Annotated in this window: 62 protein-coding genes (1 of these 62 only partly in view); 30 read left to right on the top strand and 32 right to left on the bottom strand. The window is 56.2% G+C overall.

The window, feature by feature from the left end:
- The 3 genes from AB8B75_RS19905 to AB8B75_RS19895 all read left to right on the top strand — a co-directional run.
- Positions 1-459: the 3' portion of an ABC transporter permease gene (locus tag AB8B75_RS19905; protein ID WP_405364617.1), read on the top strand. The gene continues 510 nt to the left of window position 1, outside the view; only the last 459 of its 969 coding nucleotides appear in the window; its start codon lies off the left edge, out of view; its stop codon occupies positions 457-459.
- 96 nt (positions 460-555) lie between these two features.
- Positions 556-1,470 (top strand): sulfite exporter TauE/SafE family protein, encoded by a 915-nt coding sequence (locus AB8B75_RS19900; RefSeq protein ID WP_405364615.1) that lies wholly within the window; start codon positions 556-558, stop codon positions 1,468-1,470.
- Positions 1,471-1,472: 2 nt separating this feature from the next.
- Complete coding sequence (locus tag AB8B75_RS19895) at positions 1,473-2,243, top strand: TIGR02186 family protein (RefSeq protein ID WP_405364613.1); 771 nt, start codon at positions 1,473-1,475, stop codon at positions 2,241-2,243.
- 38 nt (positions 2,244-2,281) lie between these two features.
- Here the strand turns inward: AB8B75_RS19895 and AB8B75_RS19890 are convergent, their stop codons facing one another.
- From AB8B75_RS19890 to AB8B75_RS19865, 6 genes are all read right to left on the bottom strand, one after another.
- Positions 2,282-2,983, bottom strand: a complete 702-nt coding sequence (locus tag AB8B75_RS19890; RefSeq protein ID WP_405364611.1) for an SDR family oxidoreductase — start codon at positions 2,981-2,983, stop codon at positions 2,282-2,284.
- A complete protein-coding gene (locus AB8B75_RS19885; RefSeq protein WP_405364610.1) occupies positions 2,980-4,524 on the bottom strand; it encodes an ATP-dependent RecD-like DNA helicase in 1,545 nt (514 codons plus the stop codon). The genes AB8B75_RS19890 and AB8B75_RS19885 overlap by 4 nt, the downstream gene beginning before the upstream one ends.
- A gap of 92 nt (positions 4,525-4,616) precedes the next feature.
- Positions 4,617-5,282: an acyl-homoserine-lactone synthase gene (locus tag AB8B75_RS19880; protein ID WP_405364608.1), complete on the bottom strand. Its 666-nt coding sequence runs from the start codon at positions 5,280-5,282 to the stop codon at positions 4,617-4,619.
- Positions 5,283-5,410: 128 nt separating this feature from the next.
- Entirely contained in the window at positions 5,411-6,130 is a 720-nt protein-coding gene (locus AB8B75_RS19875; protein ID WP_405364606.1) for an autoinducer binding domain-containing protein, read from the bottom strand.
- A 370-nt stretch (positions 6,131-6,500) separates the two neighbouring features.
- On the bottom strand, positions 6,501-7,781 hold the full coding sequence (gene ccrA / locus AB8B75_RS19870; RefSeq protein WP_405364605.1) for a crotonyl-CoA carboxylase/reductase: 1,281 nt from the start codon (positions 7,779-7,781) through the stop codon (positions 6,501-6,503).
- Between the two features lie 149 nt (positions 7,782-7,930).
- The gene (locus AB8B75_RS19865) at positions 7,931-9,298 is read right to left on the bottom strand and encodes a 1-acyl-sn-glycerol-3-phosphate acyltransferase (RefSeq protein WP_405364603.1); all 1,368 of its coding nucleotides are present in this window, start codon (positions 9,296-9,298) and stop codon (positions 7,931-7,933) included.
- Positions 9,299-9,343: 45 nt separating this feature from the next.
- Between AB8B75_RS19865 and AB8B75_RS19860 the strand changes: the two genes are divergently transcribed.
- From AB8B75_RS19860 to deoD, 3 genes are all read left to right on the top strand, one after another.
- Positions 9,344-9,937 carry a GNAT family N-acetyltransferase gene (locus tag AB8B75_RS19860; protein ID WP_405364601.1) on the top strand — a complete coding sequence of 198 codons (594 nt, stop codon included), beginning with the start codon at positions 9,344-9,346 and terminating at the stop codon, positions 9,935-9,937.
- A gap of 99 nt (positions 9,938-10,036) precedes the next feature.
- Positions 10,037-12,004 (top strand): methylmalonyl-CoA mutase family protein, encoded by a 1,968-nt coding sequence (locus AB8B75_RS19855; protein ID WP_405364599.1) that lies wholly within the window; start codon positions 10,037-10,039, stop codon positions 12,002-12,004.
- A gap of 85 nt (positions 12,005-12,089) precedes the next feature.
- Complete coding sequence (gene deoD / locus AB8B75_RS19850; protein ID WP_405364597.1) at positions 12,090-12,794, top strand: purine-nucleoside phosphorylase; 705 nt, start codon at positions 12,090-12,092, stop codon at positions 12,792-12,794.
- Between the two features lie 3 nt (positions 12,795-12,797).
- Here deoD and AB8B75_RS19845 read toward each other — a convergent pair whose 3' ends face one another.
- The 13 genes from AB8B75_RS19845 to AB8B75_RS19785 form a co-directional block, all read right to left on the bottom strand.
- Positions 12,798-13,640 (bottom strand): urea carboxylase-associated family protein, encoded by an 843-nt coding sequence (locus AB8B75_RS19845; RefSeq protein ID WP_405364595.1) that lies wholly within the window; start codon positions 13,638-13,640, stop codon positions 12,798-12,800.
- Between the two features lie 270 nt (positions 13,641-13,910).
- The gene (locus tag AB8B75_RS19840; RefSeq protein WP_405364593.1) at positions 13,911-14,690 is read right to left on the bottom strand and encodes a succinate dehydrogenase iron-sulfur subunit; all 780 of its coding nucleotides are present in this window, start codon (positions 14,688-14,690) and stop codon (positions 13,911-13,913) included.
- A gap of 19 nt (positions 14,691-14,709) precedes the next feature.
- Positions 14,710-15,042, bottom strand: a complete 333-nt coding sequence (locus AB8B75_RS19835; RefSeq protein ID WP_405364592.1) for a hypothetical protein — start codon at positions 15,040-15,042, stop codon at positions 14,710-14,712.
- A 162-nt stretch (positions 15,043-15,204) separates the two neighbouring features.
- Complete coding sequence (locus AB8B75_RS19830) at positions 15,205-15,561, bottom strand: hypothetical protein (RefSeq protein WP_405364591.1); 357 nt, start codon at positions 15,559-15,561, stop codon at positions 15,205-15,207.
- Positions 15,561-17,366 carry a succinate dehydrogenase flavoprotein subunit gene (sdhA, locus tag AB8B75_RS19825; protein ID WP_405364590.1) on the bottom strand — a complete coding sequence of 602 codons (1,806 nt, stop codon included), beginning with the start codon at positions 17,364-17,366 and terminating at the stop codon, positions 15,561-15,563. The genes AB8B75_RS19830 and sdhA overlap by 1 nt, the downstream gene beginning before the upstream one ends.
- Positions 17,367-17,422: 56 nt before the next feature.
- Positions 17,423-17,794 (bottom strand): succinate dehydrogenase, hydrophobic membrane anchor protein, encoded by a 372-nt coding sequence (gene sdhD / locus AB8B75_RS19820; RefSeq protein ID WP_405364588.1) that lies wholly within the window; start codon positions 17,792-17,794, stop codon positions 17,423-17,425.
- Positions 17,795-17,803: 9 nt separating this feature from the next.
- Positions 17,804-18,187, bottom strand: coding sequence for a succinate dehydrogenase, cytochrome b556 subunit (gene sdhC / locus AB8B75_RS19815; RefSeq protein WP_405364586.1), 384 nt, complete (start codon positions 18,185-18,187; stop codon positions 17,804-17,806).
- Positions 18,188-18,341: 154 nt separating this feature from the next.
- On the bottom strand, positions 18,342-19,004 hold the full coding sequence (locus tag AB8B75_RS19810) for a DUF1194 domain-containing protein (RefSeq protein WP_405364584.1): 663 nt from the start codon (positions 19,002-19,004) through the stop codon (positions 18,342-18,344).
- A gap of 58 nt (positions 19,005-19,062) precedes the next feature.
- Positions 19,063-19,779 (bottom strand): DUF4344 domain-containing metallopeptidase, encoded by a 717-nt coding sequence (locus AB8B75_RS19805; RefSeq protein ID WP_405364582.1) that lies wholly within the window; start codon positions 19,777-19,779, stop codon positions 19,063-19,065.
- 27 nt (positions 19,780-19,806) lie between these two features.
- Complete coding sequence (locus AB8B75_RS19800; protein ID WP_405364580.1) at positions 19,807-20,841, bottom strand: MaoC family dehydratase; 1,035 nt, start codon at positions 20,839-20,841, stop codon at positions 19,807-19,809.
- Complete coding sequence (locus AB8B75_RS19795) at positions 20,841-21,044, bottom strand: DUF1737 domain-containing protein (protein ID WP_405364578.1); 204 nt, start codon at positions 21,042-21,044, stop codon at positions 20,841-20,843. Before AB8B75_RS19795 ends, AB8B75_RS19800 begins: the two co-directional genes overlap by 1 nt.
- Before the next feature lie 17 nt (positions 21,045-21,061).
- Entirely contained in the window at positions 21,062-21,619 is a 558-nt protein-coding gene (locus tag AB8B75_RS19790; protein ID WP_405364576.1) for an NnrU family protein, read from the bottom strand.
- A 4-nt stretch (positions 21,620-21,623) separates the two neighbouring features.
- Positions 21,624-22,481: an HpcH/HpaI aldolase/citrate lyase family protein gene (locus AB8B75_RS19785; RefSeq protein WP_405364574.1), complete on the bottom strand. Its 858-nt coding sequence runs from the start codon at positions 22,479-22,481 to the stop codon at positions 21,624-21,626.
- 56 nt (positions 22,482-22,537) lie between these two features.
- Between AB8B75_RS19785 and AB8B75_RS19780 the strand changes: the two genes are divergently transcribed.
- Both AB8B75_RS19780 and AB8B75_RS19775 read left to right on the top strand, forming a co-directional pair.
- Complete coding sequence (locus AB8B75_RS19780; RefSeq protein ID WP_405364572.1) at positions 22,538-22,774, top strand: hypothetical protein; 237 nt, start codon at positions 22,538-22,540, stop codon at positions 22,772-22,774.
- A gap of 37 nt (positions 22,775-22,811) precedes the next feature.
- Positions 22,812-23,144, top strand: a complete 333-nt coding sequence (locus AB8B75_RS19775; protein WP_405364570.1) for a hypothetical protein — start codon at positions 22,812-22,814, stop codon at positions 23,142-23,144.
- A gap of 86 nt (positions 23,145-23,230) precedes the next feature.
- On the opposite strand, the gene AB8B75_RS19770 is transcribed toward AB8B75_RS19775, so the two are convergent.
- On the bottom strand, positions 23,231-23,986 hold the full coding sequence (locus AB8B75_RS19770) for a sulfite exporter TauE/SafE family protein (protein ID WP_405364568.1): 756 nt from the start codon (positions 23,984-23,986) through the stop codon (positions 23,231-23,233).
- Positions 23,987-24,429: 443 nt separating this feature from the next.
- Here AB8B75_RS19770 and mdh point away from each other — a divergent pair, with 443 nt between their 5' ends.
- The 19 genes from mdh to AB8B75_RS19675 all read left to right on the top strand — a co-directional run bounded on the left by mdh (position 24,430) and on the right by AB8B75_RS19675 (position 41,696).
- Entirely contained in the window at positions 24,430-25,392 is a 963-nt protein-coding gene (gene mdh / locus AB8B75_RS19765) for a malate dehydrogenase (RefSeq protein ID WP_405364566.1), read from the top strand.
- 92 nt (positions 25,393-25,484) lie between these two features.
- Positions 25,485-26,075 (top strand): TetR/AcrR family transcriptional regulator, encoded by a 591-nt coding sequence (locus AB8B75_RS19760; protein ID WP_405364564.1) that lies wholly within the window; start codon positions 25,485-25,487, stop codon positions 26,073-26,075.
- A 201-nt stretch (positions 26,076-26,276) separates the two neighbouring features.
- Positions 26,277-27,470, top strand: coding sequence for an ADP-forming succinate--CoA ligase subunit beta (gene sucC / locus AB8B75_RS19755; RefSeq protein WP_405364562.1), 1,194 nt, complete (start codon positions 26,277-26,279; stop codon positions 27,468-27,470).
- Positions 27,471-27,473: 3 nt separating this feature from the next.
- Positions 27,474-28,034: a hypothetical protein gene (locus AB8B75_RS19750; RefSeq protein WP_405364560.1), complete on the top strand. Its 561-nt coding sequence runs from the start codon at positions 27,474-27,476 to the stop codon at positions 28,032-28,034.
- 44 nt (positions 28,035-28,078) lie between these two features.
- Positions 28,079-28,603 carry a hypothetical protein gene (locus tag AB8B75_RS19745; protein ID WP_405364558.1) on the top strand — a complete coding sequence of 175 codons (525 nt, stop codon included), beginning with the start codon at positions 28,079-28,081 and terminating at the stop codon, positions 28,601-28,603.
- Positions 28,604-28,629: 26 nt separating this feature from the next.
- The gene (locus AB8B75_RS19740) at positions 28,630-29,082 is read left to right on the top strand and encodes a hypothetical protein (RefSeq protein WP_405364556.1); all 453 of its coding nucleotides are present in this window, start codon (positions 28,630-28,632) and stop codon (positions 29,080-29,082) included.
- Position 29,083: 1 nt separating this feature from the next.
- A complete protein-coding gene (locus AB8B75_RS19735; protein ID WP_405364554.1) occupies positions 29,084-29,881 on the top strand; it encodes a class I SAM-dependent methyltransferase in 798 nt (265 codons plus the stop codon).
- A complete protein-coding gene (locus tag AB8B75_RS19730; protein ID WP_405364552.1) occupies positions 29,878-30,321 on the top strand; it encodes a hypothetical protein in 444 nt (147 codons plus the stop codon). The genes AB8B75_RS19735 and AB8B75_RS19730 overlap by 4 nt, the downstream gene beginning before the upstream one ends.
- An 18-nt stretch (positions 30,322-30,339) precedes the next feature.
- Complete coding sequence (gene sucD / locus AB8B75_RS19725) at positions 30,340-31,227, top strand: succinate--CoA ligase subunit alpha (protein WP_405364550.1); 888 nt, start codon at positions 30,340-30,342, stop codon at positions 31,225-31,227.
- A 193-nt stretch (positions 31,228-31,420) separates the two neighbouring features.
- Positions 31,421-31,933 (top strand): DUF805 domain-containing protein, encoded by a 513-nt coding sequence (locus AB8B75_RS19720; RefSeq protein ID WP_405364548.1) that lies wholly within the window; start codon positions 31,421-31,423, stop codon positions 31,931-31,933.
- On the top strand, positions 31,930-34,887 hold the full coding sequence (locus AB8B75_RS19715) for a 2-oxoglutarate dehydrogenase E1 component (protein ID WP_405364546.1): 2,958 nt from the start codon (positions 31,930-31,932) through the stop codon (positions 34,885-34,887). Before AB8B75_RS19720 ends, AB8B75_RS19715 begins: the two co-directional genes overlap by 4 nt.
- A 19-nt stretch (positions 34,888-34,906) precedes the next feature.
- A complete protein-coding gene (gene odhB, locus AB8B75_RS19710; RefSeq protein WP_405364544.1) occupies positions 34,907-36,415 on the top strand; it encodes a 2-oxoglutarate dehydrogenase complex dihydrolipoyllysine-residue succinyltransferase in 1,509 nt (502 codons plus the stop codon).
- A 125-nt stretch (positions 36,416-36,540) separates the two neighbouring features.
- On the top strand, positions 36,541-36,975 hold the full coding sequence (locus tag AB8B75_RS19705; protein WP_405364542.1) for a hypothetical protein: 435 nt from the start codon (positions 36,541-36,543) through the stop codon (positions 36,973-36,975).
- A gap of 230 nt (positions 36,976-37,205) precedes the next feature.
- Positions 37,206-37,784: a hypothetical protein gene (locus AB8B75_RS19700; protein WP_405364540.1), complete on the top strand. Its 579-nt coding sequence runs from the start codon at positions 37,206-37,208 to the stop codon at positions 37,782-37,784.
- A gap of 24 nt (positions 37,785-37,808) precedes the next feature.
- Positions 37,809-38,192 (top strand): MAPEG family protein, encoded by a 384-nt coding sequence (locus AB8B75_RS19695; RefSeq protein ID WP_405364539.1) that lies wholly within the window; start codon positions 37,809-37,811, stop codon positions 38,190-38,192.
- 10 nt (positions 38,193-38,202) lie between these two features.
- Positions 38,203-38,478 carry a hypothetical protein gene (locus AB8B75_RS19690; protein ID WP_405364537.1) on the top strand — a complete coding sequence of 92 codons (276 nt, stop codon included), beginning with the start codon at positions 38,203-38,205 and terminating at the stop codon, positions 38,476-38,478.
- Complete coding sequence (locus AB8B75_RS19685) at positions 38,475-38,885, top strand: MAPEG family protein (RefSeq protein WP_405364535.1); 411 nt, start codon at positions 38,475-38,477, stop codon at positions 38,883-38,885. The genes AB8B75_RS19690 and AB8B75_RS19685 overlap by 4 nt, the downstream gene beginning before the upstream one ends.
- A gap of 120 nt (positions 38,886-39,005) precedes the next feature.
- Positions 39,006-40,394: a dihydrolipoyl dehydrogenase gene (gene lpdA / locus AB8B75_RS19680; RefSeq protein ID WP_405364533.1), complete on the top strand. Its 1,389-nt coding sequence runs from the start codon at positions 39,006-39,008 to the stop codon at positions 40,392-40,394.
- 426 nt (positions 40,395-40,820) lie between these two features.
- Positions 40,821-41,696 (top strand): S-methyl-5'-thioadenosine phosphorylase, encoded by an 876-nt coding sequence (locus tag AB8B75_RS19675; RefSeq protein WP_405364531.1) that lies wholly within the window; start codon positions 40,821-40,823, stop codon positions 41,694-41,696.
- Positions 41,697-41,736: 40 nt separating this feature from the next.
- Here the strand turns inward: AB8B75_RS19675 and AB8B75_RS19670 are convergent, their stop codons facing one another.
- Positions 41,737-42,432: a hypothetical protein gene (locus AB8B75_RS19670; protein ID WP_405364529.1), complete on the bottom strand. Its 696-nt coding sequence runs from the start codon at positions 42,430-42,432 to the stop codon at positions 41,737-41,739.
- A gap of 274 nt (positions 42,433-42,706) precedes the next feature.
- Between AB8B75_RS19670 and AB8B75_RS19665 the strand changes: the two genes are divergently transcribed.
- The gene (locus AB8B75_RS19665) at positions 42,707-43,330 is read left to right on the top strand and encodes a LysE family translocator (protein ID WP_405364527.1); all 624 of its coding nucleotides are present in this window, start codon (positions 42,707-42,709) and stop codon (positions 43,328-43,330) included.
- A gap of 10 nt (positions 43,331-43,340) precedes the next feature.
- Positions 43,341-43,871: an adenine phosphoribosyltransferase gene (locus AB8B75_RS19660; protein ID WP_405364525.1), complete on the top strand. Its 531-nt coding sequence runs from the start codon at positions 43,341-43,343 to the stop codon at positions 43,869-43,871.
- 132 nt (positions 43,872-44,003) lie between these two features.
- Here AB8B75_RS19660 and AB8B75_RS19655 read toward each other — a convergent pair whose 3' ends face one another.
- The 11 genes from AB8B75_RS19655 to coxB all read right to left on the bottom strand — a co-directional run bounded on the left by AB8B75_RS19655 (position 44,004) and on the right by coxB (position 53,899).
- Entirely contained in the window at positions 44,004-45,425 is a 1,422-nt protein-coding gene (locus AB8B75_RS19655; protein ID WP_405364523.1) for an FAD-binding oxidoreductase, read from the bottom strand.
- A 41-nt stretch (positions 45,426-45,466) separates the two neighbouring features.
- A complete protein-coding gene (locus tag AB8B75_RS19650) occupies positions 45,467-46,279 on the bottom strand; it encodes an MBL fold metallo-hydrolase (RefSeq protein ID WP_405364522.1) in 813 nt (270 codons plus the stop codon).
- 156 nt (positions 46,280-46,435) lie between these two features.
- A complete protein-coding gene (locus tag AB8B75_RS19645) occupies positions 46,436-47,020 on the bottom strand; it encodes a GNAT family N-acetyltransferase (protein WP_405364521.1) in 585 nt (194 codons plus the stop codon).
- Complete coding sequence (locus AB8B75_RS19640) at positions 47,020-48,282, bottom strand: M16 family metallopeptidase (RefSeq protein ID WP_405364520.1); 1,263 nt, start codon at positions 48,280-48,282, stop codon at positions 47,020-47,022. The genes AB8B75_RS19645 and AB8B75_RS19640 overlap by 1 nt, the downstream gene beginning before the upstream one ends.
- Positions 48,279-49,667 carry a threonine synthase gene (thrC, locus tag AB8B75_RS19635; RefSeq protein WP_405364519.1) on the bottom strand — a complete coding sequence of 463 codons (1,389 nt, stop codon included), beginning with the start codon at positions 49,665-49,667 and terminating at the stop codon, positions 48,279-48,281. Before thrC ends, AB8B75_RS19640 begins: the two co-directional genes overlap by 4 nt.
- Before the next feature lie 5 nt (positions 49,668-49,672).
- A complete protein-coding gene (locus AB8B75_RS19630) occupies positions 49,673-50,353 on the bottom strand; it encodes an SURF1 family protein (protein ID WP_405364518.1) in 681 nt (226 codons plus the stop codon).
- 93 nt (positions 50,354-50,446) lie between these two features.
- Positions 50,447-51,253, bottom strand: coding sequence for a cytochrome c oxidase subunit 3 (locus AB8B75_RS19625; RefSeq protein WP_405364517.1), 807 nt, complete (start codon positions 51,251-51,253; stop codon positions 50,447-50,449).
- A gap of 25 nt (positions 51,254-51,278) precedes the next feature.
- Complete coding sequence (locus tag AB8B75_RS19620) at positions 51,279-51,863, bottom strand: cytochrome c oxidase assembly protein (RefSeq protein WP_405364516.1); 585 nt, start codon at positions 51,861-51,863, stop codon at positions 51,279-51,281.
- The gene (locus AB8B75_RS19615; RefSeq protein ID WP_405364515.1) at positions 51,863-52,027 is read right to left on the bottom strand and encodes a cytochrome C oxidase assembly protein; all 165 of its coding nucleotides are present in this window, start codon (positions 52,025-52,027) and stop codon (positions 51,863-51,865) included. The genes AB8B75_RS19620 and AB8B75_RS19615 overlap by 1 nt, the downstream gene beginning before the upstream one ends.
- Positions 52,024-52,968, bottom strand: a complete 945-nt coding sequence (cyoE, locus tag AB8B75_RS19610; protein WP_405364514.1) for a heme o synthase — start codon at positions 52,966-52,968, stop codon at positions 52,024-52,026. The genes AB8B75_RS19615 and cyoE overlap by 4 nt, the downstream gene beginning before the upstream one ends.
- Positions 52,969-53,017: 49 nt before the next feature.
- Positions 53,018-53,899, bottom strand: coding sequence for a cytochrome c oxidase subunit II (coxB, locus tag AB8B75_RS19605; protein ID WP_405364513.1), 882 nt, complete (start codon positions 53,897-53,899; stop codon positions 53,018-53,020).
- Positions 53,900-54,079: 180 nt separating this feature from the next.
- Here coxB and tldD point away from each other — a divergent pair, with 180 nt between their 5' ends.
- Positions 54,080-55,501: a metalloprotease TldD gene (tldD, locus tag AB8B75_RS19600; RefSeq protein WP_405364512.1), complete on the top strand. Its 1,422-nt coding sequence runs from the start codon at positions 54,080-54,082 to the stop codon at positions 55,499-55,501.
- The last annotated feature ends 137 nt before the right edge of the window (positions 55,502-55,638 follow it).

Genomic DNA, 55,638 nt, shown 5'->3' with positions numbered 1-55,638 from the left:
TGGTGGATCTTGTTCCGCACACGCTTTGGCCTGCGCCTGCGCGCCGTTGGCGAAAACCCAGCCGCCGTGGACACCGCGGGCGTTTCAGTCATTGGAATGCGCTATGCGGCTGTTGTGATCTGTGGTCTGCTCTGCGGGATCGCGGGTGCCTATCTGTCCACCGCACTTCAGGCCGGTTTCGTCAAAGACATGTCGGCCGGGCGCGGATTCATCGCACTGGCTGCTCTGATATTTGCCAAATGGCGGCCTTGGTACGCACTCTACGCCACACTTCTTTTTGGTCTTTTTGGTGCGCTTGAAACCAGACCGGACGTCATTCAGGCCCTCTTGGGCATCAAGGTACAGGGCGCTTTGCTCGGTGCACTGCCCTATGTCATGACCGTGATCATTCTGGCCGGTTTCGTCGGTAAGGCGATTCCCCCGCGCGCAGGCGGCGAACCCTACGTCAAGGAACGTTGACCTGTTAAGACCAGTTTCCGTGATTGTATCAGTCCTAATTGCTGCATGGCAGCAAGAGGCATTGATTTTTTACCCGCCTTTGCTCTAACAGAGGTCATGCAAATCTACCTTCCTATCGCCGAAGTTTCGGTCAACGCCTTTCTGTTGCTGGGTTTGGGCGGGATTGTTGGCATCCTGTCGGGCATGTTCGGCGTTGGAGGTGGTTTCTTGATGACTCCCCTCCTGTTTATTATCGGCATTCCGCCCGCGGTAGCTGTCGCCACAGAAGCCAACCAGATCGTCGCATCGTCTTTTTCTGGAGTGTTGGCCCACCTGAAACGAAAAACGGTGGACCTCAAGATGGGCACTGTTTTGCTCATAGGCGGCCTGATTGGCGCGGCTTTGGGCGTGGTCGTCTTCAATTATCTCAAGGCGCAAGGACAAGTCGATCTGCTGGTCAAGCTTTGCTACGTGGTGTTTCTGGGTGTGATCGGCGGCTTGATGTTCATCGAAAGCCTGAATGCCATCCGCAATACCAAAGCGGGCAAAGCACCGGTACGCAAGAAGCACAACTGGATCCATGGCTTGCCCTTCAAGATGCGGTTCCGGGTTTCCGGACTCTACATATCAGTTATCCCGCCCGTTCTCGTGGGGGTAGCGGTCGGTATATTGGCAGCCATCATGGGTGTGGGCGGCGGCTTTATCATGGTGCCAGCAATGATCTATTTGCTTGGCATGCCGACCAAGGTCGTTGTCGGCACGTCGCTTTTCCAGATTATCTTTGTCACCGCATTTACAACTCTCTTGCACGCCACAACCAACTTCACCGTGGACATCGTTCTGGCGGTACTGTTGCTGGTCGGCGGTGTTATTGGTGCCCAAGTAGGCACCCGCATCGGGGTAAAAATGAAGGCGGAACAATTGCGCATTCTACTTGCCATTATGGTGCTGGTGGTGTGCGGCAAACTGGCGCTGGACCTGTTGTTGATGCCGTCGGAGCTTTACTCAATCGGTGCGGCGTCGGGGCATTGAGCATGGCCAGGCATCTCTTTTGCGCGCTCGTGGCCGCGGCACTCTGGGCATCGGCACCCACGTTGGCAGAGAACGTTGTGCTCGGTCTCAGCCAGGACAAGGTGTCGATCACAACCAATTTTGACGGCTCTGACATCCTCATTTTCGGGGCGGTGAAACGCGAAGCGGCAATTCCCGAAGGACCACCCATTCAGGTAATTGTCACCGTGGCTGGCCCCTCGACGCCCCTGACGGTTCGTCGCAAAGAGAAACGGCTTGGCATTTGGGTCAACACAGATTCGGTAGAAGTAGATCGTGCTCCCAGTTTTTACGCGGTCCAGACCAGCGGCCCCCTGAGGGAAGTTCTGAAAGACACCGAAGATCTGCGCCACAAAATTTCAGTGCCCCGTGCCATTCGTTCTGTTGGTGCGCCATCGAACATTCAGGACGCTGCGAGCTTTACCGAGGCCCTGATCCGTATTCGGAGTGCCGCTGATGTTTATCAATTGCGCGAGGGCGACGTGATTGTCAGCGAGCAGACATTGTTTCGCACAGCGGTCCGCCTGCCTGCGGCTTTGACTGAAGGCGACTACGCCACACGCATATTTCTGACCCGGGATGGCAATGTCATCTCCAGCTATGAGACCACCATCGATGTACAGAAAGTCGGTATGGAACGGTGGCTCTTTGAACTGTCGCGCGGCCAGCCTCTGCTCTACGGCATCATGTCCATCGCCATCGCCATCGCGGCAGGATGGGCGGCTTCAGCCGTTTTTCGCATCTTTCGCGCCTGATCCACGACCGCCGCGCAGGATGGTTTCAGATCGCCTTTTTACCCGCGCCCGATATAGGGCATGCGCGTGGCCATAACGGTCATGAATTGCACATTTGCCTCAGGTGGCATCTCGGCCATATGAAATACCGACCGTGCAGCATTGCTCACATCCATGGTCTCGGTGCCCGGTTGGGATTTTTTCAACTGAACCAGCAGGTCTGTCTCGGCATTGCCAATGTCGATCTGACCGCAGGCAATCCTGAAAGGACGACCATCCAGAGAGAGAGTTTTAGTCAACCCCGTCACCGCATGTTTCGTGGTGGTGTAGCACACTGAATTTGGCCGCGGCACGTAGGCGGACAATGAGCCGTTGTTGATAATCCGCCCGCCTTGAGGCTCCTGCGCGCGCATCTTGCCAAAGGCCAGCCGCGCCGCAATGAACATGCCGCCGATATTGACCTGCATGACCTGCGCCCAATCCTCCAGATCAATCTCGTCAATGGTCGCAGCAGGGCCAAAGAGACCCGCGTTGTTAAACAAGACGTCGATGTGACCAAAGGCGTCGAATGCCGCCTGCATCGCGGATGCATCGGTCACATCGGTCGGCAATGGCATCGCAGTATCATATTGATCCGCCAGCGCGTCCAATAACTCCGCCCGGCGGGCAATCAGACCCACACGCCAACCCGCATCCAGAAATACTTCGGCAGTGGCGCGTCCAATACCGGAACTGGCCCCGGTAATAATGATCGATTTCATAGCAATTCCTCCGATGGGGGTTCAACCAACGACAACGGTGCGACTGGCACGGCACGCAAATCATCGACAACAAGCGGGCCAGTTGGCATTGACAGGCGGTTGCGTACGACCCAGATCAAACGCTCCTGCGCGCGCGTGATCGCGACGTAGGCCAAACGTTTCCAAAGAGGTTGCCCCGCTTCCGAGCGCCCCATGCGTGCAGCCGCATAAAGATCAGGTGCAAAAACCTGGACCGTATCCCATTGACTTCCTTGCGCTTTGTGGATTGTCACGGCTGCCCCATGCAGGAACGTTGCCCCCATACGGGCAGCAAAAGGGATGAAGGGTTCCTCTTCATCCGGTTTCTCGATCTTGACGATCGACGCGGCAGAGACTTGTGGATCTTCTGCACCTATAACGTGCAATCGGCTAAACCCAGGTTTGCGTCCTTCACCCAGAAAGATCACCTGCGCGCCTTTAATCAAACCACGTGCTTCAAGATCCAGTCGCTTTTTGCGGTGTTTCAAGGGCAGTTCCAACCCATCGCAAATCAGAGGCTCCCCCTCCAGCAGGGAGTCTTCAGGCGCGTCATGCACTTGACGAAAGGCATTGATCAGGCGAATGCGCGTGGCATTGCGCCAGACCAATACCGGGCTGCGGGCCATCAGATCAACTTCGACCCTTTGCCCCCAAATGACACGCTCATCGCGGGCAGCGGCCTCTTCCACCATCCGCTCAAACCCTTCGAAACTCAGCTCAGGGTCACCCAGTGCATGCGCCAGATCGAGAATCGGGTTGTCCGCCTTTTGCCGGTGAATACGGTTGAGCGTCAACACGCGGCTCTTCGGCAATTTCTCAAAAACCATCGTACCGGATTGGTTGACGGGCGCGAGCTGCGCAGGGTCTCCAAAAAGTAATAGCGTCGGAAATATCTCCTTGAGATCTTCAAATTGCTTGTCATCAAGCATTGAGGATTCGTCAACAAAACCAATATCCAATGGCTCTTCGCGTCGTTTCCAGCCCGTGATGAAGTCCGACCCGCGCAGCCCGGCGGCAGCCAATGCGCCCGGGATCGATTTGTTGCTTGCATAAAAATTCGCGGCGCGATCAAGCGCCAAATCCGTCAAGCCTTCGACTTCAGGACGTTCCTCGCCACCTGTCGCCAGCCACTCGGCCAAACGCTCATATTCGGGGTCATAGACAGGGGTGTAGAGAATGCGATGAATAGTCGTCGCGGGTACACCATGCAAACGCAGCACGCTCGCAGCTTTGTTGGTCGGTGCCAGGATCGCCAAGCTGCGTTTGTGACGACGGTTACGAGATTCGTAATCACCCGAAACGACCTCGACTCCGGCATTTTCGAGCGCCCGGTAAAGCTCAGCAAGCAACAGCGTTTTACCCGATCCAGCTTTCCCCGTGACAGCCATGGCACGCGTCGCTGAGCCTTTGGGTGGTGTCAGGAGTTGCTCATCCAGATCAACACCGGCACTGCGCAAAACCTCCACTACGGTATCGTAAGCGGTAGCCTGGTCATCTGAAAAGGTGAGCGCTGTGTTGGTCATGGCGCGACCCTACTCGGGGTTCGCGCCGGGAACCAGATCAACTTGCCGCCAAACCCCATGCTGATGATGCTACGGGGAGATAGATCATGTGCTCATGCACACATTTTGAATTCAATCGGTTCTTGAACAGACGTATAGTTCCGATTGAAGGAGGCATGGAACCAAGCTTTGGACACTTCTCTGGTGATACCTACACGGGCCAAATTGCGTGCAATTGTTTTTGGTGTGATTTCCCATGTTCCAACCGCGATACGGTCGCCTGCAGCATCCATTTCCGGATCGACACCCAGGACATCCGCGTCGATGTAGCTCAAGCTGAACACACGCTCCATTTTCTCGAAAAAGACACCCACGAAGTGTTCCAACGCGAACTCATCCATCAACTCTCCTGCGGCCACGACAAGAGCAGCGGTGGCGCGACGGTCTGCATTTGGCGAGATGCAAAAGCGCGTGCATTCCCAGATGAGCGGGCTTTCAATCCTGACGCCGCCCGTCAGATGCGCAAAATGTTCGTTGACCATTGTTTGACCGACGGTTGGCATCATCCGCATGGAACCGCCGTGCGATCCATCGGGCATCTCCCAAATGATGTAGAGCGGGTTGAGCGCATCATATTGATCCATCTCATGACCATTCTCATCTACGGTTACGGCGTCCCATCCCAAACGATTGGCAAACTGTGCTGCGCGGTCACGAAACATTGTGTCACGAAGTTTAGGGAAGTTTGCGAGATCAGTACCGTAGACGTAATGCAGCATGTTGGGACTCCAGCGTTGTGTTTCAACAAACCTGAAGCATTCCTGTTAATGTTGGCTTTCTTGCCCGCGCGCACGGATTTCGCGTTTCTTACGCCACCGCGCAAGAACTGCTACATTTCGTTAACGATTTAGGCGACAATCATACCGCTGTTGATCGCTCGGGCCACGGCGTGTGTGGTGTTCAGAGCTCCGAGTTTGTGCCTTGCGGATTCAATATATACGCGAAGGGTGTGCTCCGATATTTTCATGTGGTGCGCAGCCTGTACTCGACTCAACCCTCTTGCGAGATAGGTCAAAGCGCTCAGTTCGCGCGGTGACAGTTTTCCAAGCATTTTGTCCGCACCACGTTCTTCAAACTCCAGACCCTTCTTGTTGAACTCGTACGCGATGATCATAAAATCGCGCTTGTAGTTGCGTATGAATGCGTTCCATTCTTCATCGTCTCGGGTATCGTTGATGCTCAGTACGGCATATTGGCCACTTGGTCCGCGGATTGGTATTGCCAGGCCCTGTGCGCCAACACCATGTTCCAATGCGTCTTTTAGAAACCCTCTCACCGGCTTGGGCGTCCAGTCCAGATCTTTCCAGTTTACCGGGTCAAATCGCTGGAAACAGCCCAGAACCACCGGATCGATCTTATTGTATCCTTTCTCGACATACCGCTCTGCCCATTCGGGACTGTATGTACCGGCACCGTAGTTTTCGCCTACACTGTTGACCCAGTAGTAAACTACATGCTTGACGTCATAAACGTCACGCATGCGGTAAGTGACTTTGTAGAGTAGCTCAAGCGTGTCCGCCTGTTCCAACTCCTCCAAAATCGTTTCTGCTCGATTGGTCGTCACCATCTAGGTTGCCCTGCGTTCTCTCGTGAAGGGCGGCGATCTCGGCAAGAGCAACAATTGCGGTGTCATCCAACTGCTCGGCCAATACCGGCAAGTCATTTGCGGTGGCAAATGTTTTCAAGTCCGTAAGAACGTCCAAAATCCAGTCACTTCTCATATCAGACTCGCCTTTTATAGGTTAACTTTGAATTAACACAACTATAACATGTAGAATTTTTGGTTGAAATTCGCATTTCTGTACTCCCCATAAATAGCGAGGTCAGAAAAGGTAAGTCTTTGAATCGATACATGTACACACGTATAACGGGAAACGCCCACGGCACTTTCTAGTGAATCGTGGGCGTAGGGTATGGTAACCGGCTTTAAACAAGCGTTAACGGCCGGCTTCCAATGCATCTTCGAATGTACGCAGTCCGGTTGTCGGCGATTGAACAAGCACGGACATGTTTCCAGGCTTATGCGCATTGTGCAGCATTTTCATGTGAGCTTGCGGCAAATCCGCCCAGGTGAAGACTTCTGACATACAAGGGTCCAGCCGACGTTCCAACATTAGGTTATTGGCAGCACTGGCTTGTTTGAGATGAGCAAAGTGACTGCCTTGCAGGCGCTTCTGATGCATCCACATGTAACGCACATCAAAGGTCAGGTTGAAACCGGTGGTACCCGCACAGATTACAACCATGCCGCCCTTTTTCACCACAAATGTCGAGACCGGGAAAGTCGCTTCGCCAGGATGTTCAAAAACCATGTCGACGTTCACACCTTTACCGGTAATGTCCCAGATGGCCTTGCCGAACTTGCGCGCCTCCTTGAACCACTCTGCATATTCCGGTGTGTTGACCGTGGGCAATTGACCCCAACAGTTGAAGTCTTTTCGGTTGAGCACGCCTTTTGCGCCTAGATCCATGACAAACTCGCGTTTGCTCTCGTCAGATATCACACCGATCGCGTTGGCACCTGCCGTATTAATCAACTGGATCGCGTAGGACCCAAGACCCCCGGAGGCGCCCCAAACCAAAACGTTCTGACCTGGTTTCAGATCATGCGGTTCGTGGCCGAACAGCATCCGGTAAGCGGTGGCGAGCGTCAGAGTATAGCAGGCACTTTCTTCCCAAGTCAGATGTTTTGGGCGTGGCATCAACTGTTGGCTTTGCACCCGCGTAAATTGCGCAAAGGATCCATCCGGTGTTTCATACCCCCAAATCCGCTGGGTCGGGGAGTACATCGGATCGCCGCCGTTGCATTCCTCATCATCACCATCGTCCTGGTTGCAGTGGATCACCACCTCATCGCCCACTTTCCAGCGTGTCACACGATCGCCCACGGCCCAAACAATGCCCGACGCATCCGACCCTGCGATGTGGTAAGGCTCTTTGTGGCCATCAAACGGGCTGATCGGCTGACCTAACGATGCCCAGACACCATTGTAATTGACGCCAGCTGCCATCACCAGAACCAGAACGTCCTGACTGTCGAGCACGGGGACATCGACCACTTCCTGCAGCATGGCAGAATCTGGATCACCATGCCGTTCCCTCCGAATTGCCCATGCATACATTTGCTTGGGCACATAACCCATTGGGGGCATTTCGCCCATTTCATAGAGGTCCTTTTCCGGTGCCTCATAGTGCGAGATGGTTGTATCCAGTGCCATACCAGCCTCCAGCTTTCTAAGTCATACCCATTCAAAACATGCCGCAGTGCAGAACCGAGGCGCTATTTGGCTTGGATAGGGGCATTTGCGCAATATTGCAACACATCTGGCATCATTTTTGTAATTTTATGACCGAGCGACTGCAGAAATTATGCTGCGTTCGCATCCTGGGGGAACCGGTGTGCAATGGAACGCGCGTAAAAGGCCAATACAGGCGCCTGTTCTTTGATCACCTGCCAACCTTCCGGCGTTTCCTGAACGACATTGTGTTTTTTCAACTGGACCAGCGCCTGTTCGACAGCCTGTTGCACATTTTGAGCTACCTCCGGTGGCATATGTCCTTCCACGTTCTCCGCATGTTTTTGTACCTGCAGAGTGATCTCTTGCTTCAAAATGGGCGTAGATTGTTGTGCCAAAACATGGGCAACAAGTGGCACGGCCAGAACTGGCATGACTTCTTCTATCCGCGCCATTAGATTTTCGGCCAGATCTTCTACCGCCCGTTCCGGCCCAAAACTGCGCAGGGAGATCGGTTCGCCAAAAACAACTGCCGCCGTACCAAAACGTGTGATCCGCCCGCGCAACCCTTGCCAAAACTTGCTCACGATAAAGCGCACCACAACCGAAATGCGCGCGCCGAAACGCCGGTCCCCCCGCGCAGCCGCGGCAATCAAAACACGATCCTCCAGCACGCGGTCATAGTTGATTGCTACCGGAACAAAGACAAAATCTCGCCCCTCCGGATCAAATCCTTCCAGCACGTAAGTCAGTAACCCCATCCTAGGAGGCATCAGCTTGCCGTTCAGGCTCAACCCGCCTTCGGGAAAGATCGCCTGCGCCACGCCGCCTGCGGTCGCCATCTGAACGTAGCGGGCAAGCACCTTTCGATATAGCCCCCCACGCGACATGCGCCTTATGAAATAGGCCCCCATCATCCGGATCAGGCGGCTCAACGGCCAGACTCGCGCCCATTCACCGACAGCGTAGGACAAGGCAGAAGTGCGCGCCGCAAGGTAAGTCACGAGAACATAGTCCATGTTCGAGCGGTGGTTCATTATGAAAACAACCGTGGCATCCTTGGCAATACCATGGATCACCGCGTTGTTGCCGGGTCCTGTCCAGACCGTATAAATCGAATTGACGAGAACACGCGCCATGCGCGTGCCCAAACCAAAATAGGTAAAAGCGCTGAAGCTTGGTACGATCTCGCGCGCGTAGGCACGGGCGCGTTCGAAAGCCACGTTTTCCGGCACTTTGTTGTGTTTGGCGTGGTTGACAATTTCTCGGGTGACCTCTGGGTCGTAGATCAAACGTTGGATCATGTCATAACGGCGCGCCAATTTGAACGGCTCAATCGGGCGGGTCAGGCGCGTGTTCAACCGAGTCACCGCGCGTTCCAGTCGGCGCCGGAAAAACCAGCGCACAGAAGGAAACAGGAAATGCGACGCAAAAGTCACGGCAGCAAAGAGCACGATAAGCACAAAGAGCCAGAGCGGGATTTCTACGACCTGCGTCATGCGCCAACCCTTGCAGGACCAACAGCCAAGAACAATATTAAATAAATGGACTACTATATATCAATGGGGATTCAGCAGGACGAACACAGCACAATTGCAACACTCTATTGGCAAGCCTTCGGGTTCAAACTAGGGCGCGTTCTGGGACCGGATGCACGTGCCCAAACGTTCCTGTGCAACGTTTTGGACCCCGATTTTGCTTGGGTTGCGCGAAACAACGGGGATAAAATAATAGGAATCGCCGGTTTCAAAACTGCTCAGGGTGCGCTTGTGGGCGGCGACTACGCTGACCTCAAGGACGTATATGGCGCCTGGGGCGGTCTGTGGCGCGGGCTTTTGTTGTCTGTCCTTGAGCGCGACCTTGACCCCGATGTATTGATGATGGATGGCATCTGCGTCGACGAAACCGCCCGTGGACAAGGGGTCGGCACGGCTTTGTTGGATGCGATCAAAAACCACGCAAGCGCGCTGGGGAAAAACGGTGTGCGGCTCGATGTCATTGATACCAATCCGCGCGCCAAGTCCCTCTACATGCGGCGCGGCTTTGAAACGCAAAAGATCGAAACCACCGGACCGTTTCGCTATGTTTTTCGTTTTAAGGAGGCAACCCAGATGCTCTGGCGCACAGACAAAAATTAACCATCTTCGCCGCAATGCAGCGAATTGACACCAGCATAATGTTTCAAGTAATAACCTCTCAGCGAAATATAATTACCGATACTGATTCACGAGGTCCGTATGACAGACGCCGTTAAAGATCGCCCCTGGTTAATCCGCACTTACGCCGGGCATTCGACCGCACAAGCCTCAAATGCGCTCTATCGATCGAACCTCGCCAAAGGGCAAACCGGGCTCTCCGTTGCCTTCGATCTGCCAACACAGACTGGTTATGACAGCGACCATATTCTGGCGCGCGGTGAAGTCGGCAAAGTCGGTGTACCGGTCAGCCACCTAGGCGATATGCGCACATTGTTTGACGAAATTCCGCTGGACCAGATGAACACCTCGATGACGATCAACGCGACCGCCCCGTGGTTGCTGGCGCTCTATATCGCGGTGGCCGAAGAACAGGGCGCGGATGTCTCCGCATTGCAGGGCACCGTCCAAAACGACCTGATCAAAGAATACCTGAGCCGTGGCACCTACATCTGTCCCCCTGCGCCAAGCCTTAGGATGATCGCGGATGTGGCGGAATACTGTTACACGAACGTGCCCAAATGGAACCCGATGAATGTCTGTTCCTACCACTTGCAAGAAGCGGGAGCGACGCCGGAACAGGAACTGGCGTTCGCGCTCGCCACAGCCACTGCTGTGCTGGATGCGTTAAAACCACGTGTGCCGGCAGAAGATTTCCCCGCCCTGGTGGGACGTATTTCGTTTTTCGTGAACGCCGGCATCCGTTTTGTAACCGAAATGTGCAAGATGCGCGCCTTTGTCGATCTCTGGGATGAGATCTGCCAGGAGCGCTACGGGGTTGAAGACCCGAAATTCCGCCGTTTCCGCTATGGCGTGCAGGTAAACAGTCTCGGGTTGACGGAACAACAGCCTGAAAACAACGTCTACCGCATTCTGATCGAAATGCTGGCTGTGACACTTTCAAAAAAAGCCCGCGCCCGCGCCGTGCAACTGCCCGCGTGGAACGAAGCACTTGGGCTGCCCCGCCCGTGGGATCAGCAATGGTCCATGCGGATGCAACAGATCATGGCCTATGAAACCGATTTGCTGGAATTCGATGACCTTTTTGACGGCAACCCGGCCGTGGATGCCAAGGTTGAAGCTCTGAAAGAAGGCGCGCGCCATGAATTGGCGGGACTTGACGGCATGGGCGGCGCGATCGAGGCCATCGACTATATGAAAGCGCGTCTGGTGGACAGCAACGCCGACAGGCTTGGCCGCATTGAGGCGGGCGAAACAATCGTTGTCGGCGTCAATAAATGGACACAGGGCGAACCCTCGCCTCTGATGACCGGCGATGGGGGCATCATGGTGGTCGACCCGGCGGTAGAGGCGGAACAAATCTCGCGTCTGGACGCCTGGCGCGACGCGCGCTCCTCCGACGCGGTCAAAAAAGCGCTGGCCGATCTGCGCGCAGCCGCCGCTGAGGGCCGTAACGTGATGGAACCTTCGATCGCAGCGGCCAAAGCCGGTGTCACAACCGGCGAATGGGCTGCTCAAATGCGTGCAGTACACGGCGAATATCGCGGCCCAACCGGTGTCTCTGGTGCACGGTCGAACAAGACGGAAGGTCTGGATGACTTGCGCGCGGCGGTGGACACCGTCAGCGACAAGCTGGGACGCCGCCTGAAATTTCTGGTCGGCAAACCGGGGCTTGATGGCCATTCCAATGGCGCTGAGCAGATTGCGGTACGCGCGCGCGATTGCGGTATGGACATCGCCTACGAAGGCATCCGCCTTACCCCGGCCGAAATCGTCGCCGCCGCTCAGGAAGATGACGCCCATGTTGTAGGTCTTTCGATCTTGTCAGGTAGCCACATTCCCCTAGTCGAAGATCTGATGCAACAGATGCATGCGGCAGGCCTTGGCAATATTCCGGTCATCGTGGGCGGGATCATTCCGGATGACGACGCAGAACGGCTCCGCGCCATGGGTGTTGACCGGGTCTACACGCCAAAGGACTTTGAGTTGAACACCATCATGATGGACATTGTCACCCTCGCCGATCCAAAGGCCGTCGCTGCCGAATAATCGCGGAAGGAACGGCCGCCTCTTTTCCCTTGTTCCTTTGGTGCGCCGCAGGCAAGTTGTGCGCGACAAAAAAGGGAACTCATAAATGACCATCCATATTGGTGCTGCCCCCGGTGACATTGCTGAAACCGTTCTGATGCCAGGCGACCCGTATCGGGCGCGATGGGCTGCAGAGACCTTTCTGGATGGTGCCAAGCTGGTCAATGATGTGCGCGGCATGCTGGGGTTTACAGGCATATACAAGGGAAATCGCGTCACGATCCAGGGGTCGGGTATGGGGATGCCGTCGCTGTCGATTTACGCAAACGAATTGATCTCGCAGTACAATGCCCAAACCCTGATCCGCATCGGGTCCTGTGGCGGAATGCAGGCCCATGTGGCCGTGCGTGATGTCGTCGTCGCGATGTCTGCCACCACCATCACGTCGCCCTCCTCCGGCATTTTCAGAGAGGTGAATTACGCCCCCACAGCCAATTTCGACTTACTGGTTGCGGCGGTCGCAGCGGCCAAGGCAAGGGGGACAACAACACATGTGGGCGGCATTTATTCCTCGGACGTGTTCTATGCCGAGCGCCCGGATCTCGACGAGCAAATGGTCCGGCACGGCATTTTGGGCGTCGAAATGGAAGCCGCTGAGCTCTACACGCTGGCCGCACGCCATGGGCGGCGCGCGCTAGCGGTCTTGACGGTGAGCGACCATTTGCAAACAGGCGAAGCACTGCCCGCAGAAGACCGCGAAAAGACTTTTGGCGACATGGTGGAAATCGCGCTTGAAGCCGCCTTTGCGTGAGGCTCAATCGCCATGAGTTCGGTCATAGCTGGTCGGCGCAGGAGGGGTCCAACCTGACAAAGCGTCAGGTTTGGGCGAAAAAATCTCGACCAAGAGCGGATGGCAAGCCGCTGCATCGCTTGAGTGTTCAGACGAACAATCGCCGCCAGGACAAGCACTGAGATTGCCCAACAGATCGATTTCCGCGAAAAATTCCAGATAGTCGCCCGGGCGCACCGGTGAGGCTTTCATGAAGTACTGGCCAGTATCGCGCGTGAACCCCGTACACATGAAAACATTGAGCACGTCATGCACATAGGTCTCAGCGGCATCACGTGGGAGATCAAGGTGATGCGCCAACGAGCGAGTCAGGTTTGAATGACAACAATGATGATACTGCGCACCTCCGGACAGCAATGCGTGAGTGTAGGGATCGCAGCGCGTCCCAATGACATCGTGTACGGAGCCCCCAAAGGCGTCTATCCCATACCAGTCCAAAGTATCATGAGTTATCGTTGCCATCGGACGCAAAAACGGAAAGCAGGACCACATTCGGTGCCCTGTCGTGATATGCGTGCCGTGCAAGGCCCTTGTCTTTCCCGAAAAAAATTTCTCAGACAGATCATTGGCATTGTGGAGGTTCAGATCACCGACCTGTGAGCCCTCGACGCTCGATATGCGAAAAAAATGCCCGGCAGGAACGGAAAAACAACGCGCGCCCCGAGCAGGCACAAGACATTCATCTGTCTTGGTGAGATCGCGGCGCACGTCACTATACAGCGACATATCCGGCGTAGGCAGAGTTTCCACCGGATAACAAATCACAGGTTGGATCGCGCGCCGCGCGTCAGCGTCGTCAGGTTTCATTGGCCCTCGCAAAATTGATGTCGGTGCACCCCACCAGTCATTTAGTAACGAAACACAACGCACTGCAAGGGGCCGCGGTTTGCCCGCCGGGTTCCCAGTGGGTAATGGACCAGTGCAACGAGTGGACGTCCCGAAGCATTGATGCCGGGATCAGTTCTCAATCGAGTCGCTGAAACCGTTGCCTTGTGCAATCATGTTCCAGAAACAACAAGCGCCGCATCTTTTCGCAAAGGCGCGGCGCACTGAAATTTGCCTTTTGGTGACTGGCGTTCAAACTCGCCGCTCGACCATCATCTTTTTGATGTTCGCAATCGCTTCCGCCGGATTCAGTCCCTTGGGACAGGTTTTTGCGCAGTTCATGATCGTGTGGCACCGATACAGCTTGAACGGATCTTCCAGATCATCCAGTCGTTCGCCTGTGGCCTCGTCCCGGCTGTCTATGATCCAGCGATAGGCGTGTAGCAAAGCGGCGGGTCCAAGATAGCGGTCGCCGTTCCACCAGTAACTCGGGCAGGATGTGGAACAGGACGCACACATCACACATTCATATAGCCCATCCAGCTTTTTACGGTCCTCAATGGACTGTTTCCATTCTTTGGCAGGACGGTTCGTCTTGGTCTCCAACCACGGCATGATCGAGGCCTGCTGCGCATAGAAATGAGTCAAATCCGGGCTAAGATCCTTGACCACAGGCATATGGGGCAGCGGGTAGATTTTGATATCCCCTTTAACCTCGTCCATCCCGTAGATGCAGGCGAGCGTGTTGATCCCGTCGATATTCATGGCGCAGGAACCGCAAATACCCTCGCGGCAGGACCGCCGGAACGTCAGCGTCGGGTCTATTTCGTTTTTGATCTTGATCAGCGCGTCCAGAATCATCGGACCACATGTATCCAGATCAACAAAATAGGTATCGACACTCGGGTTTTCGCCGTCATCAGGGTTCCACCGATAAATGGAAAACTTCTTGAGGTTGTTCGCCCCATCCGGCTTGGGCCAGGTTTTGCCCTTCGTCATGCGGGAATTTTTTGGCAGCGTCAGTTGAACCATGTCCGGTCTCCTGTCTGATCTAAAGGGTTGCGAGGGCGGCAGGAGCTGCGGCGCGCAGGCATGATTGAGTTTCCGGACGGGACAAAACCGTCCTTATGGTATCTGCGGTATTTTCATCCGCGCCGGTCACCGCATCCGCGGCCAAGGATTGCACCTCACTGGCATCCGCATTGTCGATAACGCAATCAGTGAACGGCTGAAACAGCTGTTTTGGCACCTGTGGGAAATACACAGCAAGGGCTTCCGGCATAACGGTCTTCGCCGCATTCCGCCCTGCCGTATCGGTCGCCTGTTGCACTTCGACGCAGGCAGTGAGAGTCAGCGCGAAGAGTATCAATAAAAAAGCACGCATACCTATCAGTCTCTCCTTGTGTTTGCTTTGCGAACCAATCCAAGAAAAGGGCTTAACTCGCATTTGTCTTCTGATCGGCCGGGATTAAAACCATGCGCTGGCAAATGAAAAACCCTTCCAGATGATACGCAACAGCCCATTGTCGCCCTCGCATCAACCAAGTTACGAAAGTTTACTCATAGAGCAGTCAATAAATGCTCTTTCAACGGCGGGCGCGGGGCGGCTACCGCGTGGGATCGTGATCTTGATTGTGTCCTTCTTACGACCGGCGTTCATAGCGATGGGCACACCAGTCATACCGTCTGTCGATTTCATGCATTCCGTCGTGACCTGATCAACCTTCGTAAATGAACCCGGCAGGTCGTAAGAACCATCCGCACTTACAGTATCGGGCATAGGTTCTTCTGCAGGTTGTGCAGGTGTGTCATATACCCCAGATGCTGTTTCGGTTGTCGATTGGCATGCCGATATGAGCAAGCCAATCGAGAGCGCTGTCATAGCTTTGGAAAAGCTATACATCAAAATGTCCTTTTCTTCGGGGCGATCTTCTTGGGGTCGATGCCACCGTCATTATGGCTGGTCAGGGGCTGTTCGTGCACGCCACGATAGCCCAGCGTGGCCTTGCTGCCCTTAAACCAGATCAGCGAATGTTTGCGCCAATCTTTATCGTCCCGATCTGGATAGTCCTCGTGTGCATGCGCGCCCCGGCTTTCTTTGCGCGCCTCGGCACCGGTGATGGTCGCCACAGCATTCGGGATCAGGTTCGCCAATTCCAGTGTTTCCATCAAATCCGAGTTCCACACCAGGCTACGGTCTGTCACGCTGACATCCGTCCATTTGCCAGCCACCTCATCCATGGCTTTCTTTCCTTCCGCCAGCGTCTCGTTGGCCCGGAATACCGCCGCGTCTTTTTGCATGGTTTGCTGCATCTCGAGGCGCAGCGCCGCAGTTGGCATATGACCTTTGGCGTAGCGCGTCTTGTCGAACCGATCGAGCGCAGCCTGTACAGAAGCCGCGTTTGGCGTCGGAACGGCGCTTTCGGGGTTCACAACCTTACCCGCACGGATCGCCGCAGCACGGCCAAAGACCACGAGGTCAATCAATGAATTGGACCCCAAACGGTTGGCCCCATGCACGGATGCGCATCCAGCTTCACCCACGGCCATCAACCCGGGCGACACGCGATCGGGATCGTCTTTTGTGGGTGCCAGTACCTCGCCCCAATAATTCGTAGGTATGCCGCCCATGTTATAATGCACCGTCGGCAAAACCGGGATCGGTTCCTTGTTGAGGTTCACACCGGCAAAAATGCGCGCGGATTCAGAGATGCCCGGAAGCCGCAGTTGCAAGGTCTCCGGCGGCAGGTGGTTGAGGTTCAGATGGATGTGGTCGCCGTCTTTACCAACACCGCGTCCCTCGCGGATTTCCATGGTCATGCAGCGCGATACATAGTCGCGCGGGGCCAGGTCCTTATACTGGGGGGCATAACGCTCCATGAACCGCTCGCCTGCGGAGTTGGTCAAAGAACCGCCTTCGCCGGGGGCCCCTTCGGTGATCAGGCAACCAGCGCCATAAATTCCGGTGGGATGGAACTGGACAAACTCCATGTCCTGCAACGGCAGTCCGGCGCGCGCCGTCATCCCGCCGCCATCTCCAGTGCAGGTATGTGCCGAAGTTGCGGAGAAGTAGGCACGGCCATAGCCACCCGTCGCCAGCACGACCATTTTGGACGAAAAGAGATGCAAGGTGCCCTCGTCCAGCTTCCAGCAGAGCACACCCTGACAGATACCATCCTCAGACATGATCAGGTCGAGTGCGAAATACTCAATATAAAATTCCGCGTTGTTCTTCAGGGACTGGCCGTAAAGCGTGTGCAGGATCGCGTGCCCGGTGCGGTCGGCTGCAGCACAGGTGCGCTGCACGGCGGGGCCTTCGCCAAATTCGGTTGTATGCCCACCAAAGGGGCGCTGGTAGATCTTGCCCTCTTCAGTTCGCGAAAACGGTACCCCGTAATGCTCCAATTCGTATACCGCTTTGGGTGCTTCGCGCGCCAGGTATTCCATGGCGTCGGTGTCCCCCAGCCAATCGGATCCCTTGACCGTATCATACATGTGCCACTGCCAGTTATCCGGCCCCATGTTCGACAGCGACGCCGCAATGCCGCCCTGTGCCGCAACCGTGTGCGAGCGGGTCGGGAATACCTTTGTGACGCAGGCTGTGCGAAGACCTTGCTCTGCCATCCCCAGCGTGGCACGCAAACCGGCCCCGCCGGCACCGATCACGACAACGTCGTATTCATGTGTTTCATATTCATATGCAGCCATGGATGTTTCTCCTGGTCTCTATTAGGGGCGCAAGCAGAAGTTGCGCGTGGTTCTGTTCAAAGAGCGAGGCGCACAATTGCGTAAAGCCCAACAGCCATCGCGGCATAGGACACGCAGGTCATGGCGATGATCGCAACTTTCTGAGCCAAGCCATGAACGTAGTCCTCGATCAAGGCCTGAACGCCACTGGCAAAATGCTTAAACGTGACGATGATGGTCAGTCCCGCAACAACCGCAGGGAACGGACGATTGAAATAGGCTGTGACTTCCTCATAAGGCGCTCCGAGCATGGACCCGAAGGTAAACACAAACAGCGGGATCAGGATCAGCAATGCGCCGGAACTGACGGTCATAGCCCAGTGGTGCTCTGTGCCCGTTTTGGCGGACCCCATGCCGGTGGCGCGCTTTCTATCTGTCAAATAGCTCATATCAGTCCCCTAAATCACGACAATGGTCAATAATGTCAGGACGACAGAACCACCAATGACGGCGTAACCGAGTTTGTAAGCAGTCTCCAGATCGAGCCCTATGCCCTGATCCCAGATCAGGTGCCGCACACCGGCCAGCGTATGATACCACAATCCCCAGAGCGACAGAGTCATCACCAGATCGCCAAACCAGCTAGTCAGCACCCCATCAGCCAGTGCAAAATATTCCGGCGAAGTCGCCGCCGCCAAAAACCACCATACAACCAAAAGCGATGAGACCAGCAGAGCGTTGCCCGTGATCCGCGTCAAAATCGAGGTCATCGACGTCAGTTGCGGGCGATAAATCGAAATATGCGGCGACAAGGGGCGATTGCCCCGATTGACATCAGCCATAATAGATTCCTTTTGTTCCCTGACTTGTTTTTAAACTTTATTGCACCTGTGTCACGTACTCGAACCAAGTTGAGGCGCGGTTAATTGGCGCGGGCCATAGAATTTTTCCGTATTTGTCGCTTTTGTGATCACACTAAACAAGCGCGTGATCACATTATTTGAGACGGCTCAATTGCCGTGTTGTCTCCCGCTGCAGCTTTCGGCGGATCTGAGCGGGATAATCCTCAAAGCCATTGGCAGTTATGACAAATGCGCCCTCCCCCCAGATCAGGTTTTCATAAAACCAACCTGTCAGGTCCTCGTCATCTGTTTCGATCGCCAAGGCGTTTACGGTGACGCCCATCTCGGCCAAGGCCGCGTGGCGTTCCGTTGGCATCACGCCTTCGTTTGAAATACCATCGCCCGAAACGTCAATCACCTTTCTTTTACAGAAGGCAACAGCGTCAAGCGCGTCTTCGGCGGCAATCAGAGCTTCACCGATGGCGGTAGAATAATTGCGCCACACGCGACGGCTCGAGGCGATATCATCGGCAAGCAATTCAACGTCTTCCCCGGAGGAGATAGCGCGCCACGGGATGGTCTGTCGCTGCCGCGACGTACCAGTCCATTGGATCAAGCTCACTTGAGCTTCCTGTTCGATCAAGGCCTCAACCACCAGCCCGTCCCGAAGTGCCGCCGCCAGCCCCTGCATCTGGATGTCGTACTCGCGCTGATCCACGGATCCTGACACATCTACCGCCAACACCAAGGCCAACTGGCAAGCCGATGCGACCCGAACACCGCACAGCATCGCCGCACTCATTGCAATCAACCGCATCATGCGACCAGATTACGCAAGCGCCACGGCATTCCCAGTAGAATTCGTCAGATCGACTTCAAAAGTCCGCTATTTCGCGCAGGAAGGCGTCCAGTTCGGTGCAAATGATCACATCACGGGTATTCGGATCGTAAAAGGCGTTCACCTCGTCACAGGCTTCGATTTTGACGGTGAGAGTTTCGGGCAATTCGAAATCCATATTGAGTTCGGCCACTTCGTCCGCCATCAAATCATCGATAAAACCACCATCACCCTCGACAAAAACCAGACTATTGCCCTGCCCATCCGCAGAAATATCCTCCAGAACTGGCCCCCAACTGTCATTGGCCAGCTCAAATTCTTCTTCGCAGGTTTCGATGCGCTCCTCTGGCAAGTCAAGTTCCAACGTCATGTCTTCGCGCGCGTCCGGGTTTGCGCCGTAAAACAGACAGATCATCGTGTAATAGCGTTGCAGATCGGGACCATGAACATCCCACAACGCAGGCTCGTAGGTTTCTGACTCATTCAGGAACCCAAAGGCGGCGTCGTAAATGATCGCCGAGGCAGTTTCTTCATCATAGAGTGAATCAATCAGCAGAACGCTCAGAACATCCGCAGCGTCCTCCTCCTGTCCAAAGACCGGCAACTGCAGAATGTCGATCAGCGCATGGCCAAACTCATGGTAGGCGATTGCCAGAACATTCGATGCCACAAAATCGTCGGTGCGCGTCTGGGCCGCCCCGGGTGACTGGACCAACAGCCAACTGGCCATCAGGCCAAAAACAAATGCTCTCACAGGACGCTCCCCTTCGCGGCGGTCAAATCACAACGGAACGAGTGCCCAATAATCAAGATCGAGCAGGACATCAGGCAAGTACTTCCCATCCTCCCCTTTCAACATAAACGGCGCTCCGCCTTTTGTCGCCACCAATCGCAGACGCAGCGCGCCAACACCCGGTGCGCCGGTTTCCGCTTTGTCCAGCACCTCCGACCACGCCCGGACCGTATCCCCGGCAAGGCAAGGGTTCGCATGGGCACCGCCGTTTAAACCCACGACCATCTGTGCGTTTGCCAACCCGTTGAAGCTAAGGCTGCGCGCCATTGAAATCACATGACCACCATAGATCAGGCGCGACCCATCCGGGCGCGCAGAGGTATCAAAATGCACCTTGGACGTGTTCTGCCACAGGCGCGTGGCCATCATGTGCTCTGCTTCTTCAACGGTCACACCGTCAACGTGGTCGATCTGCTCGCCCACGACATAGTCGCCCCAGCGATGCGACTCCCCGGCCAAAGTGAAATCATAACTGCTGAAATCGAGACCTTTGGGAATGACCAGATCGCGCGCCTGCACAGCCCCCGGCAACTCCGGCACAACATTTTCTGGCGCCGACGCGGAAATGTCGCCTTTGCGCACCATCACCCAACGCACATATTCCAATACGGTTTCGTCGTGCTGGTTCAACCCTGTAGTCCGCACCCAGACCACACCGGTCTTGCCGTTGGAATTCTCCTTGATGCCGATCACTTCCGAGATCGATCTCAGCGTATCGCCCGGCCAGACCGGCGTGATCCAGCGGCCTTGTGCATAGCCCAGATTAGCAACCGCGTTCAGCGACACATCCGGCACAGTTTTGCCAAAAACCACGTGGAACGCGATCATGTCGTCCAGCGGGCTGAACGGCAGACCACAGCTTTGCGCGAACTGATCCGAGGAATAGAGCGCATGCCGCGCCGGGTAGAGCATATGATACAGCGCGCGCTCGCCCATTTTCACGGTGCGAGGTACGGCGTGATGGATTGTCTGACCTACGGCATAATCTTCAAAAAACCGGCCGGCGTTGGTTTTGGCGCCCATCAATGCGCACTCAGTTTCGTATCAGATATATAGGTACCTTCGGCGGTCTTGATGACCGCCTGACCACAACGCATGACGCCCGATGCCTGATCAAAAGTCTGGGTCGGGTTGCCATAAAGCTCCCACCCTGCGTTCAGGGCTTCAGTGACTTTATGACAAAAGGCAGAAGTGTCTTCTTCTGACAGAAAACGATATAGTTTCATGCGTTTCTCCGGAACATTCAAGCGGGAAAAGGCCAGACACCCAGCCAGATATGAACGGCACCTACAATGCCATAAAGAACGAGGGTGATGACAGCGAGCCTGATCCAGGTGGCTTTGCCCGCGGGTTCAGGCGGGGTCCAGTCAGGTTCCGCCCGATTGATCAAAATCGCTGCGCCGACCGCCCAGCCCAATAATCCACCAAAGAGCAAGACCGATGCCAGATCCCCGTTCACCAGCAAGTGCGCAAAAGCCCAGATCTTGAAACCGATCAGTTGCGGATGCCGTAGTTTCGTCGCGGGCCAGGCTTTTGCCCCCTTCGCCGCGCTCGATCCAAAGGTCCAAAGCGCAAACAGCATGAGTGTGTTGTTGATGTGCATCATGAAAGACGGCGGGTTCCACACAGGTATGAAATCCGCAGCGCGGTACCCGATGATCATCAGGATCAAACTCGCAACAAGTCCGATGGTGGCGTAAAGTTTGCCCTTCTCGCCCATGGCAGCGCGGCGCTCGGGCGCCAGACGTTTGAAATAATGTGCGGCAAACCACAGGATCAGTCCGGCAATTAAAAGGGCCATTGGGTTACTCCATGCCTAGGCTGTCTATTGCGTCTAACTTTGCCAGTGTTTTACGAGCCGTTGCAACATGAAGATTTTCCACGATCCGCCCATCGACCACTGCAACCGCCTGACCGTTGGCCAATGCCTGATCATAAGCGGCAATCTGACGGCGCGCCAAATCGATGTCATCAAGTGACGGCGAAAATGCAGCGTTGGCGACATCAAGTTGCGCGGGGTGGATCAATGTCTTGCCGTCAAACCCCATATCGCACCCCTGCTCACACTCCAGCGCCAACCCCGCGTCATCGCGGAAGGCGTTGTAAACACCGTCGACAATTGCAATGCCATGAGCTTTCGCCGCAATCAGGCACAGCCCCAACCCGGTCATCAGCGGCATTCGGTCTGCGCGGAACCGCGTGCCCATGTCTTTGGCCAGATCATTTGTCCCCATGACCATGGCCTGGCACCGAGGAAGGGCGGCAATCTCAGCCGCGGCGAGCATGCCCATGGGCGATTCCATCATGACCCAAATCGGCATGTCCCCGGTTATCTTTTCCAGAGCTTCCAGGTCTTCGGGTCGGTTAACCTTTGGCAGCAAAACCGCATCAACTGGCATTTTTGCCACCGCCTTTGCATCCTCTGCCCCCCAAATCGTGGAAAGGTCGTTAATGCGCACAATTGTCATACGCGCACCATATCCACCTTCATTCAAGGCCTGCCCGAGCAGGTCGCGCGCATTGGTTTTTTCGTCCGGTGCTACAGCGTCTTCGAGGTCAAAAATGATTGCATCTGTCGGAAGTTGCCGGGCTTTTTCCAAAGCGCGCGGCTTTGAACCCGGAATATACAGGACAGAACGAAGCGGACGTGACAAGGTTTTCATCTATGACTTCCAACTAAGAGGTATGGGTTACAAAGTTGCGCGGAATGGGGCATTTTTTGAAAGAAAATTCAAGACAAAAAATGCCGCAATGCAGCAAGAATAAAATTCAAGATATTCCGTGCGCACCATTAACCAATATTTCAACCCTACACCGGATGCTGAACGGGTCGAATATCGTGGCAGCAAGTTGCTTCAGCAAGGCCGTTGAAAGTGGAATAGGCTTCGATATTGCAGACGCTTATATTGAACCGGGGCCGCCCGGTCATCGCCGGGCAACCGGCCCGGCCAGATGACAGCGGGTGCCGCCTTTGACACGAAGGCAGACACATTATGACTCGCATGACCAAAATGTTGCATTTGGGCGCATTGAGCGCTGCAGCCGCGCTGTATATCGCTTCCAGTACCGACGCCGCTGCTCAGAATGCACGCAATTGCGCACCGCGCGACGCGGTTGTTGATCGTCTTGCCGATGGATATGGCGAGACCCGTCAATCCATGGGCCTTGGCGCAAACAACGCTGTGATCGAAGTTTTTGCATCCGATGAAACGGGTTCCTGGACGATCACTGTTACGACGCCAAACGGCCTGACATGTCTGGTTGCCTCCGGACAGTCGTTTGAAACCCTGGCGGAAGCCTTGCCTGCAAAAGGCAACGACGCCTAGTTTTCACGCACCACGACTGTTGCGGAGTCGCACAGTTCAGTGAGTTTGCCTGACCGCCCGAAACACGGGCTGCAGGCCCTCCCCCCTCACGCCAAGCCATCCCAGATGAGCTTGATCCCTGTGATACTCAAAAGCACATAGGTCAGAGCAAAGAAAATTCTCTCTGGCACGGCATGGTGCGCTCGAACACCCAGCCAGGCGCCAAACAGCGCCAGCGGCGCCAACATCAGATTTGCGGCAGCCGTCTGCATCGTGAACATGCCCAGATAGGCATAGGGTATGGCTTTGGCGATATTGATGAACCAAAACACCAAAACCGTTGTTGCCTGATACTCGGTTTTTGTCGTGTTTTTCGACAGCAGATAGATCGCAGCCGGCGGGCCTCCGGCATGGCTGACAAAACTGGTAAAGCCCGCAACTGCGCCCGCAATGCCACCAACCCACGCCGGAAATTCCTTTCCCGAACGGTTTCCCAGAACTTTGTGTTTGGTCAGTTGCCAGACAACAAAAGCGACCGAAATTGTGCCAATCAGCAGACGTAACACATCGGGGTCAGCAGCCTTGTACAACGCCGCCCCCAAAGCCACGCCCGGAAGCGCCCCGCAAATTAGCAAGGCTGCAGATTTTGCGTTCCACTTGCGCCAGTAGGGCCGCAACGTTGCTGCATCAATGAGCATCAAAAGCGGCAGCATCACGCCCAGCGCCAAACCCGGTTCAATGGCCAGTGCCAAAATGCCCGCTGACGCAAAAGACGCCCCCGACCCAAATCCACCTTTGGAAAGACCGGCAAAAATCACGGCGGGGCCCGCGGTCAAAAAAAACATCCAGTCCAACGTCAACAAATCTGTTCTCCTGAAACCACGTGAAGGTGGCTCTTTTTAACAAGGCGCCTTTGGTGCTATGCCGCAATCCTTCGCACTTTGTAACCTCGATTTCCGGCGTGCCCGCCGTCTGTCAGGTCAAGTATTTCGACGAAATAAAATCTGCCCTCGTGATTCCGTCACATCTGTCCGAGCGCCGAATCGTCGCAAATTTCGCCAACATAGGCGGTCACCCTGATCCCAGTTGCGTTGAACCTTCAATACGCTTTTTGATCTTTGCCGTAATGATTGTAAGCGATGTGAACCATCACCGATTTATCGCACCGACTTGCCGGGAAAATCACACGTCAGTGCAAAGCTATCATGAGGCCGCGCCAAAAAGCGCGCTGTGCAACCGAACTTGCGCAACCGCCCGCTATTGGGTAGCAGGGGCGCAATTTCAACCAAAACGCGGAGAATAATCCATGGCCAGACCCAAAATTGCGCTGATCGGCGCAGGTCAGATCGGCGGGACGCTTGCCCATTTGGCGGCGATTAAAGAGCTTGGCGACGTCGTCCTTTTTGACATTGCCGAAGGCACCCCAGAAGGCAAAGCGCTCGACATCGCCGAAAGCGGTCCGTCGGCAAAATTCGACGCGACCCTGTCCGGCACCCAATCCTATGAAGACATCGCCGGCGCTGATGTGTGCATCGTCACAGCTGGCGTTGCGCGCAAACCGGGTATGAGCCGCGATGACTTGCTGGGCATCAACCTCAAGGTCATGAAGTCTGTTGGCGAAGGCATTGCCGCTCATGCGCCCAACGCCTTTGTCATCTGTATCACCAACCCGCTCGACGCCATGGTCTGGGCATTGCGCGAATTCTCCGGGCTTCCGCATGAAAAAGTCTGCGGGATGGCAGGCGTTTTGGATTCCGCACGGTTCCGCCATTTCCTAGCCAGTGAATTCGACGTTTCCATGAAAGACGTCAGCGCATTTGTACTGGGAGGGCATGGGGACACTATGGTGCCCCTGGTGCGCTACTCAACCGTTGCCGGCATTCCCCTGCCCGACCTGGTCAAAATGGGCTGGACCACCCAGGAAAAACTCGACGCGATTGTACAACGTACCCGCGATGGCGGCGCTGAAATCGTCGGTCTGCTGAAAACTGGCTCTGCGTTTTACGCCCCGGCAACATCAGGGATCGAGATGGCCGAAAGTTACCTCAAGGATCAAAAACGGGTACTGCCCTGTGCTGCATATGTGGACGGCGCATATGGTTTGAATGGTTTTTACGTCGGCGTGCCAACCGTCATCGGTGCTGGTGGCATTGAACGGGTTGTGGAAATCTCGATGGACAAAGACGAGCAAGCCATGTTCGACAACTCCGTCAACGCAGTGAAAGGCCTCGTCGAAGCCTGCAAGGGCATTGACAGCAGCCTGTCCTGAACAAACGCACATAGAACAGAAACGCTCCCTCTGAGGGGCGTTTTTTATGCACAATTGATTGACCTCATGGAACCAGGATGGTTCTTTACACAATGTCAAAAAACTCGACCCTCACTCGCGACCGCATCATTCAAGCAGCACTGCAATTGCTTAGCTCGGGTGCAGGAAGTGCAGTACGTCTGTCTGATGTGGCCAAGAAAGCCGGTGTCAGCCGCCAAGCGATCTATCTGCATTTCAAGTCCCGCGCGGATGTCCTCATTGCCGCCACCAAAGCGCTGGACGACAAACTGGACATGGACGCCCGGCTGCGCGCCAGCCGCACGGCCAAAACCGGACGCGCACGGCTGGAGGCTTTTGTCGCCATGTGGTGCGCTTACTTGCCGCAAATTTATTGTGTCGCGCGACCTTTGTTGGATATGGCACCCAAGGACGCGGAAGCTTCTGCGGCCTGGGCGCAACGGATGGTTGATCTGCGCGAAGGCTGTGAGGCTGCTGTCCTTGCTCTGGACAATGATGGTGATCTCTCACCCCATCTCGATCCGGAAACGGCGACGGATCTCTTATGGACTATCCTGTCTGTGAACACTTGGGAAAACCTTGTTCTGATCCGGGAATGGTCGCAGGAAGACTATGAAGAGCGCATGGTCGATACCGCAAGACGACTGTTAACCTCTGACACCTGAGTAACCCATTGCGATTCCCCCGCAATCTTAAAAAATAGTTAGCTTTCGTATGTTTGTGATCACAGCCTGAAAACCTGTGATCACAAAATCAACGAATCAGTGGCGGAACGTCGATTACAGGGAAAAACGGGTTCCATCACACAAATAACGCGTTTTATATCACCACCAGATCCGATCCACATAAGCACGGGACCTTACTCCATGAACATCCACGAATATCAAGCAAAAGCATTGCTGCGCAGCTATGGCGCTCCGGTCTCCGACGGTCGGGTGGTCCTTCGGGCCGAAGAAGCCAAAACCGCGGCAGGCGCGCTGGATGGCCCGATGTGGGTGATCAAGGCTCAGATCCATGCCGGCGGTCGCGGAAAAGGCAAGTTCAAAGAGGCAGACGCTGGTGAACAAGGCGGTGTACGCCTGACCAAATCTGTTGAAGAAGCCGCCGAGGAAGCCAAAAAAATGTTGGGTCGGACACTGGTCACGCATCAGACCGGCCCCGTGGGCAAACAGGTCAACCGCATCTACATCGAAGATGGCTCCGGCATCACGACCGAACTTTATCTTGCACTCCTTGTGGACCGCCAGACCAGTCGCGTGAGCTTTGTGTGCTCTACCGAGGGTGGGATGGACATCGAAGAGGTCGCAGCCGCAACGCCGGAAAAAATTCTCAGCTTCTCGGTTGACCCGGCGACCGGCTATCAGGCTTTTCATGGGCGTCGCGTCGCCTTTGCGCTCGGTCTCGAAGGTAAGCAGGTTAAACAATGCGTGGCTCTGATGGGGTTGCTCTACAAGGCCTTCATGGAAAAAGACATGGAAATGTTGGAGATCAATCCATTGATCACCACGGACGCCGGTGATCTCAAGGTACTCGACGCCAAGGTCAGCTTCGATGGCAACGCGATGTACCGCCACCCCGACATCGCCGAGTTGCGCGACACCACCGAGGAAGACAGCAAGGAGCTGGAAGCCTCGAAATATGACCTCAACTACATTGCGCTGGACGGTGAGATTGGCTGCATGGTTAACGGTGCGGGTCTGGCCATGGCGACCATGGACATCATCAAGCTGTACGGTGCCGAGCCTGCGAACTTCCTCGATGTGGGCGGTGGAGCCACCAAAGAAAAGGTCACTGAGGCCTTCAAGATCATCACCTCCGATCCGCAGGTCAAAGGCATTCTGGTGAACATCTTCGGCGGAATCATGCGCTGCGACGTGATTGCCGAGGGCGTGGTGGCTGCCGTCAAAGAGGTGGGCCTCAAAGTGCCACTGGTTGTCCGCCTTGAGGGCACTAACGTGCAGGAAGGCAAGGACATCATCAACAACTCCGACGTTGATGTGATCGCCGCCGATGACCTGAAAGATGGCGCGCAAAAGATCGTGAAGGCGGTGAAAGGCTAACCAGTGAAAACCCTGCTTCGTCGCTTTGTCGCCTGCACGCTGATGGGTTTGGCCGGGTGCACGACAACGGACGGTTTCAATACTGCCACAGACAGCTTGAGTATAGCTGAATTGGATCTGGCCACGAAAACCTTTCAAGAGGTGTGCATAGGCACGCTTCCTGATTTTTCCGGGGTTGCAACATTCGCGCAGACGCAGGGCTTTGAACGAATGAACCTTCCCGGGCAGTCTGAATTTGGTGCAAAAACCTACCGCACCAATCGGAAATCTGTCTTGGCAGTCACAGCGCGTTTCGACGAAGACACCCCAATATGTGGTGTGGTTTTTCTGGGCCCAAAGGACAGAAAGCCTGTTCAGGACGCTTTTTTGGAAACAACCACGAGATCCTTGGGCGGCAATCCACGGGTAAAGATGCCTGCACCAAACAATGATGTCGCCTACCACCTGCGCAACAAAAGCGCGCTCATTTTTGAATCGCGCACCAAGTTCGACAGCTCAAGTCACTATGTTTACTTGACGCCGCCAATGTCGCTCGCGCAAGCGGAAGCGATTGTTTTAAAATGATATCAGGCAGGCAACACATAACATCCAATACGGGACGCGCAGCCTTGCGGCTTGCATGTGCCGCGTGTGGTATGGTTCTTGCCGCCTGCTCAACCGGCAATGTCTCACCGGACACGGCGGAGCTGCGCAACATGTGGCGTGTCAATCTGGTGCCCAAAAGCAACCCGGCGCTGATGGTCAGGACCTTTGACCGTTACTGCGTCGAAGGCCCGCAGGACGCCGAAGGATCAGAAGCCTATCTGCGCAGCGCAGGCTATGTGCCGCTGCCCGAAGAGGTGCCCGGCATCAAGGCATATGTGATAGATGATGTCCGTCCGGCCGTCGCGCTCTCGCGCTCCATGTGTCTGGTGCAGGCGGAATCGCGCACCGGCCAAACCACGCGGTTTCAGAACTACGTGGCCGAAACCTACCCCAGGGCGCGCACCATTGACCCGAAACCCTTGGGTGAAAACATTGAACAGGCCTGGTCCGTGCCGACCGATCCCCCGGCGCTGATTGCAACCGAGCGGACCGAGAGCTTTGGCTGGTACCGCTATGCCGTGATCCTTTACCGGCCCGGTGCCACGTGATCCGCGCCGCCCTCATAAGCAGCATCATGGCGGTGCCAGTGGTCGCAGAAACGGCCCCGCAATCGGCCATGCGCGCGTTCAATTCCTTGTGTTTCAAAGCCGGGCAAACCGAAGCACAGATACGCAACCGTATGGAAACGCAGGCCGGTACCCCCCTTCCGTTTGACCTGACGTTCTGGGATACCTCGCTGGAGCCCGCGCCCAGCGCGCCCAAAGCCATCGAGCGTCGCTGCGAGGTTACCTTCGACGGTGATCACACCGAGACCGCGATCACAGTCTTGCGCACACAAATGGCCACGCCACCCGTCTTCGGGACTGTGATTGACCTGCCGGACACCCATCGCGCTGAAATAGGGACCGCCCTGATTGAGGGGCGCGCATTGTTGCGCGGACGGGTTGCCGTGGTGCATGTAGGCATCCGCAATACGCGGACCTTCATGTCGGTGGATCGCCTGCCCGCCGGTTGGGAGGTGCATTAGGATGTTGGACACAACGCCCCGCTCCTGTCCCTGCTGCGATGCTGTGGAAACAACGCCCTGGACTCAGTACTCACCAGACAACTGGCACATCGTCCGATGCGCCCAATGTGACATGACTTACCTCTCCAATCCGGTCACTTACGAGGCGCTGGAAGAGGACTTCGCATGGGAAAAGACATACGAAGTCAAGAAAGAAACCTCCAAAGGCTCTACCGGTCTCAGCCCCGGTATTCGGAGCCTGCGCCAGAAACTGGGTCTCACGCATCGCAACAAACATGACAAATACCGCCTCTGGTTTCAGGACGGTCATGTGCTCGATGTCGGCTGCGGGAACGGCACGCGGATCGCGCCCCCGATGACGCCCTATGGCATTGAGCTGTCAAAAAAATTGCACAGCCGGGCAGACCGCTATATGCGCAAACAAGGTGGATATTGCGCTCACGGCGCTGGCGCGCAAGCGATCTGGACCTTCGACGCCGGGCAGTTCGACGGCATCGTCATGCATTCTTACCTGGAGCATGAAACCGACGTGATGCAGGTTCTCGAAGGAGCGCATCGCGCGCTGAAGGACAATGGTGCCATCTACGTGCGCGTACCAAATTTCGGCTCCATAAACCGACGGGTTGTGGGCGCAAAGTGGTGCGGTTTCCGCTATCCTGATCACGTCAACTACTACACATTGGCCACCTTGACCGACACCTGCCGCCGGGCCGGATTTACCACCGAACTGGTCAACAAAATCGCCCTGCCCTTTGACGATAACATCACTGTGCTCCTGCGAAAGGAGAGTGGTGCATGACCCCTCTTCTCTTCCTTTTGGCATTGGCTTTGATGCCTGCCCGCACGGCCGTCGAAAAATCTCAGGTCAAAGCAACCGCAATCGCTTTTCGGGTGGCCACGGGTCTATGTCTGAAACACCGTCATCATGCTGCAAGTTGCGTGTGCACCGTACCCTCCCTCGAAGATTTCGGCACCAGATGCATGACCCGCGCAAGCGATCTTCTGACCGACGCCATCTGCACGGTCACCACCAAAGATCTGTCCGAACCCGCATTGTCAGGCCGGGCAAGCCGCGAATGGAGCAGGCGGCATCGAGCGCCTCACACGTACAACGCCACGCGGCAGTCTATTCACACATACTCAGATTTACCGCTGGTTGCCCGCGCCGCAGCAATCGGCACCCATCATCGCTACCAAGCCCCCGGCACCGCCTCGGTGTCAATGTCTTACCCAGGATAACACATACAAGGAACGAAAATGGCCGTACTCATTGACGAAAATACCAAAGTCATCTGCCAGGGTCTCACAGGCTCGCAAGGCACATTCCACAGCGAACAGGCCATCGCCTATGGCACGAAAATGGTCGGCGGCGTGACACCCGGCAAGGGTGGTCAGACCCATCTGGATCTGCCGGTGTTCAACTCCGTGCACGAGGCCAAACATGTGACCGATGCAAACGCCTCCGTGATTTATGTGCCGCCGCCCTTTGCTGCGGACAGTATCCTTGAAGCCATCGACGCCGAAATGGAATTGGTCGCCGGCATCACCGAAGGCATCCCCGTTTTGGACATGATGAAAGTGCAGCGCGCGCTTGAAGGGTCCAGTTCCCGGCTGGTTGGTCCGAACTGCCCCGGTGTGATCACACCGGACGCCTGCAAGATCGGTATCATGCCCGGCCACATCCACAAACGTGGCTCCTGCGGCGTGGTCTCGCGCTCCGGGACCTTGACCTACGAGGCCGTCAAGCAAACCACCGATCTGGGCTATGGCCAGTCGACAGCCGTCGGTATCGGTGGCGACCCGATCAAAGGCACTGAACATATTGACGTTTTGGAAATGTTTTTGGCCGATCCAGAGACGCAAAGCATTATCATGATTGGCGAAATCGGCGGCTCCGCCGAGGAAGACGCGGCACAGTTCTTGGCAGATGAAAAGAAAAAAGGCCGTTGGAAGCCCACCGCAGGCTTCATCGCGGGCCGCACCGCCCCTCCCGGCCGCCGCATGGGCCACGCAGGCGCGATCGTCGCTGGCGGCAAAGGCGGCGCTGAAGACAAGATCGAAGCTATGCGCGCGGCAGGTATCGTCGTCGCTGACAGCCCGGCAACACTGGGCGAAGCCGTGAAAGAGGCGATCGAGAAGGGGTGAGACGCGATGCGAGCATAAGCGAGGCGAAAGCGCCAGTGGCGCTTTCGAGCGGCGAACTGGCGGAGCTCTGGTTTTTTGTCGGGCGGATAGGCACGACAACTGCACGAAGTGCGCCTCTGACCGCGGCTAAACGTGCACGAGTGACGGAGTTTGGGCGCCACCCAGCCGTACTGCCGTGTGGAGGATTGTCTGAATGACCTTCACCGAAGCCGTCAAAACCTGCTTTCGCAAGTTTTTCACCTTCTCGGGCCGCGCGTCACGATCCGAATATTGGTGGTTTTCGCTTTTCTGTCTTTTGGGTGGTTTTACGGCCAGTTTTGCCGAGAGCTCCATAAATGCATTCTTCGGCGATCCAACGGGGCCGACCATGCTTTCGGGTGCCTTCAATCTGGCCACATTTATCCCCGGTTTGTCAGCAGGCTGGCGGCGGATGCATGATACGGGCCGCTCCGGGCTTTACCTATTCTACCCGTTTGTGGTGATCTTCGGAGTCAGCACATTTGCCGCCTGGACCGGCGCGTTTGATGTACTTGCAACAAATCCCGAGGGCGCGCTCGAAGCTTTGAACAGTGTTACTCTGGCGATCCTCGCTATATCGATGATCGTTTTGATCATATCTCCTTTTCTTGTCCTTTATTGGCTCACACGCCCTTCTCAACCAGGCCCCAATGCCTACGGTCCCAACCCACATGAGGTATCCCCATGACCGACCATCCCCAAAACGACCAATTTCACGCTTCTTCCTTCATGCAGGGACACAACGCCGAATATCTCGAACAGATGTATGCGCGCTATGCCAATGATCCTCATGCCGTTGACGACGCATGGCAGGCGTTTTTCAAAGCGATGGGCGATGATGAGGTTTCGGTCAAACGCGAAGCTGAAGGCCCCTCCTGGGCGCGCTCCGACTGGCCGCCGCAGCCTGACGATGAGATGACCCAGGCACTGACCGGCGAATGGGCGCCCGAGGCCGAGATCAAAGGGGCTAGTAACAAGATCAAGGCCAAGGCGGTGGAGAAAGGCGTCGAGGTCTCCGACGATCAGATCAAGCGCGCCGTACTGGACAGCATCCGCGCGCTGATGATCATCCGGGCCTACCGCATCCGGGGCCACCTGGTGGCAGATCTGGATCCGCTGGGCATGCGCGAGATGACCCCGCACCCGGAACTGGATCCGAAGTCCTATGGGTTTACCGAAGCGGATATGGACCGACCCATTTTCATCGACAAGGTGCTGGGGCTGGAAACCGCCTCGATGCGCGAAATCATCTCTATCGTGAAACGTACCTACTGCGGTACTTTTGCCTTGCAATACATGCACATCTCCAACCCCGAAGAGGCGGGCTGGTTGAAAGAGCGTATCGAAGGGTTCGGCAAGGAAATCCAGTTCAGCCGCGAGGGCCGCAAGGCGATCCTGAGCAAACTGGTCGAGGTCGAGGGCTTCGAGAAATTCCTGCATGTGAAATACATGGGCACAAAGCGCTTTGGCCTTGATGGCGGCGAAAGTCTGGTGCCTGCGATGGAACAGATCATCAAGCGCGGTGGCGCATTGGGGCTGCGCGACATCGTGATCGGCATGCCACACCGCGGGCGGCTGAGCGTGCTCGCCAATGTGATGATGAAGCCTTACAAGGCGATCTTCAACGAATTCCAGGGCGGCTCATTCAAACCCGAAGACGTCGACGGTTCGGGCGATGTGAAATACCACCTCGGCGCTTCGTCTGATCGCGAATTTGACGGCAATTCGGTACACCTCAGCCTTACGGCAAACCCCAGCCACCTGGAGGCGGTCAATCCCGTGGTTATTGGCAAGGTCCGTGCCAAACAGGACCAGAACAACGATTCCGAACGCACCACCGCCATGCCGATTCTGCTGCATGGCGATGCGGCCTTCGCTGGACAGGGCGTCGTGGCGGAGTGTTTTGCACTCTCGGGATTGCGCGGCCACAAGGCGGGCGGCACCATGCACATTGTGGTCAACAACCAGATCGGGTTTACCACCGCACCGCATTTTTCGCGCTCTTCGCCCTATCCCACCGACAACGCATTGGTCGTAGAGGCGCCCATTTTCCACGTCAACGGCGATGACCCCGAGGCTGTGGTCCATGCCGCCAGAGTGGCCACGGAATTCCGCCAGAAGTTCCGCAAAGACGTTGTGATTGACATCTTCTGCTACCGGCGATTTGGCCATAACGAGGGTGACGAACCGATGTTCACCAACCCGGTGATGTACAAGAAGATCAAAGGTCAAAAGACCACGCTGAGCCTATATACCGAGCGGCTGGTGCGTGACGGCCTGATCCCCGAAGGCGAGATCGAGGATATGAAGGCCGCTTTTCAGGCGCATCTGAGCGAGGAGTTCGAGGCAGGCAAGGAATACCGCCCCAACAAGGCCGACTGGCTGGACGGCAAGTGGTCGCATCTGGACAAACAAGAGGCGAAATACCAGCGCGGCAAGACCGCGATTGCCAAGAAGACCTTTGCCGAAGTGGGCGCGGCCCTGTCGAAAGCCCCGGAAAGTTTCCCCCTGCACAAAACCGTCGGGCGTCTGCTCGAAACCAAAAAAGCCATGTTTGACAAGGGCGAAGGCATCGACTGGGCGACAGCCGAAGCCCTGGCCTTCGGGTCGCTGCTGACAGAGGGTTTCCCGGTACGTCTGGCCGGTCAGGACAGCACGCGTGGGACCTTCAGTCAGCGCCACTCCGGCCTCGTCAACCAGCAGACCGAAGAACGCTACTACCCGCTCAACAACATCAAACCCGGCCAGGCGCAGTACGAAGTGATCGACTCGATGCTTTCGGAATACGCGGTGCTGGGCTTTGAATATGGCTACTCTCTGGCAGAGCCCAACGCGCTGACCCTTTGGGAAGCACAGTTTGGCGATTTTGCCAATGGCGCGCAGATCATGTTTGACCAGTTCGTCAGCTCTGGTGAAAGCAAGTGGCTGCGCATGTCCGGGCTGGTCTGCCTTTTGCCGCATGGGTTTGAAGGTCAGGGGCCGGAACACTCCTCCGCCCGGCTGGAACGGTTTTTGCAGATGTGTGGTCAGGACAACTGGATCGTCGCCAATTGCACCACACCGGCCAATTATTTCCACATCCTGCGCCGCCAGATCCACCGCTCCTTCCGCAAACCGCTGATCCTGATGACGCCAAAATCACTGCTGCGGCACAAACTGGCCGTCAGCAAAGCCGAAGAATTCACCACCGGCTCGTCTTTCCACCGCCTGATGTGGGACGATGCGCAGCACGGCAATTCCGACACCGAACTGGTCGCAGACAAAAAGATCAAACGCGTCGTGATGTGTTCGGGCAAAGTCTATTACGATCTGCTCGAAGAACGCGATGCACGTGGCATCGACGATGTCTACCTCCTCCGTGTGGAACAGTTCTACCCCTTCCCAGCGCAATCTGCGGTCAAGGAGCTGGAGCGTTTCAAACAGGCCGAGGTCGTCTGGTGTCAGGAAGAGCCGAAAAACCAGGGAGCCTGGACCTTTATCGAACCCAACATCGAATGGGTTCTGGGGCGCATCAAGGCCAAACATCCGCGCCCGATTTATGTGGGCCGCGCTACCTCGGCTTCCCCGGCAACGGGTCTGGCCTCGCAACACAAAGCACAACAAGCAGCGCTCGTGAATGACGCGCTGACAGTCAAGAATTAATCGGCGAAGGAAACCTGAAATGACCACTGAAGTTCGCGTCCCAACCCTGGGCGAATCCGTGACCGAAGCCACCGTCGCCACCTGGTTCAAAAAACCCGGCGATGCGGTTGCCCTCGATGAAATGCTCTGCGAGCTGGAAACCGACAAGGTAACCGTCGAGGTCCCCAGCCCGGTGGCTGGCACTTTGAATGACATCGTTGCGGCTGAGGGTGACACCGTTGGCGTCGACGCGCTGTTGGCCAATATTGCCGAGGGTGGCGCTGCGGCAGCCCCTGCGGCGGCGGCTCCCAAGGCTGCGGCTGCGGCGCCCGCAGCCAGTGGCGGCGCGGTCGATGTCATGGTGCCCACCTTGGGCGAAAGCGTCACCGAGGCCACCGTCAGCACATGGTTCAAGGCGGTTGGCGACAGCGTGGCGCAGGATGAGATGCTCTGCGAATTGGAAACCGACAAGGTCAGCGTCGAGGTGCCCGCCCCCGCCGCCGGGACCCTCACCGAGATCCTAGCACCTGAAGGGGCCACCGTCGAAGCCAACGGCAAGCTCGCCATCATGACCCAGGGCGCGGGCGCTGTCGCACCGGCCGCTGCACCCGCAGCGCCTGCCACCGCTCCCGCTGCGGCCACCAGCAGCGGCGCAGATGTCGAGGACGCCCCCTCTGCCAAAAAGGCCATGGCAGAGGCCGGGATTAGCCGCGATCAGGTCACCGGTACAGGACGCGACGGGCGTGCCATGAAAGAGGATGTGGCCAGCGCCATCGCAGCCGCCGCAGCCGCGCCTGCCCCCGCCGCCGCCCCTGCCGCCGCACGCGCGCCAGTGGCGGCCGATGACGCCAACCGCGAAGAGCGTGTGAAGATGACACGCCTGCGTCAGACCATCGCCAGGCGCCTCAAGGACAGCCAGAACACCGCCGCCATGCTGACCACCTACAACGAGGTGGACATGACCGAGGTGATGGCCCTGCGCTCCGAATACAAAGACCTGTTCCTGAAAAAGCACGGCGTTAAACTGGGCTTCATGTCCTTTTTCACCAAAGCCTGCTGCCATGCGCTGCGCGAGGTGCCCGAGGTCAATGCCGAGATCGACGGCACCGACATCGTCTACAAGAACTTCGTGCATATGGGCATCGCCGCCGGCACCCCAACCGGTCTCGTGGTGCCCGTCATCCGCGATGCGGACGCCATGTCCTTTGCCGCGATCGAAAAGGCCATCGCCGAAAAAGGCGCACGCGCGCGGGATGGCAAGCTCTCCATGGCCGAAATGCAGGGCGGCACCTTCACCATATCCAACGGTGGCGTCTACGGTTCACTGATGTCCTCGCCGATCCTGAACCCGCCGCAATCGGGCATCCTCGGCATGCACAAGATCCAGGACCGCCCCATGGCCATTGGCGGCCAGGTGGTGATCCGCCCGATGATGTATCTCGCACTCAGCTATGACCACCGGATCGTCGACGGCAAAGGCGCCGTGACATTCCTTGTGCGCATCAAGGAAGCACTGGAAGATCCACGCCGGTTGCTGATGGACCTTTAGTCCGTTGTCTCGAAAACAACATAGGGCAGCGCCTGACCCTCAGCGGGTGCAAAGCATCCTCCTGCGGGGAGAGCCGGTTGCTGCCCAGTGCTACCAGATTAGAATTATCGAATTGCGAGCACTGCATGGACCTAAAAGACTTTATAAAAGAAACGATTAGCGGCATTGTCGACGCTACTGTGGAATTACAGGCGGAATACGACGAAGGGGGTATCCTGATCAATCCCCCTGTTTCCAACAGTGAACGCGACTTGTTCGAAGAAGGCAGTACTGACCACACGTGCCGCCGTGTCGAATTGGTAGAATTCGATGTGGCGGTCACTGCGACAAATGAGACCTCGGGCGGAGGTAAAGCTGGCCTAAAAATTCTATCTATCGAAGCCGGCGCCCGCGGAGGTCATCTACGATCAAACGAAGAAATAAGCAGGGTCAAATTTTCGGTTCCAATTGTTCTAGCTCCAAGTTCGGCAGAGGGGCGCAGTAGAGAATTAAGAGAAAAACTACACCAGAAGACAGACGCATTAATGAACCGCAAAAGCTCCCGGCGCAGCATCGCTTGACCTCACAACGCTGAAAAGAAACCCAAAGAGACAAACCATAACCGAATTCCAAATCCTCACCCTCAATCGCCTCCTAACTCTTGTGACCTATTCTTGTCACTCCCGAGAATTTGCGTAGCCCGCATCATTTGAGTCACATGACGCCTCCCGCGTGATTGTTTCCTAGCCATAACGCCGCAGGTCGTGCAAACTCCTGAATAACAGCCCCATCTATCCCAGCGAAAAGCCAAATGTCCCAGCTTCTCGATTCAATCCCAAAGGAATGGCCCCGGGTATTCTCGGTCATCTCCATCGGGTTCATCGGGATCTACGCGGGCATCGAGGTTGCGGGCGACCTTAACAACCGCGACAGCTTTTCAATCACCGGCTGGGCGCAGGATGTCGTCGATCCGCTGCCCAATGTGGCCGCGGGCATCATCCTCTTTCTCTCGGTTTTCGCAGCTTATGCGGTCGGCGAACTCATCACCACAATCGCCCCGGTTTACGTGACCAAAAAACAAAAGGCGCGGCGCTTGCAAATGCTGATCGCTGCGCGCGATGACGATACCGGCTTCGTCCGCGAAGTACTGCGCAAGACCGACAACAAGGTCGAATTCTTCTGCGGGCTCTTCACCATCACCATGCTGTCCTGGATCGCGAAAATGATCGTGCTGACCTGGCTTGGCGCCTATGGCGGCGCGCTTTATCAACTGCCTGGTATTGCGATCAGCCTGCTCTTCTTCCACTACTCGCGGGAGATGGCCGTGCGCGACATCCGCCTCCTCATCAGCATGCAAAAACACAAATCCGCCAGCACCACGCCCCCCTAATCCCTCGTTTCAAAGGAGCATTTCATGACCGAAGTCACCCTTCTTGCTCTCTACGGATTGCTCGTCATCCTGACCCTGATCCTCCAGGCAACCGGCACCATGACCCAACTTGGCCTCGGCTATCTGCTGGGCAGCCGCGATGAAACCCACAGCATCACCGGCATCACCGCTCGCCTGGAACGCGCGCTGAACAACTCGGTGACGGCCATGGTGCTCTTTGCACCCGCTGTCCTGCTGCTCGTGGCAACCGAAAGCACATCCAACCAAAGCCTGCTGGCCGCACAGGCCTTTCTGGTCGCGCGGGTGATTTACCTGCCCGCCTATGCATTTGGCATCACCGGCGTCCGCAGCCTGGCCTGGACGATCGGCATTTTTGCCACCATCGCGCTCTACCTGTTGGCGCTGTGATCGGTTTGCGATGAGCTATTCGCCCGTTCCAACCCCTGATGAAAAAACTGTGGGGATCTTCAAACCAGCGTCGCGATTGCCTGCGTTCTTTCGCAAACGCCCTGTTGCGGCATGGTGCCATCTTTGGGTGGTTTGCCTGTTGATCGCTGTCTTTGAAATCTCGGCAAAAGGCATCGACGCGGCCTTTGAGCGTCACCGATCAGGAGCCGTTTTCATGCTATATGCGGTTCTCGGATGGACCTATCCGTCGTTCCTCTGGGTCAGACAAAAAAAGGTCGCTCAATGACATCTGAACTCACCGCCCTGACACTCGCGGCACTTTTGCAGGTGGTGCAATACGCGCTGATGGCGATCCCTGCCAATCTTGAACTGGGCGCCAAGACAACGCTCAGCCCGCGCGACCCCAAACGTCTGGGCGGCGCCCTGCAAGACCTCGTCTCGCCGCGCACGGGGCGGCTGATCCGGGCGCTCAACAACCATTTCGAGGCGCTGATCCTCTTTGCCATCGCCTGCACCGTGATCACCCTTTCTGGGCAATCCACGCCCTTCACCACCGCCTGTGCCTGGGCCTTTCTGGGCGCGCGTTTGCTCTATATCCCGGCCTATGCCTTCGGCTGGACACCCTGGCGGTCGATGATCTGGGCTGTGGGATTTGTCGCCACCCTTGCAATGCTGCTTGCAGCCTTGGTCTGAGCGGGTGAGAATGCATACAACCCTGACCCGAAACCATTATTTCGGTGTACACAGGGTGCCCGAAAGGTGCACATATTGTGCAACGCGCAAAACAACAGAACGACGCCCAAGGAGAACCCCATGGCAAACTACGACGTGATCATCATCGGCTCCGGACCCGGCGGCTATGTCTGTGCCATTCGCTGCGCGCAACTGGGGCTGAAGGTGGCCTGTGTCGAGGGGCGTGAAACGCTGGGCGGCACCTGCCTGAATGTGGGCTGTATCCCCTCCAAGGCACTTCTGCATGCCAGCCATATGCTGCATGAAGCCGAACACAATTTCGCCGCCATGGGGCTCAAGGGCAAAAGCCCGTCCGTCGATTGGAAGCAGATGTTGTCGTACAAGCAGTCGACCATCGAGCAAAACACCAAGGGCATCGAGTTTCTGTTCAAAAAGAACAAGATAGACTGGCTCAAAGGCTGGGGCGTCATTCCTGCGGCCGGCAAGGTCATGGTCGGTGACGATGTGCATGAGGCCAAGAATATCATCATCGCATCCGGCTCTGAACCTGCCTCCCTGCCCGGTGTGGAGGTGGACGAAAAGGTCGTGGTGACCTCCACCGGCGCGTTGGAATTGGGTAAGATCCCCAAGAAAATGGTGGTCATTGGCGCGGGTGTGATCGGATTGGAACTGGGGTCGGTCTATGCGCGTCTCGGCTCCGAGGTGACCGTGATCGAATTTTTGGATGCCATCACACCCGGCATGGACGCGGAGATCCAGAAAAATTTCCAGAGAACCTTGAAAAAGCAGGGGCTTTCTTTCGTTATGGGGGCCGCGGTGCAAAAGACCGAAGCCACCAAGACCAAGGCCAAGGTCACTTACAAGCTGCGCAAAGATGAAAGCGAACATATGATTGACGCTGATACCGTCCTCCTGGCCACGGGGCGCAAACCCTATGTGGACGGGCTGGGCCTGGAGGCACTGGGGCTGGCAATGACCGAGCGGGGTCAGATCGCTGTGAACGACAAGTGGGAGACCAACATCCCCGGCATCTATGCCATCGGCGACGTGATTGAAGGCCCGATGTTGGCGCATAAGGCAGAGGATGAGGGCATGGCCGCCGCCGAGCAGGTCGCGGGCAAGCACGGCCATGTCAACTATGGGGTTATTCCAGGCGTTATTTATACGCACCCCGAGGTCGCCAATGTCGGCGCAACCGAGGAGGATCTCAAAAACGAGGGCCGCGCCTATAAGGTTGGCAAATTCAGCTTCATGGGCAACGGCCGCGCCAAAGCGAATTTCGCGGGAGATGGATTTGTCAAAATCCTCGCCGACAAAGCCACCGACCGCATTTTGGGCGCGCATATCATCGGCCCGGCCGCGGGCGACCTGATCCACGAGATATGTGTCGCAATGGAATTCGGCGCGTCAGCAGAAGACCTGGCCATGACCTGCCATGCGCATCCAACTTATTCGGAAGCCGTGCGCGAGGCCGCACTGGCCTGCGGAGACGGCCCCATCCATATGTAAAGAAGGATCGCCCGCAGCTTATCCAACAGCGCTGCGCGCACAAGTTTTAGTGGGGCACTTCTAGGGATGAGTGCGCGCCGGATTGGATCTGACAGTTGGGATTTTTCTTGAACTGATACGCTGTGTCTGTCGGAGTTCACGGCGGAGGTGCTTCAGCCATTGTCTGTGTGCAGCGATCGCACCTGATTAAAGCGGCGCGCGCGCTGCTTTGCCGCAACTTCCAGAGGGCAGAACCCAATCCATCGCATCCCGGTCACTTTTCGCAAGGTTTGATCCTGGGATGGCCAGCAATGGCATCCTACAGAAAAGGCACAAAAGCGGTGCACAATCTGTGCACAGGTTGCGCACGCGAGTCATACGGTTGATTTCCCTCAAAAAGCCCGCCACGATCCGCCTGACGAAACACATTTCGGAGCCTGATTTGACATGACAAAAACAAAGATCGCCGTGATCGGCGGCTCCGGCATCTATGACATCGACGGCTTGGAAAACGCCGCTTGGACGCAGGTGGAAACGCCCTGGGGAGCGCCATCAGATGCGCTTTTGACCGGCACATTGGATGGCGTGGATATGGCCTTTCTGCCCCGCCATGGACGGGGTCATATTCACAGCCCGACGACGGTACCCTACCGCGCCAATATAGACGCACTAAAGCGGATTGGGTGCACCGATGTGATCTCTGTTTCGGCCTGTGGCTCGTTTCGCGAAGAGATGGCGCCCGGTAATTTTGTCCTTGTGGATCAGTTCATTGACCGCACTTTTGCACGCGAAAAATCGTTCTTCGGAACGGGTTGCGTCGCGCATGTCTCGGTGGCCCATCCAACCTGCCCGCGCCTGACGGATGCTTGCCACACCGCCGCCATGGACGCCGGTATCACCGTCCACAAGGGTGGCACCTATCTGGCCATGGAGGGCCCGCAGTTTTCGACGCTGGCGGAATCGAAAATGTATCGTGAAAGCTGGGGCGCTGACGTGATCGGCATGACCAATATGCCGGAGGCCAAACTCGCCCGCGAAGCTGAGCTCTGCTATGCATCGGTCGCCATGATCACCGACTACGACAGCTGGCACCCAGATCATGGCGAAGTAGACGTGACGCAAATCATCGCAACGCTGATGGGCAATGCCGACAAGGGACGGGCATTGGTGCGCCGGATGCCGGCGCTGCTGGGCACAGAAAGAAAAACCTGCCCGCATGGCTGTGACCGTGCCTTGGAACATGCGGTTCTCACGGCACCGGAAGTCCGGGACCCACAAGTCGTGGCGAAACTTGACGCGGTTGCAAAACGCATTTTGGCGTAGGGAGCATGCTGCCTACGCCAAACATCTATATTGCCAAGTATCAGTTTATCTTGACGATATTCCAGTCGACCTTCATCCGGGTGAAGGCATCTGCCTGAACAATGTCGCGCAGTGTTTTGGGCTGCGGGCACTCGGAGCAAGTTTCCGGATCAATCATAAGCGGGTTGGCAAAACGCACCCACTTTGACTCGCTGTCCGCATCGCGTACCTCGTAAATCGAGTCGACCACAAAAGGCGTCAGCGTGACATTTGCGGCAATGGCGACGACCGTTTGCAGGCACGCCGGGTCCATCGGCGCATCCACAGCTGGGCGGTGGGTTTTGGAATAGGTCCACTCGCGTTTCGGCGATTCTACGGTTGCGAAACCCGTAATTTTTTCGCCAACCCAGTCGCCCATGGAAGCCATGGTCTTGTTGACGCCTGTGCCCCACACATTGGATGCAGAAAGCTTGGCTTCGACCGGAACAAAAGCACCCTTGAACACCTGCAGCGAACAAATCCGGCTTTCCACGAAGTCGTTGTTCTCATGATTGAAAACATAGACGTCCCCGGGGTTCGGATCGCTGATACGATTTGCTGGAACAATCAAACGGGCGTAGCCAATGTCGTCCTCATCCGCGTCGAGGACCAGGGTTTCGGCAACATTGAATGCCAGTACCGCGGCCACCATTCCTGCAATGGTCCAGAATTTAAAATCGAACTTACGAGATTTTTTTGGCTTTGCTTCAGTTTCCATGGCGGTCACTGAGGGCAGCAAAGGTTACTACCGCAATTGTAGTAACCTTCTGGGCAGGCTGCATAAGCGGCAACAGATGAAACGAAAAAGGCGGCTAGTGCCAGAGCAACGATGGCGCGCATGATAAAATCTCCAAGTTGAATAAAAGTTTAGCAGTATGGAGATGATTCCACATAAACGGGAAAACGTCTGTGAAACAGTTCACAATGCGCACGCCTTGATGTTTTATGTTGATTCTGAGACCTGTCGCAGTACTTCAAAAAGGAATACCGATATGCCCCTCGACCTTTGGCTGACCTTCATGGCGGCCTCTGCTGCTTTGTTACTCATCCCCGGACCAACCGTACTTCTGGTTTTGAGCTACGCCTTGTCCAAAGGACGGTCCGTTGCAACGGCTTCCGCTGCGGGTGTCGCGGTCGGCGACTTGATTGCCATGACCGCCTCATTGGCCGGACTAGGCGCGCTCGTCCTGGCCTCGGCGACGCTCTTTACGGTCTTGAAATGGGTCGGCGCTCTCTACCTTATCTGGCTCGGGTTCAAACTGCTTCGCTCCGCGCCAAAAGAAGGCCTGGCAGCACCCACAGCAAACATCAGCGCGCAAGGTGTGTTTCGCCATACGGCGGCCGTGACCGCCCTAAATCCGAAATCCATCGCATTTTTCATCGCATTTGTGCCACAGTTCTTGCGACCCGAGGCGCCTCTGCTCCCGCAGTTTGCTATATTGATTGTTTCTTTTGTCACACTCGCCGGTCTCAATGCCATGGCCTATGCGCTTTTGGCGGATAGGTTGCGACAGATGATCGCGCGCCCGAACATTCTGGGCTGGATCACCCGAGCGGGCGGTGCCACTTTGATTGGAATGGGGGTTTTGACTGCCAGCCTGCGCCGCGCCAATTGAAAGAGACGTCATGAAAACTGTCCAGGACTACATCCGTACCATCGTCGACTTTCCCCATGAGGGGATCATGTTCCGCGATGTCACCACGCTTTTCGCGGACCCACGTGGATTTCGCATGGCCATCGACCAGATGCTGCACCCCTACGCAGGGCTACAGATCGACAAGGTTGTAGGCCTTGAAGCCCGTGGTTTTATCCTTGGCGGTGCCATCGCGCATCAGCTTTCGGTCGGTTTTGTTCCAATCCGCAAAAAGGGCAAGTTACCCGGTACAACGATCTCTCAGGAGTACACCCTCGAATATGGCGAGGCGATCGTTGAGATACACGACGACGCCATTCAGGCGGGCGAAAAAATCCTTGTCGTCGATGATCTTCTGGCCACAGGTGGCACCGCCGAAGCTGGCATCAAACTGATTGAACGGCTCGGTGGCGAAATCATCTCTACGGCATTCATCATCGATCTGCCGGATTTGGGCGGACGTGCAAAGCTCGAAGCCATGGGCATGGAGGTCAACGCGCTCTGCGCCTATTCCGGGCTGTGATTGCAACAACTTACATGAACGTCCGAAAGCGGGCGCAGTCTTCTCGGGCAAAAATTTATCGATCTGCGCACCCAAACCAAACGAAAAAAGGCCTCAGCGCTTTGAGCGCAATCAAGTGATTTTTCTCGCCGTCTAACAGGTGATCTTTAACACCGCTCCCGGATTCATGATCCCCATTGGATCAAGTGCTGACTTTATCGCGCGCATGGCGGAAAGCTTCGCCGGGTCTCCATACCGTTGCAGATCGTCCACCTTGAGACGACCGATACCGTGTTCCGCACTTATGGATCCGCCCAAACGATCCGCCAGATCGTGCACAATACACTGAAGTTGAGCACGTTTATCAGCGTGGTCAGACGCTTTTTCGCCTGGCAAAGCGAATATATTGTAGTGCAGGTTCCCGTCTCCCAAGTGACCAAAGCAGTTGATCCGGAATGAACCAGCCTCGGCAATCAGCTGTTTGCCAACCGAAATGAACTCGGGAATATGACCCAGTGGCACGGAGACGTCGCTCGAAATCACCGCGCCAACGCGTTTATTCGCTTCGGGAATATGTTCGCGTACGGACCAGAAATCATCTGCCTGTTGGGCACTTTGGGCAATCACGCCATCCAGCGCAAAACCCTGTTCCGCCGCTTCTTCGAAAACCCCGGTCAATGCGGCTTGCGGATCCATGCCCACCACAAGGCCCACTTCGATCAAAACGGACCATTCAGGCGTGGTTTCGAAAGGTTGACGGATATCCGGCAGGACTTCCTTGAGAAACCGCAGCCCCTGCCCGCTGATCAATTCAAATCCGGAAACCATCTCGCCCAATCTGTCACGTGCCACAGCCAACAAAGACAAGGCCGCTTCTGGCGATGGGACAACGAAGATAGCCGTCCCGGAGACCGCAGGGCGCGGGCTTAGTTTCAATGTGGCCGCGGTGATGATGCCCAGCGTGCCCTCCGAGCCAATCAATAGATGGCGCAAATCATACCCGGTGTTGTCTTTGCGCAAGCGTTTTAGCCCATGCCAAATCTGCCCATCCGGCAGAACCGCCTCCAGTCCAAGGCACAGATCGCGGGTATTCCCGTAGCGCAGCACGGCTGTACCACCGGCATTTGTTGCGAGATTGCCGCCAATACGGGCCGAGCCCTCAGATGCCAGCGAGAGGGGAAAGAGCCGGTCCACACTCTCTGCGGCGGACTGCACGTCCGCCAAAATAGTGCCCGCCTCACAAATTAGGACATTTTCCGCCGGATACATCGCGCGGACAGAATTCATTCGTTCCAACGACAGCAAAAGAGGCAGAGGCCCTTCAGAGGATACCTGCCCGCCGACCAGCCCTGTTCCGCCCCCATAGGGGACGACCCCGACCCGTTCGCGCGCAGCCAAGCAAACCACACGAGAGACCTGTTCAACTGTTTCGGGCCGCACCAAGAAAGTGTCACGACCGTTGTAGCGGCCGCGGGGTTCTTCAAGATATCGCGGTTCGGTTTGAGACACAGAGCCTTCTGGCAAGTGCTCAGTCAGCAGATTTGCAAAAGCTGTGTCGGCGGAATTTAAACTCATTGTTATTGATCTAACGCGCGGCTCGGCGATGCAAGCCCAGACTAAGGCTCAGACAACCATGCAGGCCGCAACACCATAACCGTTGGTCGCCCTGGCAACCGGTCCAACGAGATGTCTAGGGAGGGTCCGCCGACTTCAACAACCGCAAATTCATCAGACATTCCCGACAGAAATTCGTCCAGCGCGAAAAGGGAGAACCAATGCATCGGAATCACAACAGAGGATTTCAAACGTTTGAGCACCCGCGTCATCGTCGGCAAATCCAGCGTGAAGCCGCCATCCACAGGTGCCATGACAACGTCCAGGCGGCCAAGTGCTGCGTATTGCTCCGCGTCCGGTTCATGGTGCAAATGACCCAGATGTCCGACACACAAGCCGGCCAATTCGAACACAAAGATTGAATTTCCCTTCGTTTCAATACCTGAAAACTGGGATCGGATGTCGGTGGACACGTTGCGGATGAGCACCTCGCCGAGATCAAGGTGATGCGTCACACCCTCGCCAAATGGCCCCCATCCTGGCAGAACATGCGGTATGGCCGGGTCCGGGTTGGCCGTCCAATGGGTATCATGTGCATGGTTCATGGTCACCACATCTGGGATCATGGGAGTGGTCCCGGTGAACCCAGTAAAATCGGTCACCATATTGATGCCACCATGGCTACGGATCAAAAAACTGGCATGGGCGATGTAGTGTATGCGTACTGTTTCGGAAGCGACGGGCCCGAGGCTCGCAGGTACGACATATTCCAGACCCGGCGCGCTTTGCGCCAGTGCGATACAATGGCTGGGCGTGCGTTCCTGTGCACTCGCAGCCTGCGCCATCACAATGAGTAGAACAATCAAGCGGATCATGTTGGCCCCCTCCTTGCCCATAAAGATAGCGCAGCCCAAGAGATTCCCAGACAAAATTCAAAAGCAGTAAAAACCCACGACGATCATATGCCCGAATTTAAGACGGTTCAGCTATGGCTGTTAAAACCGTGGGCATGCAAATAGCGCAGACGCGCGTCAGCCTGCGTCGGTTTTGCCGCGCCTATCTCCACGCAATGCGGCATAAAGGACGTGGGTGCGCCAGCGCCCGTCAATTTGCAGATAGCTTTGCGCCACGCCTTCGTATTTGAAACCCGAAGTTTCGAGCAACCCGCGCGACGCGGTATTTTCAGGCAAACAAGCAGCTTCGATCCGGCTAAGGTCCAATTGAGTGAAGGCATGATGCACAAGTGCTTTGATTGCTTCTTGCATATAGCCTTGGCGCGCAAAGGGCTCGCCCGTCCAATATCCCAATGTACCGGCCTGGGCGGGCCCGCGTCGAATATTGTCCAGTGTTATGGCGCCTAACAAGGCATCGTCGCGACGTCGGATCAGAAACAATGGCATAGCAGTGCCACCCGAGACCGACCGTTGCGCCCAGTAGACCCGATTGGTGAATGCCTTGCGCGTCAGGTGATCTTTGGCCCAACTCGGCTCCCAGGACGTCAGATAATCCTTGCTTTGCAACCGCAAGGCAGTCCAGGCGCGAAAATCGGAATGTATCGGAGGGCGCAGCGTCATTCGCTCCGTCTCGATGCGCAGTTTGCGAAACCCGCGCAACATCAGGCAGCTCGACGCGCCTGTAGCTGCGCCAGGCTCGGGGCATTCTCAATAGGGCCGTAGAGCGCCAAGGCTGCAGGCGATGCAGATGCCATGCTCTCTGCAAACTCGCGCACGTCACCGGTGGTCACTGCATCGATCAAAGCAACGGTCTCGTCGAGCGCTGGCACCCGGTCCCAGATCTGAACGAGACGCGCCAACCGTTCCGCCCGGTTTGACGGGCTCTCCAACCCCATCAGCAATCCTGCCTTCATCTGCGCCCGGGCACGGGCCACTTCGGCAGGCGTCAAATCGCTCGCGGCACGCTTCATCTCGTCAATGGTGATTTCGGTCAGCTCCGGCAATTGTTCGGCGGAGGTGCCCGCATAAATCGTCGTCATGCCGGTATCGGCATAGGCTCCGGCCTGGGCAAATATCGAATAACACAGGCCTCGGTTTTCACGTATTTCCTGAAACAGACGGCTCGACATGCCCCCGCCCAAAGCCGATGCATAGATCTGAGCTGTATAGATCTCGTCGTCCCGGTATCCAGGGCTTTCCAGCGCCAAGGCAAAATGCGCCTGCTCCAACGCCTTGGTCTGTCGCCTTTCGCCACCCAGAAAGCGTGCGGCGTCTACATCGAACACAGGTGTCGCCTGCATGTCACCAAAGAGTGTCTCGGCCAGTTTAACAATGGCATCGTGGTCCACAGCGCCCGCCGCGGACAAGATCATCTGTTCCGGTCCATAGTGTTGTTGAATGAAGCCCTGCAAATCCGCACGACTGAAATTGGCCACACGTTCTGTGGTCCCGAGAATGGTGCGCCCCATGGGGTGATCCGGATAGGCCTCTTCTTGCAGCCAATCGAAAATCACGTCATCAGGCGTGTCCAGCGCTTGGCAGATCTCATGCAAGATCACGCCGCGCTCCACCTCGATCTCGGCGTCTTCAAGTGTTGGGTTCAACAAGATGTCGGCGATGACGTCCAGCGCAAGCGGCACATCGTTTTGCAAGACACGGGCGTAGTATGCTGTCACCTCGCGGCTGGTATAGGCGTTGATATATCCGCCAACGTCTTCGATGCTCTCCGCAATCTGCAGGGCAGTACGGCGCTTTGTCCCCTTGAAGGCCATATGTTCGAGGAAATGCGCAATCCCGTTTTGCGTGGGCGTCTCGTGTCGGGCACCAGCGGTGACCCAAACCCCGATGGAGGCGGAAGCCAGGCCGGGCATCTGTTCGGTTACAATGCGAAAGCCATTTGGCAGGCGGTGTTGGTTGAGTGTCACGCAGTTCGGTGCCTTTTGATATGCGCGGTAAGCGCCGCCAGATTATTTGGCACCCGGCTCACCCGTTCCGACCGTTCATACAGGTCTGCCATGCGCGGGGGCAAGGGTGGGTGTTGTCCACTGGCCTTTTCTACAGCTTCAGGGAATTTCGCGGGATGTGCGGTGGCCAGCGTGATCATCGGCGTTCCCGTGACGCGCACTTCATCGGCAACTTTTACGCCGATGGCCGAATGCGGGCATAGCAGTTCGCCACTGCCGCTCAAAGCTGATGCAATTGTTGTCATGGTTTCGCTCTCCGATGCGCGCCCGGAGATGTAATGCGACTGCAGGACCTGCATCGCGCCCTGGCTGACCTCGAACCCACCGGCTTTGAGTTCATTCATCAATTGCACGATCGCATTGGCATCTCGGTCATAGGCATCAAACAGAGCGCGTTCAAAATTGGAACTGACCTGAATGTCCATTGAGGGGCTGATGGAAGGCACGGTTTCGCCTTTGTGGTACCCCTGCCCGCTCAGGCAGCGGTGCAGAATGTCGTTTTGGTTGGTTGCCACAACGAGTTTGTCGATGGGCAGCCCCATGCGTTTTGCGATATACCCGGCAAAGATGTCCCCAAAATTGCCCGTAGGGACAGTGAAACTCACCGGACGGTGCGGTGCCCCGAGCGCCACTGCGGCGGAAAAGTAATAGACCACCTGCGCCAGCACTCGGCCCCAGTTGATCGAATTGACGCCAGCAAGCCTGACCCCGTCACGAAACTCGAAATCATTGAACATGTCCTTCAGGCGCGCCTGACAGTCGTCAAAATCCCCTTCCATCGCCAAAGCATGCACGTTCGCCTCCGTGGGTGTGGTCATTTGGCGGCGCTGCACTTCGGAAATACGACCATGTGGATAAAGGATGAAAACATCCACGTTATCCAAACCGCGAAAGGCTTCGATGGCCGCAGACCCGGTATCACCCGAGGTGGCGCCGACGATGGTCACGCGGTCGCCCTTGCGACCCAGTGCAGTTTGGAACAATTGCCCGATTAACTGCATGGCGAAGTCTTTGAACGCCAGGGTTGGACCGTGAAAAAGCTCCAACAGGAAGTGTCCCTGGTCGAGTTGCACGAGCGGTGCGCGGGCGTCGTGTCCAAAGCCTGCGTAGGCGCGGGTTATGATCTCACCAAATTCTTCGTCTGAAAACACATCGCCAACAAAGGGTCGCATCACACGATAGGCGATGTCCTCGTAGCTCAGCCCTTCCAGCGCGGCGATATCCGCATCGGCCATTTGCGGGATCGTTTCAGGCACATAGAGCCCGCCATCACGCGCCAGACCGGTTAGCATCGCTTCTTCGAAATTCAGGACAGGCGCAGTGCCGCGCGTGGAAATATAACGCATGAGTGTCAGCTCTTGTTGGCCCCGGGTTTCCGGCGCAGGAAAATGGCAGTCATGACCAGCCAGATGGCGGACAATGAGAACCAGGTAATCGCATATTGCAAGTGATCGTTTGGAATGACGGCGGTGTCTACCGGCAAAGGCGTCAAAGGACCGCCCAAATCCGGCGCATCCCGGCGTACGACCAACACGGGGTCCGTGTTGAGCACCTCGGCCATGGCCTGGACATCGCGGGCAAACCAGATGTTTTTGTCCATATCGGGAGGCGGCGTGAACTTGTCCGTTTCCTGAGGCCACTGCAGGTTACCGACAACCGTCAGGGGCGGACCTTCCTCGAACTTTAGCGCCCCTGCGTCGGCGATGGTCACAAATCCCATATCGACCAAGATATTGCCGCCCTCGCGCATCATCGGGCGGATGATACGATAGCCTGCGCCGATCTGCTTTTGTGACACCAGCACCTGCACATAAGCGGCACCCAGAACCCCGGTGACTTCGACGGGCAAGTAAGCGTCACGCAGTGGGTCAACCGGCTGCGGGAGCGGCACCGGATCTGCGGCAATGCGCGCCTCGATGTCCGCGATGATAGCTTCTTTCCATGCCAGCCGTTGCACCTGCCAGACACCGAGGGAGATCAGGATCGCAGCCCCGCCCAACCCGAATGTGAAAAGGAATAGAAGGCGGCGCATTGCGTTTTACCGTCCGGACAAGAATAAACGCGCCCGTTTTTCCGGGGCGCGCTTTGGGTTGTAGGGATCAATTCCGAATTTGCAAGCAGGCGATCAGCCCGGCACGCCCCACATGTAGACGGCAAAGAACAAGAACAACCATACCACGTCCACGAAGTGCCAATACCAAGCCGCGGCTTCGAAACCTACGTGCTTCTCTGGCGTGAAGTGACCCTTCATGGCGCGTATCAGGCAGACTGTCAGAAAAATGGTCCCGATGATCACGTGGGCGCCATGGAAGCCTGTGGCCATGAAAAAGTTGGAATAGAATTTGTCGCCACCGAATTCCCAGCCCTCGTGCAGGAGGTGCGCGTACTCATAGGCCTGCAAAGCCGTGAAAGCGACGCCCAGAATGATGCTGATGGCCAAACCCCAGATCAGGTCTTTCCGGTTGTTTTCATGCACCAGCGCGTGGTGCGCCCAAGTGACCGCACAGCCCGACAGCAACAAGACCAACGTGTTGATCAACGGCAAATGCAGAGCGTCCACAGGGTAGACATAGGGCGGCACGTACTCGGATCCGAAGTACTCGTTCATCGGGTAAATTGCGTGTTTGAAGAACGACCAGAACCATGCGGCAAAGAACATGACCTCTGACATGATAAAGAGGATAAAGCCGTAGCGCAGACCGATCCGCACGACTGGCGTGTGATCCCCAATCGAGCTTTCTTGCACGACTTCGGACCACCAGCCAAACATCACATAGAGCACAGCGACAAAACCGGCCCAGAACAAGAAGGGAGTGATGCCCTGCATCCACAGAACTGCGCCAAAGAGCATGAAAAAACCCGCTAGGGCGCCCAGCAATGGCCAGATTGAGGGGTTCAGAATGTGATAATCGTGGTTCTTTTCTTGGGCCATGACGACGTCCCTTGCCTTATGTTGGTCAGTTCAGACTTGTGTCTGAGGATTGTTCGAGCGCCTGCGCAGCAGCATAGCCTTCGGGCAGGTCAATTTCGTAGAATGTATAGGATAGTGTGATGGTATGTATATATTTTCCGTCACGATCTTCGACAATTTCCGGATCGACGTAGAAAGTCACCGGCATCTGCACGCGTTCTCCGGGTTGCAGGACCTGCTCTTCAAAGCAGAAACACTGGATTTTATTGAAGAAGCCACCGGCCTGATAGGGCGTGACATTATAACTGGCGGACCCTGCAATGGGACGGTTCGTCGGGTTGTAAGCTTCGTAAAACGCGAGACCCGTCGCGCCAATACGCACTTCCATTTCGCGTTCAACCGGTTTGAAGGTCCACGCCATGTTGCTATTCAGCGATCCGTCGAAACGGATCTTGATGGTCTGGTCCAATACGTCATCTGGCGCTACATCGGAGACACCCGTCACGCCGCCAAAGCCGGTGACCCGGCAGAACCAGTCGTAGAAAGGCACCGAGGCCCAGGCGAGAGCACCCATGAAAACAACCAAGCTCATCGTTTGCGTAACAGTTTTTGCTGGGCCGCTCATTGCCATTATTGGGTCAGCTCCTGAGCTTTTGGCATTTCGAAGTCACCGTTTGTAACTTTGGTGAAGGTCAGCGCCAAAACAAGCACGACAAAACCCGCAAGCATGAGACCGACGCCCACATTACGCCCCTTGCGGCGCGTATGAAGTTCATGTTCCGGACGAAAGGTCATATGCCCCAGCCTCCCAGACCGAAGGGACGCAGCATTGCTTCGACAAGTATCGCCCCAAAATGGGCGAAGAGATACCAAAGGGACAGGCGAAAGAATTTTTTCTCGACCTTGTACTTGTCTGCCTGTGCTGTGGTTTCGTCACGACGCCAGATATCGAAGGCACCCTTCAAAAACAGTGCATTGAGGATCACGGCCACGATCAGATAGGTCGGTCCACCTATTGCGGTGAAACCCGCACCTATCGCGAGGGCCACCAGTAGTACGGTGTATGCAATGATGTGGATGCGCGTTGACCGGCGACCATGTGTGACCGTCAACATGGGCACGTCGGCGTCATTATAGTCCGACTTCATGAAAAGGGCGAGCGCCCAGAAGTGCGGCGGCGTCCACATGAAAATCAGTGCAAACATCAACCAGGCTTCGATAGAAAAGCTACCCGTCGCGATCACCCACCCAATAACCGGCGGGAAGGCCCCGGCAGCGCCACCAATGACAATATTCTGCGGTGTCGAGCGTTTCAGCCACATGGAATAGACGACGGCATAAAAGAAAATAGTAAAGGCGAGCAGCCCGGCTGCCAGAAGATTTGCGGCGAGACCGAGCATCATAACAGACAGACCGGAGAGCGCCAGGCCGAGAGACAAAGCTTCGCCCGCTGGCACCCGGCCTGATGGTATCGGACGTTTGGCCGTGCGATGCATCACGCTGTCAATGTCAGCATCCCACCACATGTTCAGGGCACCCGACGCGCCCGCGCCGATCGCTACAAAAAGGATGGATGAAAAAGCGATGACTGGATGCACGCTAACCGGAGCCGCCAGCATTCCCACAAGCGCCGTAAATACCACAAGAGACATGACACGTGGCTTCATCAGGGCGAAGTAGTCGCCCAGTTGCGTGTCGTATTCCCCAGCTGGTGTGGAGTAGCTCACATCCGTCATTCAATCACCTTTGGCATGAAGAGCGGGCTGGCACCCACTCCGCGGCGGTTCAGTTCGACGCGATCACACGCGTTTGAGGAATGCCCGCGTACTCTTCTTTGGCTTCGGCGAGCCACGCCGCGTAAGCTTCTTCAGAAACGACCTTCACAGTGATAGGCATATAGCTGTGGTTCAATCCGCACAATTCAGAGCATTGTCCGAAGTAGATGCCTTCTTGTTCTGCTTTGAACCAAAGCTCTGCCAGACGACCGGGGACTGCATCTTGCTTCACCCCAAAGGCCGGTATGGTCCAGGCGTGGATCACATCCCCGCCGGTGACCTGCATGACGATTGTCTTGTTCACGGGCACAACCACCGATGTGTCCGTTGCAAGCAGGAATTCCTCTTCCGAGTAACCCGCTTCTTCAAGCTGCGCGATGACTTCGGGCGATTTCATGTTTTCGCCACCCGTCGCCGGAGCCCCGATCATGTAGCTTGAAAATTCAAATCCGTCATCCACGTACTCATAGTCCCAGTACCATTGATACCCTGTCACTTTGATGGTGACGTCGGCTTCGGGAATTTCCTGCTGGTTGAAAAGGATCGGCAGGGAATACGCGCCAATAAAGAGCAAGATCACGATCGGAATGACTGTCCATGCGATTTCGACCGGAGTGTGGTGCGTGAAACTGGCGGGCGTCGGGTTGCGTTTGGCGTTGTAGCGGTAGGCTACCCAGAGAATCAGCCCGGTCACAAACAACGTGATCAGGGTAATAATGACCAGAATCATGCCATCAAGCCACTGCAGGTCTTCAGCCAAACCGGTCACCGCAGGCTGGAAACCCATCTTCCCATCCACCGGGCGGCCGATGATTTCAAGGTTGTCCTGCGCCCGAGCCGCGGTTGCCGACAACCCTGCCACGAGGCTTGAGAGAGTGAAAAATCGTTTCATGTGTCGTCCTGATCTTGGGATCACTGTTTTGCACGCGGGATAAGGAAACGCACCAGTACGCTTCCAATCCGTTGTAATCTCCGCTCTTACAAGCATATTCTGACCATGAGATAAAGAGTTCAGCTTGCGTCATTGGGACGCGATGCGTGTTTTTTATCTACCTTTTTTGAGGATCACCCGATGACGGACACGTCTTTTAGACCTTTTGAAGATGACTTGGACCGCGAGGCGGCCCTTAGCGTATTGCGCGAGGCGACCCGTGGTGCTGACGATGGCGAGTTGTTTTTGGAACGGCGCCGGTCTGAGGCATTGGTGTTCGACGACGGCAGGCTCAAGACCGCCAGTTATGATGCGGCACAAGGATTTGGCTTGCGCGCTGTTTGCGGCGAAGTGGCAGGATATGCTCATTCCACCGAAATCTCAGAGGCCGCTTTGCGACGTGCCTGTGAAACCGCAAGATTGGCTGTCGGTGAAGGCGGCGGGACGCTTGCAGACGCCCCGGCCCATACCAACACCAAACTTTATACCGACCAGGACCCCATTGCCGGTGCCGATTTTCCGGTCAAGGTAGAGACCTTGCGCGAGATTGATGCATTTGCCAGAGGTTTGGACCCCCGCGTTGTTCAGGTTTCCGCGACGATTGCGGCTAGTCTGCAGGAAATCGAGATTCTGCGCCCAGACGGCCAATCCCTGCGCGACATACGCCCGATGACCCGGGTCAATGTGTCAGTGATTGTCGAGGAAGACGGGCGTCGCGAATCCGGATCGGTTGGCGGGGGCGGGCGCGTCGGCCTGGATGGATTGCTGGAAACTTCGGATTGGCAGACAAAAACCCGCGAGGCATTACGTGTTGCTTGCGTGAATCTCGAAGCTGTGCCCGCACCAGCTGGCGTTATGGATGTTGTGTTGGGGCCCGGTTGGCCCGGAATTTTGCTGCACGAAGCGATTGGTCATGGGCTTGAGGGCGATTTCAATCGCAAAGGCTCGTCTGCCTTTGCGGGTTTGATGGGCCAGCGGATCGCCAGCAAGGGCGTCACGGTACTGGATGACGGCACGATACCGGATCGCCGTGGATCTATCTCAATTGACGATGAAGGAACGCCATCCGGCAAAAACACACTGATCGAAGACGGGATACTTGTGGGATACATGCAGGACCGTCAAAACGCGCGCTTGATGGGTGTCGCGCCTACAGGCAATGGCAGACGCGAAAGCTATGCCCATGCGCCTATGCCACGAATGACCAACACCTATATGCTGGGCGGTTCTTCCGACCCGGCCGATATTGTCGCGGACCTGAAGCACGGCATTTATGCTGTAGGCTTTGGCTGTGGTCAGGTTGACATCACCAATGGCAAATTTGTGTTCAGCTGTACCGAAGCCTACCGAGTGGAAAATGGCAAAATTGGCGCGCCGGTCAAGGGCGCTACCCTGATTGGTGATGGCGCAACGGCATTGCAACAGATCAGGGGCATTGGCAATGATATGGCGCTTGATCCTGGCATGGGCAATTGCGGCAAGGCCGGACAATGGGTGCCTGTAGGCGTCGGTCAGCCCACCTTGATGATCGGGGGGCTTACCGTCGGAGGATCTGCGTCCTGATACCAGTTCTCTCCCCACAATTAGCGAGGATCTCGCAAGGTTTTGTTCATGCGTTGTTAACCAAGTCACCTTAAACCTGATTCTGCAACGGACGGAGCCCAGGATGACTGACAAGGACCACAATCCTTCTTCCACTC

The organism is Roseobacter sp., from assembly GCF_045106495.1.
Lineage (GTDB): Bacteria > Pseudomonadota > Alphaproteobacteria > Rhodobacterales > Rhodobacteraceae > Roseobacter.
The sequence above is the reverse complement of the archived record's forward strand: the minus strand, read 5'-3'. Positions and strand labels throughout refer to the sequence as shown.

Excerpts from the sequence above, each read along its gene's own strand:
- AB8B75_RS19900 (WP_405364615.1), top strand. The coding sequence starts at position 556 with ATGCAAATCTACCTTCCTATCGCCGAAGTTTCGGTCAACGCCTTTCTG.
- AB8B75_RS19895 (WP_405364613.1), top strand. The coding sequence starts at position 1,473 with ATGGCCAGGCATCTCTTTTGCGCGCTCGTGGCCGCGGCACTCTGGGCA.
- AB8B75_RS19890 (WP_405364611.1), bottom strand. The coding sequence starts at position 2,983 with ATGAAATCGATCATTATTACCGGGGCCAGTTCCGGTATTGGACGCGCC.
- AB8B75_RS19885 (WP_405364610.1), bottom strand. The coding sequence starts at position 4,524 with ATGACCAACACAGCGCTCACCTTTTCAGATGACCAGGCTACCGCTTAC.
- AB8B75_RS19880 (WP_405364608.1), bottom strand. The coding sequence starts at position 5,282 with ATGCTGCATTACGTCTACGGTACTGATCTCGCAAACTTCCCTAAACTT.
- AB8B75_RS19875 (WP_405364606.1), bottom strand. The coding sequence starts at position 6,130 with ATGGTGACGACCAATCGAGCAGAAACGATTTTGGAGGAGTTGGAACAG.
- ccrA (WP_405364605.1), bottom strand. The coding sequence starts at position 7,781 with ATGGCACTGGATACAACCATCTCGCACTATGAGGCACCGGAAAAGGAC.
- AB8B75_RS19865 (WP_405364603.1), bottom strand. The coding sequence starts at position 9,298 with ATGACGCAGGTCGTAGAAATCCCGCTCTGGCTCTTTGTGCTTATCGTG.
- AB8B75_RS19860 (WP_405364601.1), top strand. The coding sequence starts at position 9,344 with ATGGACTACTATATATCAATGGGGATTCAGCAGGACGAACACAGCACA.
- AB8B75_RS19855 (WP_405364599.1), top strand. The coding sequence starts at position 10,037 with ATGACAGACGCCGTTAAAGATCGCCCCTGGTTAATCCGCACTTACGCC.
- deoD (WP_405364597.1), top strand. The coding sequence starts at position 12,090 with ATGACCATCCATATTGGTGCTGCCCCCGGTGACATTGCTGAAACCGTT.
- AB8B75_RS19845 (WP_405364595.1), bottom strand. The coding sequence starts at position 13,640 with ATGAAACCTGACGACGCTGACGCGCGGCGCGCGATCCAACCTGTGATT.
- AB8B75_RS19840 (WP_405364593.1), bottom strand. The coding sequence starts at position 14,690 with ATGGTTCAACTGACGCTGCCAAAAAATTCCCGCATGACGAAGGGCAAA.
- AB8B75_RS19835 (WP_405364592.1), bottom strand. The coding sequence starts at position 15,042 with ATGCGTGCTTTTTTATTGATACTCTTCGCGCTGACTCTCACTGCCTGC.
- AB8B75_RS19830 (WP_405364591.1), bottom strand. The coding sequence starts at position 15,561 with ATGTATAGCTTTTCCAAAGCTATGACAGCGCTCTCGATTGGCTTGCTC.
- sdhA (WP_405364590.1), bottom strand. The coding sequence starts at position 17,366 with ATGGCTGCATATGAATATGAAACACATGAATACGACGTTGTCGTGATC.
- sdhD (WP_405364588.1), bottom strand. The coding sequence starts at position 17,794 with ATGAGCTATTTGACAGATAGAAAGCGCGCCACCGGCATGGGGTCCGCC.
- sdhC (WP_405364586.1), bottom strand. The coding sequence starts at position 18,187 with ATGGCTGATGTCAATCGGGGCAATCGCCCCTTGTCGCCGCATATTTCG.
- AB8B75_RS19810 (WP_405364584.1), bottom strand. The coding sequence starts at position 19,004 with ATGCGGTTGATTGCAATGAGTGCGGCGATGCTGTGCGGTGTTCGGGTC.
- AB8B75_RS19800 (WP_405364580.1), bottom strand. The coding sequence starts at position 20,841 with ATGGGCGCCAAAACCAACGCCGGCCGGTTTTTTGAAGATTATGCCGTA.
- AB8B75_RS19795 (WP_405364578.1), bottom strand. The coding sequence starts at position 21,044 with ATGAAACTATATCGTTTTCTGTCAGAAGAAGACACTTCTGCCTTTTGT.
- AB8B75_RS19790 (WP_405364576.1), bottom strand. The coding sequence starts at position 21,619 with ATGGCCCTTTTAATTGCCGGACTGATCCTGTGGTTTGCCGCACATTAT.
- AB8B75_RS19785 (WP_405364574.1), bottom strand. The coding sequence starts at position 22,481 with ATGAAAACCTTGTCACGTCCGCTTCGTTCTGTCCTGTATATTCCGGGT.
- AB8B75_RS19775 (WP_405364570.1), top strand. The coding sequence starts at position 22,812 with ATGACTCGCATGACCAAAATGTTGCATTTGGGCGCATTGAGCGCTGCA.
- mdh (WP_405364566.1), top strand. The coding sequence starts at position 24,430 with ATGGCCAGACCCAAAATTGCGCTGATCGGCGCAGGTCAGATCGGCGGG.
- AB8B75_RS19760 (WP_405364564.1), top strand. The coding sequence starts at position 25,485 with ATGTCAAAAAACTCGACCCTCACTCGCGACCGCATCATTCAAGCAGCA.
- sucC (WP_405364562.1), top strand. The coding sequence starts at position 26,277 with ATGAACATCCACGAATATCAAGCAAAAGCATTGCTGCGCAGCTATGGC.
- AB8B75_RS19740 (WP_405364556.1), top strand. The coding sequence starts at position 28,630 with ATGGCGGTGCCAGTGGTCGCAGAAACGGCCCCGCAATCGGCCATGCGC.
- AB8B75_RS19735 (WP_405364554.1), top strand. The coding sequence starts at position 29,084 with ATGTTGGACACAACGCCCCGCTCCTGTCCCTGCTGCGATGCTGTGGAA.
- AB8B75_RS19730 (WP_405364552.1), top strand. The coding sequence starts at position 29,878 with ATGACCCCTCTTCTCTTCCTTTTGGCATTGGCTTTGATGCCTGCCCGC.
- sucD (WP_405364550.1), top strand. The coding sequence starts at position 30,340 with ATGGCCGTACTCATTGACGAAAATACCAAAGTCATCTGCCAGGGTCTC.
- AB8B75_RS19720 (WP_405364548.1), top strand. The coding sequence starts at position 31,421 with ATGACCTTCACCGAAGCCGTCAAAACCTGCTTTCGCAAGTTTTTCACC.
- AB8B75_RS19715 (WP_405364546.1), top strand. The coding sequence starts at position 31,930 with ATGACCGACCATCCCCAAAACGACCAATTTCACGCTTCTTCCTTCATG.
- odhB (WP_405364544.1), top strand. The coding sequence starts at position 34,907 with ATGACCACTGAAGTTCGCGTCCCAACCCTGGGCGAATCCGTGACCGAA.
- AB8B75_RS19705 (WP_405364542.1), top strand. The coding sequence starts at position 36,541 with ATGGACCTAAAAGACTTTATAAAAGAAACGATTAGCGGCATTGTCGAC.
- AB8B75_RS19700 (WP_405364540.1), top strand. The coding sequence starts at position 37,206 with ATGTCCCAGCTTCTCGATTCAATCCCAAAGGAATGGCCCCGGGTATTC.
- AB8B75_RS19695 (WP_405364539.1), top strand. The coding sequence starts at position 37,809 with ATGACCGAAGTCACCCTTCTTGCTCTCTACGGATTGCTCGTCATCCTG.
- AB8B75_RS19690 (WP_405364537.1), top strand. The coding sequence starts at position 38,203 with ATGAGCTATTCGCCCGTTCCAACCCCTGATGAAAAAACTGTGGGGATC.
- AB8B75_RS19685 (WP_405364535.1), top strand. The coding sequence starts at position 38,475 with ATGACATCTGAACTCACCGCCCTGACACTCGCGGCACTTTTGCAGGTG.
- lpdA (WP_405364533.1), top strand. The coding sequence starts at position 39,006 with ATGGCAAACTACGACGTGATCATCATCGGCTCCGGACCCGGCGGCTAT.
- AB8B75_RS19675 (WP_405364531.1), top strand. The coding sequence starts at position 40,821 with ATGACAAAAACAAAGATCGCCGTGATCGGCGGCTCCGGCATCTATGAC.
- AB8B75_RS19670 (WP_405364529.1), bottom strand. The coding sequence starts at position 42,432 with ATGGAAACTGAAGCAAAGCCAAAAAAATCTCGTAAGTTCGATTTTAAA.
- AB8B75_RS19665 (WP_405364527.1), top strand. The coding sequence starts at position 42,707 with ATGCCCCTCGACCTTTGGCTGACCTTCATGGCGGCCTCTGCTGCTTTG.
- AB8B75_RS19660 (WP_405364525.1), top strand. The coding sequence starts at position 43,341 with ATGAAAACTGTCCAGGACTACATCCGTACCATCGTCGACTTTCCCCAT.
- AB8B75_RS19655 (WP_405364523.1), bottom strand. The coding sequence starts at position 45,425 with ATGAGTTTAAATTCCGCCGACACAGCTTTTGCAAATCTGCTGACTGAG.
- AB8B75_RS19650 (WP_405364522.1), bottom strand. The coding sequence starts at position 46,279 with ATGATCCGCTTGATTGTTCTACTCATTGTGATGGCGCAGGCTGCGAGT.
- AB8B75_RS19645 (WP_405364521.1), bottom strand. The coding sequence starts at position 47,020 with ATGTTGCGCGGGTTTCGCAAACTGCGCATCGAGACGGAGCGAATGACG.
- thrC (WP_405364519.1), bottom strand. The coding sequence starts at position 49,667 with ATGCGTTATATTTCCACGCGCGGCACTGCGCCTGTCCTGAATTTCGAA.
- AB8B75_RS19630 (WP_405364518.1), bottom strand. The coding sequence starts at position 50,353 with ATGCGCCGCCTTCTATTCCTTTTCACATTCGGGTTGGGCGGGGCTGCG.
- AB8B75_RS19625 (WP_405364517.1), bottom strand. The coding sequence starts at position 51,253 with ATGGCCCAAGAAAAGAACCACGATTATCACATTCTGAACCCCTCAATC.
- AB8B75_RS19620 (WP_405364516.1), bottom strand. The coding sequence starts at position 51,863 with ATGGCAATGAGCGGCCCAGCAAAAACTGTTACGCAAACGATGAGCTTG.
- AB8B75_RS19615 (WP_405364515.1), bottom strand. The coding sequence starts at position 52,027 with ATGACCTTTCGTCCGGAACATGAACTTCATACGCGCCGCAAGGGGCGT.
- cyoE (WP_405364514.1), bottom strand. The coding sequence starts at position 52,968 with ATGACGGATGTGAGCTACTCCACACCAGCTGGGGAATACGACACGCAA.
- coxB (WP_405364513.1), bottom strand. The coding sequence starts at position 53,899 with ATGAAACGATTTTTCACTCTCTCAAGCCTCGTGGCAGGGTTGTCGGCA.
- tldD (WP_405364512.1), top strand. The coding sequence starts at position 54,080 with ATGACGGACACGTCTTTTAGACCTTTTGAAGATGACTTGGACCGCGAG.